At 34.2% G+C, this 46011-nt stretch carries 43 protein-coding genes and 1 tRNA gene; 19 read left to right on the plus strand and 25 right to left on the minus strand.

Annotated features, from left to right (window positions below; all coding sequences use genetic code 11):
* Together CW752_RS02670 and CW752_RS02675 are read left to right on the plus strand one after the other, a co-directional pair.
* On the plus strand, nucleotides 1-1498 hold a 1498-nt coding region (locus CW752_RS02670; RefSeq protein ID WP_101238252.1), incomplete at its 5' end, for a M1 family metallopeptidase.
* Nucleotides 1499-1634: 136 nt separating this feature from the next.
* Nucleotides 1635-3491: a peptidase M61 gene (locus tag CW752_RS02675; RefSeq protein ID WP_101238253.1), complete on the plus strand. Its 1857-nt coding sequence runs from the start codon at nucleotides 1635-1637 to the stop codon at nucleotides 3489-3491.
* Nucleotides 3492-3674: 183 nt separating this feature from the next.
* Here the strand turns inward: CW752_RS02675 and CW752_RS02680 are convergent, their stop codons facing one another.
* The 3 genes from CW752_RS02680 to pepE all read right to left on the minus strand — a co-directional run bounded on the left by CW752_RS02680 (nucleotide 3675) and on the right by pepE (nucleotide 7035).
* Nucleotides 3675-4844: a sensor histidine kinase gene (locus CW752_RS02680; RefSeq protein WP_101238254.1), complete on the minus strand. Its 1170-nt coding sequence runs from the start codon at nucleotides 4842-4844 to the stop codon at nucleotides 3675-3677.
* 7 nt (nucleotides 4845-4851) lie between these two features.
* Complete coding sequence (dacB, locus tag CW752_RS02685) at nucleotides 4852-6225, minus strand: D-alanyl-D-alanine carboxypeptidase/D-alanyl-D-alanine-endopeptidase (protein ID WP_101238255.1); 1374 nt, start codon at nucleotides 6223-6225, stop codon at nucleotides 4852-4854.
* 111 nt (nucleotides 6226-6336) lie between these two features.
* A complete protein-coding gene (gene pepE / locus CW752_RS02690) occupies nucleotides 6337-7035 on the minus strand; it encodes a dipeptidase PepE (protein WP_101238256.1) in 699 nt (232 codons plus the stop codon).
* Between the two features lie 189 nt (nucleotides 7036-7224).
* Between pepE and CW752_RS02695 the strand changes: the two genes are divergently transcribed.
* Nucleotides 7225-7770 carry a tetratricopeptide repeat protein gene (locus tag CW752_RS02695; RefSeq protein WP_101238257.1) on the plus strand — a complete coding sequence of 182 codons (546 nt, stop codon included), beginning with the start codon at nucleotides 7225-7227 and terminating at the stop codon, nucleotides 7768-7770.
* A gap of 34 nt (nucleotides 7771-7804) precedes the next feature.
* Here the strand turns inward: CW752_RS02695 and CW752_RS02700 are convergent, their stop codons facing one another.
* Nucleotides 7805-8293 carry a YdeI/OmpD-associated family protein gene (locus CW752_RS02700; protein WP_101238258.1) on the minus strand — a complete coding sequence of 163 codons (489 nt, stop codon included), beginning with the start codon at nucleotides 8291-8293 and terminating at the stop codon, nucleotides 7805-7807.
* Between the two features lie 250 nt (nucleotides 8294-8543).
* Between CW752_RS02700 and fsa the strand changes: the two genes are divergently transcribed.
* Complete coding sequence (gene fsa, locus CW752_RS02705; protein WP_101238259.1) at nucleotides 8544-9197, plus strand: fructose-6-phosphate aldolase; 654 nt, start codon at nucleotides 8544-8546, stop codon at nucleotides 9195-9197.
* Nucleotides 9198-9379: 182 nt separating this feature from the next.
* Here fsa and CW752_RS02710 read toward each other — a convergent pair whose 3' ends face one another.
* The 4 genes from CW752_RS02710 to CW752_RS02725 all read right to left on the minus strand — a co-directional run bounded on the left by CW752_RS02710 (nucleotide 9380) and on the right by CW752_RS02725 (nucleotide 13581).
* Nucleotides 9380-10246 carry a GLPGLI family protein gene (locus tag CW752_RS02710; protein WP_101238260.1) on the minus strand — a complete coding sequence of 289 codons (867 nt, stop codon included), beginning with the start codon at nucleotides 10244-10246 and terminating at the stop codon, nucleotides 9380-9382.
* A gap of 225 nt (nucleotides 10247-10471) precedes the next feature.
* A complete protein-coding gene (locus CW752_RS02715) occupies nucleotides 10472-11377 on the minus strand; it encodes a GLPGLI family protein (RefSeq protein WP_101238261.1) in 906 nt (301 codons plus the stop codon).
* Between the two features lie 57 nt (nucleotides 11378-11434).
* The gene (locus tag CW752_RS02720) at nucleotides 11435-13210 is read right to left on the minus strand and encodes a M56 family metallopeptidase (protein ID WP_101238262.1); all 1776 of its coding nucleotides are present in this window, start codon (nucleotides 13208-13210) and stop codon (nucleotides 11435-11437) included.
* 5 nt (nucleotides 13211-13215) lie between these two features.
* Nucleotides 13216-13581, minus strand: a complete 366-nt coding sequence (locus CW752_RS02725; RefSeq protein WP_101238291.1) for a BlaI/MecI/CopY family transcriptional regulator — start codon at nucleotides 13579-13581, stop codon at nucleotides 13216-13218.
* A 333-nt stretch (nucleotides 13582-13914) separates the two neighbouring features.
* Between CW752_RS02725 and CW752_RS02730 the strand changes: the two genes are divergently transcribed.
* Complete coding sequence (locus CW752_RS02730; protein ID WP_101238263.1) at nucleotides 13915-14499, plus strand: hypothetical protein; 585 nt, start codon at nucleotides 13915-13917, stop codon at nucleotides 14497-14499.
* A gap of 63 nt (nucleotides 14500-14562) precedes the next feature.
* On the opposite strand, the gene CW752_RS02735 is transcribed toward CW752_RS02730, so the two are convergent.
* Together CW752_RS02735 and CW752_RS02740 are read right to left on the minus strand one after the other, a co-directional pair.
* Nucleotides 14563-15117 (minus strand): GNAT family N-acetyltransferase, encoded by a 555-nt coding sequence (locus tag CW752_RS02735; RefSeq protein ID WP_101238264.1) that lies wholly within the window; start codon nucleotides 15115-15117, stop codon nucleotides 14563-14565.
* A 935-nt stretch (nucleotides 15118-16052) separates the two neighbouring features.
* Nucleotides 16053-16125: transfer RNA gene (locus CW752_RS02740), tRNA-Met, on the minus strand.
* A gap of 101 nt (nucleotides 16126-16226) precedes the next feature.
* On the opposite strand from CW752_RS02740, the gene CW752_RS02745 reads away from it, so the two are divergent.
* The 7 genes from CW752_RS02745 to CW752_RS02775 all read left to right on the plus strand — a co-directional run bounded on the left by CW752_RS02745 (nucleotide 16227) and on the right by CW752_RS02775 (nucleotide 22240).
* On the plus strand, nucleotides 16227-16838 hold the full coding sequence (locus CW752_RS02745; protein ID WP_101238265.1) for an L-threonylcarbamoyladenylate synthase: 612 nt from the start codon (nucleotides 16227-16229) through the stop codon (nucleotides 16836-16838).
* Nucleotides 16839-16888: 50 nt separating this feature from the next.
* Entirely contained in the window at nucleotides 16889-17599 is a 711-nt protein-coding gene (locus CW752_RS02750; RefSeq protein ID WP_101238266.1) for a CPBP family intramembrane glutamic endopeptidase, read from the plus strand.
* Nucleotides 17596-18354: a peroxide stress protein YaaA gene (gene yaaA, locus CW752_RS02755; RefSeq protein ID WP_101238267.1), complete on the plus strand. Its 759-nt coding sequence runs from the start codon at nucleotides 17596-17598 to the stop codon at nucleotides 18352-18354. Before CW752_RS02750 ends, yaaA begins: the two co-directional genes overlap by 4 nt.
* Complete coding sequence (gene prmC / locus CW752_RS02760) at nucleotides 18355-19197, plus strand: peptide chain release factor N(5)-glutamine methyltransferase (RefSeq protein ID WP_101238268.1); 843 nt, start codon at nucleotides 18355-18357, stop codon at nucleotides 19195-19197.
* Nucleotides 19198-19231: 34 nt separating this feature from the next.
* A complete protein-coding gene (locus CW752_RS02765) occupies nucleotides 19232-19591 on the plus strand; it encodes a DUF4180 domain-containing protein (RefSeq protein WP_101238269.1) in 360 nt (119 codons plus the stop codon).
* A gap of 482 nt (nucleotides 19592-20073) precedes the next feature.
* Complete coding sequence (locus CW752_RS02770; RefSeq protein WP_101238270.1) at nucleotides 20074-20649, plus strand: hypothetical protein; 576 nt, start codon at nucleotides 20074-20076, stop codon at nucleotides 20647-20649.
* A 7-nt stretch (nucleotides 20650-20656) separates the two neighbouring features.
* A complete protein-coding gene (locus tag CW752_RS02775; RefSeq protein ID WP_228401589.1) occupies nucleotides 20657-22240 on the plus strand; it encodes a hypothetical protein in 1584 nt (527 codons plus the stop codon).
* A 95-nt stretch (nucleotides 22241-22335) separates the two neighbouring features.
* On the opposite strand, the gene CW752_RS02780 is transcribed toward CW752_RS02775, so the two are convergent.
* The 8 genes from CW752_RS02780 to CW752_RS02815 form a co-directional block, all read right to left on the minus strand.
* Nucleotides 22336-23304 carry an NAD-dependent epimerase/dehydratase family protein gene (locus tag CW752_RS02780; RefSeq protein ID WP_101238271.1) on the minus strand — a complete coding sequence of 323 codons (969 nt, stop codon included), beginning with the start codon at nucleotides 23302-23304 and terminating at the stop codon, nucleotides 22336-22338.
* Nucleotides 23305-23347: 43 nt separating this feature from the next.
* Nucleotides 23348-24133 carry an SDR family NAD(P)-dependent oxidoreductase gene (locus CW752_RS02785; protein ID WP_101238272.1) on the minus strand — a complete coding sequence of 262 codons (786 nt, stop codon included), beginning with the start codon at nucleotides 24131-24133 and terminating at the stop codon, nucleotides 23348-23350.
* A 143-nt stretch (nucleotides 24134-24276) separates the two neighbouring features.
* A complete protein-coding gene (locus CW752_RS02790) occupies nucleotides 24277-25380 on the minus strand; it encodes a helix-turn-helix domain-containing protein (protein WP_101238273.1) in 1104 nt (367 codons plus the stop codon).
* Nucleotides 25381-25412: 32 nt separating this feature from the next.
* Nucleotides 25413-26054 (minus strand): rhomboid family intramembrane serine protease, encoded by a 642-nt coding sequence (locus tag CW752_RS02795; protein ID WP_101238274.1) that lies wholly within the window; start codon nucleotides 26052-26054, stop codon nucleotides 25413-25415.
* Between the two features lie 40 nt (nucleotides 26055-26094).
* Nucleotides 26095-28686: a DNA gyrase/topoisomerase IV subunit A gene (locus CW752_RS02800; RefSeq protein WP_101238275.1), complete on the minus strand. Its 2592-nt coding sequence runs from the start codon at nucleotides 28684-28686 to the stop codon at nucleotides 26095-26097.
* Between the two features lie 8 nt (nucleotides 28687-28694).
* Nucleotides 28695-29111, minus strand: a complete 417-nt coding sequence (locus tag CW752_RS02805; RefSeq protein ID WP_228401591.1) for a hypothetical protein — start codon at nucleotides 29109-29111, stop codon at nucleotides 28695-28697.
* A 76-nt stretch (nucleotides 29112-29187) separates the two neighbouring features.
* The gene (locus tag CW752_RS02810; RefSeq protein ID WP_101238277.1) at nucleotides 29188-31071 is read right to left on the minus strand and encodes a DNA topoisomerase IV subunit B; all 1884 of its coding nucleotides are present in this window, start codon (nucleotides 31069-31071) and stop codon (nucleotides 29188-29190) included.
* A 428-nt stretch (nucleotides 31072-31499) separates the two neighbouring features.
* Complete coding sequence (locus tag CW752_RS02815; RefSeq protein ID WP_101238278.1) at nucleotides 31500-32060, minus strand: DUF2867 domain-containing protein; 561 nt, start codon at nucleotides 32058-32060, stop codon at nucleotides 31500-31502.
* A gap of 232 nt (nucleotides 32061-32292) precedes the next feature.
* Between CW752_RS02815 and CW752_RS02820 the strand changes: the two genes are divergently transcribed.
* Both CW752_RS02820 and CW752_RS16815 read left to right on the plus strand, forming a co-directional pair.
* Entirely contained in the window at nucleotides 32293-33441 is a 1149-nt protein-coding gene (locus tag CW752_RS02820) for a methionine aminotransferase (RefSeq protein ID WP_101238279.1), read from the plus strand.
* Nucleotides 33442-33897: 456 nt separating this feature from the next.
* Complete coding sequence (locus tag CW752_RS16815) at nucleotides 33898-34056, plus strand: hypothetical protein (protein ID WP_185117557.1); 159 nt, start codon at nucleotides 33898-33900, stop codon at nucleotides 34054-34056.
* A gap of 262 nt (nucleotides 34057-34318) precedes the next feature.
* Here the strand turns inward: CW752_RS16815 and CW752_RS02825 are convergent, their stop codons facing one another.
* Nucleotides 34319-35083, minus strand: coding sequence for an SDR family NAD(P)-dependent oxidoreductase (locus tag CW752_RS02825; protein WP_101238280.1), 765 nt, complete (start codon nucleotides 35081-35083; stop codon nucleotides 34319-34321).
* 87 nt (nucleotides 35084-35170) lie between these two features.
* Entirely contained in the window at nucleotides 35171-36109 is a 939-nt protein-coding gene (locus CW752_RS02830; protein ID WP_101238281.1) for a helix-turn-helix domain-containing protein, read from the minus strand.
* Nucleotides 36110-36322: 213 nt separating this feature from the next.
* On the opposite strand from CW752_RS02830, the gene CW752_RS02835 reads away from it, so the two are divergent.
* From CW752_RS02835 to CW752_RS16745, 3 genes are all read left to right on the plus strand, one after another.
* Nucleotides 36323-36514: a bacteriocin gene (locus CW752_RS02835; protein ID WP_101238282.1), complete on the plus strand. Its 192-nt coding sequence runs from the start codon at nucleotides 36323-36325 to the stop codon at nucleotides 36512-36514.
* A 46-nt stretch (nucleotides 36515-36560) separates the two neighbouring features.
* Nucleotides 36561-36755 carry a bacteriocin gene (locus CW752_RS02840; protein WP_101238283.1) on the plus strand — a complete coding sequence of 65 codons (195 nt, stop codon included), beginning with the start codon at nucleotides 36561-36563 and terminating at the stop codon, nucleotides 36753-36755.
* 156 nt (nucleotides 36756-36911) lie between these two features.
* Nucleotides 36912-37160, plus strand: a complete 249-nt coding sequence (locus CW752_RS16745; RefSeq protein WP_133121638.1) for a hypothetical protein — start codon at nucleotides 36912-36914, stop codon at nucleotides 37158-37160.
* Nucleotides 37161-37298: 138 nt separating this feature from the next.
* On the opposite strand, the gene ychF is transcribed toward CW752_RS16745, so the two are convergent.
* From ychF to typA, 4 genes are all read right to left on the minus strand, one after another.
* A complete protein-coding gene (gene ychF / locus CW752_RS02845) occupies nucleotides 37299-38390 on the minus strand; it encodes a redox-regulated ATPase YchF (protein ID WP_101238284.1) in 1092 nt (363 codons plus the stop codon).
* Nucleotides 38391-38570: 180 nt separating this feature from the next.
* Nucleotides 38571-39122: a ferritin gene (locus tag CW752_RS02850; protein ID WP_101238285.1), complete on the minus strand. Its 552-nt coding sequence runs from the start codon at nucleotides 39120-39122 to the stop codon at nucleotides 38571-38573.
* Nucleotides 39123-39456: 334 nt separating this feature from the next.
* Nucleotides 39457-41079 (minus strand): glycoside hydrolase family 10 protein, encoded by a 1623-nt coding sequence (locus tag CW752_RS02855; protein WP_101238286.1) that lies wholly within the window; start codon nucleotides 41077-41079, stop codon nucleotides 39457-39459.
* Nucleotides 41080-41209: 130 nt separating this feature from the next.
* Nucleotides 41210-43015, minus strand: coding sequence for a translational GTPase TypA (gene typA / locus CW752_RS02860; RefSeq protein ID WP_101238287.1), 1806 nt, complete (start codon nucleotides 43013-43015; stop codon nucleotides 41210-41212).
* A 221-nt stretch (nucleotides 43016-43236) separates the two neighbouring features.
* On the opposite strand from typA, the gene CW752_RS02865 reads away from it, so the two are divergent.
* On the plus strand, nucleotides 43237-44784 hold the full coding sequence (locus CW752_RS02865) for a glycosyl hydrolase family 28-related protein (RefSeq protein ID WP_101238288.1): 1548 nt from the start codon (nucleotides 43237-43239) through the stop codon (nucleotides 44782-44784).
* Between the two features lie 128 nt (nucleotides 44785-44912).
* On the opposite strand, the gene CW752_RS02870 is transcribed toward CW752_RS02865, so the two are convergent.
* A complete protein-coding gene (locus tag CW752_RS02870) occupies nucleotides 44913-45167 on the minus strand; it encodes a DUF1294 domain-containing protein (protein ID WP_101238289.1) in 255 nt (84 codons plus the stop codon).
* A gap of 335 nt (nucleotides 45168-45502) precedes the next feature.
* On the opposite strand from CW752_RS02870, the gene CW752_RS02875 reads away from it, so the two are divergent.
* Nucleotides 45503-45859, plus strand: coding sequence for a hypothetical protein (locus CW752_RS02875; RefSeq protein ID WP_101238290.1), 357 nt, complete (start codon nucleotides 45503-45505; stop codon nucleotides 45857-45859).
* Nucleotides 45860-46011 lie beyond the last annotated feature (152 nt).

Genomic DNA, 46011 nt, shown 5'->3' on the forward strand with positions numbered 1-46011 from the left:
AAAATACGATCTTTCCGTAGAACCAGATTTTGAACAGAAAAGTATTAAAGGAAACAATAAGATAAGTTTTGAAATCATTAAAGATGTTACCAATCCTGTATTCCAGATTGACCTTCGACAACCTATGAAGGCGGATAAAGTAGAAGGTAATTTCCCCATTACCACTTATAAGCAGGATGGAGATTTCATTTTTATCACAGCTAATAAAAAGTTTAAAAAAGGAGAAAAATACACTATTGACGTTACCTATTCCGGAAATCCGGTCATTGCTAAAAAAGCACCATGGGATGGCGGTTGGGTTTTCACAAAAGATGAAAAGGGAAATCCTTGGATGAGTGTTGCAGACGAAGGAATCGGAGCTTCTATATGGCTTCCTACTAAAGATATCTGGAGCGATGAACCTGATAATGGGATTGTCATGAAAATCATTACTCCCAATGATCTTGTAGGGGTTGGAAACGGAAGGTTGATCGATAAAAAAACGAATGGAAATAAAACCACTTATATCTGGCAGGTAAAAAATCCTATTAATGCTTATTCCATTATCCCGAATGTTGGTAAGTATGTGAACTTTAAGGATACTTATAATGGGGAAAAAGGAAAATTGGATTTAGATTATTGGGTATTGGACTATAATTTAGATAAGGCAAAGAAACAATTCCAACAGGTAAAACCTATGCTTTCTGCCTTTGAATACTGGTTTGGCCCTTATCCATTTTATGAAGATTCTTATAAACTTGTGGATTCTCCTTATCTGGGAATGGAACACCAAAGTAGTGTTGCCTATGGAAATAATTATCAGAATGGCTATCTTGGAAGAGACCTTTCAGGAACAGGAGTAGGGTTGAATTGGGATTTTATCATTATTCATGAAAGTGGCCACGAATGGTTTGCCAATAATATCACGGCAAAAGATCAGGCAGATATGTGGATTCATGAAAGCTTTACCAATTATTCCGAAGTTCTTTTTACTGAAAAATATATGGACAAAAAATCGGCAGACATCTATGCTATCGGCATCCGCAATATCATCAATAATGACATCCCGATTATCGGTCAGTACGGAGTACGAAACGAAGGAAGTGGGGATATGTACCCTAAAGGTGCCAATATGATCCACACCATAAGACAAGTCATTAACAATGATGAAAAATTCAGACAGATCTTAAGAGGATTGAATAAAGAATTCTATCATCAAACTGTCACAACAAAGCAGGTCGAAGATTATATTTCATCTCAATCAGGAATTGACTTTTCCGGTGTTTTTGATCAATACTTAAGAACAATAAAAATTCCTACTTTAGAATATGTTCAAAATGGGGATAATTTGAAATTCAGATATACAGATGTGGTCAAGAATTTAAAACTTCCTGTCATAATCAATAATGGTGATCAAACCATCAATCCAACCGAGGAATGGCAAACTGTAAAGCTAAAGAAAAATACTCCGGTTGAATGGAATAATAATTATTATATCGATTACAAGGACGTTCAGTAAATAAGCAAAGGGCAAATTCGCAAACAGCAAGTTTGCCTTTTTGCTTTCTTGAGTTTAAAATTTAAGAAAAGTTTAATACTTTGTTCCGTAACAAAATGAGTAAAAAAGCAACTATTTAACTATAAAATTAATCTTAATGAAAAAAATAGCACTTAGCTTAGGCCTTTTTGCCGCTTTTTTAGCGAATGCACAGTCTATTAAAACAACCATTGATCTCATCAATGTGAAAGATGATAAAGTAGCCGTAACGATGGAATTCCCTAAGATGAAGTCTGGTGATGTGAAATTTCATTTTCCTAAAACAGTTCCCGGTACTTATTCTGAAGACGACTATGGAAGATTTATAGAAGGAATCAAGTTTTACGACAATAAAGGTAATGAGCTTACGTATACAAAAGTTAATGACAATACCTATTCTTTAAAAAATGCTCAGAATTTAAGCAAGGTTACTTACCTCGTTAATGACAGCTTTGATGAAGAGATGAACACTTCTAAACATAAAGCGGTATTCTCCCCTTCAGGAACTGATATTGAAGAAGGAAAAGTGTACATGATCAATACTCATGGATTTATTGGGTATATTGATAATATGCAGGATGTTCCTTACCAATTGGTTGTCCAAAAGCCTACCGGTTTCTATGGAACAACCGCTTTGGTAGATCAGGACAAATCAGAGGCTACAGATACTTTTACTTTAGCTAATTATGCTAAGGTGACAGACTCTCCATTGATGTATACTAAACCGGATTATATTGCTTTTAACGCAGGAGGAATGGAGCTGGTATTAGGCGTTTACTCTCCTACCGGAAAATATAAAGCTGCAGATTTTAAAGATAATCTTGAAAAAATGGTAATCGCCCAAAAGAAATTCTTAGGGGATATGAATACCAATAAAAAGTATGCGATCATGCTTTATTTATCCGGAGGCGACGGACCTCAGATTAAAGGATTCGGAGCTTTAGAACATCACGAATCTACAAGTGTTGTACTTCCGGAAGCAATGCCAAAAGATGCAATCGATAAAACCATTACCGATGTTGTGTCTCATGAGTTTTTCCACACTGTAAATCCTTTGAAGACTCATTCTGAAGAAATTCATTATTTCGACTATGCAGATCCAAAGATGTCTCAGCATTTATGGATGTATGAAGGAGGAACAGAATATTTTGCCAACTTATTCCAGATCCAGGAAGGTTTGATCAATAAAGATGAATTCCTTCAGAGAATCGGTGAAAAAATCACCAATTCCAAGAATTATAATGATACGATGCCGTTTACGGTAATGAGTAAAAATGTTTTAAAAGAAGGATACAAAGATCAGTACAGAAATGTATACGAAAAAGGAGCTCTTTTAGCCATGTGTCTGGATATTGAATTGAGAAAACTATCCAATGGAGAAATGGGATATCGTGACATGATCAGAAAGTTATCTCAAAGATTCGGAGAAAATAAACCTTTCAAAGATGATAAGTTAATTGATGAATTGGTGACCGTAACCGGATATCCGCAAATAAAAGATTTTTATAATAAATATATTGCAGGAAGCCAGCCGACACCTTATGCAGAATACCTGAGTATGGTAGGGGTAGATATTCAGAAGCAGGAAAGCCGTCCTCTTTTCTGGTTTATTAAAGATCCAAACCAGACAGGTTTTGATGAGAAAAACAATGCTTTTGCTTTTGATGAAAATTCAGCTTTGTCTCCATTCGCAAAAAGTATCGGATTTAAAATTACAGATGAAGTACTTGCCTTAGATGGAAAAACGGTGGATATTAAAAACGTTCAATCTTTTATTGGTTATACCCAAACCATTAAAGAAGGACAAGACGTTAGCGTAACCATCCTAAGAGATAACGCAGGAAAGAAAGAAAAAATGATCCTGAAAGGAAAAGCTATTCTGGATAAAATGACTATGGAAACTCCTTCATTCAAAGCGAATCCAAGTCCGGCAGAACAGAAACTACAAAATCAGTGGCTCACTGGCAAAAAATAAATACAAAAGCGGTTGTCTCAAAAGTCAAATAATTTTGGTTTTTGTCATTCTGACGCAGGAAGAATCTCATTGATAATTAATTGTTTGAGATTCTTCACTCCATTTCATTTCGTTCAGAATGACACTTTTGAGAACAACCGCTTTTTTTATGTTTGATATCTAGTGAGTTTTTTTATATTTCACTTACTCTTTTTTAATGGTAATTCTAAAAGTACTTCCCTTTCCTACTTCAGTCTGAGAAATCTTGATATCCCCATTATGGTATTCCTGAACTACTCTTTTCGCTAATGATAATCCTAGTCCCCATCCGCGTTTTTTGGTAGAATACCCTGGCTTAAATGCATTTCTTGCCTGTTGTTTAGTCATACCGCTTCCGGTATCTTTTACTTCAATCAGAATATTTTTGTTTCGTTCAAAAATAGACATTACAATAGTACCTTCTCCTTTCATGGCATCCACCGCATTTTTCACCAAATTTTCTATCACCCAGCTCATCAAGATTTTATTATGAGGTACTAAAAGTGTATAGGTTGGAAGATGTAGGGTAAAGTTAATTTTCTTTGAAATTCTTGTTTTTAAATAATCAAAATTTTCCTGAATCGTTTCATTGAAGTTCATGTCATTCAGTTCCGGAACAGAACCTATTTTGGAGAATCTTTCGGAAATGGTTCTTAATCTTTCAACATCTTTTTCCATTTCATGAACTCCATCAGGCACTGGATTGTCCATTTTCATAATTTCCATCCAGCCAATCATAGATGACAAAGGTGTTCCGATCTGATGTGCTGTTTCTTTTGCTAATCCTGCCCAAAGATAGCCTTCATCCGTTTTTTTTACTGTTCTTAAAAACCAAAAAACAAATAGTAAATATAATAAAATGAATAATCCTAAAAAATACGGGTAGTACCTTAAATTATTAAGCAATTCAGAATTATCGTAGAATACTAACTGTTTACCTCCATTAGCAACTTCAATCTCAAAAGGATCATAATGACTTTCCATTTTAGTAATTAATCTACTTAATTCATTAGGGTTTTTCAAAATTTCCTTGGCAATATTTCTGGAACTTCCTTCAAATAAAAAAGGTTGTTTGTTTTCGTCTGTAAGGATCGATGGAATTTGATCATTCTCTGTAAGAATTGCAAATATAAGTTCTTGAGTTTCCGAACTTTTCTGTTGATTATCCTGTAAAATTTTGATTGCTGTAGCAAAGACTTTTATTCTTTCAGCTTCTTTTTCTCTTAAATTTTTGATGAGGAAATTGGATGATACAATTAACGCAACAACTACAATTGTTAATATTGTAAACACAAACAAATTATTAATTCTTGATAGAAGCGGACGGTTTTTCATTCAAAATTTATTTTAAAACATTCAAAATTTTCTGCAACTCCGTATTTCCACTTCCCTGATAATTGTTAATGATGATCGAAAAAACATATTTCTTACCATCTTTTGCTGTCTGGTATCCTGCAAAAGATTTAGTATCTCTCATCGTACCGCTCTTCATTTTCATTCCGTTATCCTGAACCGGGAAACCATCATAGTAGGCTTCAAACCAAGATTGTTTTTTGGCATATAATAAAGCCTGGACTTCGGCTTTTGCTGATACATAATTTTGAGGAGAAAGCCCACTTCCATCTGCAAAATTGATCATATTCGAGTTGATTCCCTTTGATTTCCAAAAGTCTTTAAGAAAGGCGACACCACTTTTAAAACTAGAATTTCCTTTCTTTTCTTTTCCCAGAGTTTTAATCAATGTTTCTCCGTATAGGTTTACACTTTTTCTCAAAAACCAGTAAACAATTTTATCTAACGTGGGAGATTCATAAGTCAGAATAATATTATTTTTCGGAGCTTCTAAAGCTTGCTTACCTTCTATTTCCAATTGTGAGTTGGTTACCGTCTTTCCGGAAATCTCAATCCCTGCTTCTTTTAACCATTGTTTCACTTCGACACCTAGCTGCAAAGGAGGGTTAGGGGTAGAACCGGAAACTGTTACTGTTTTTCCACCGGGAAGCATCCCGTTGATTAATGCTACTTCAGAGTGAGGTGCTGTAAAGATTAAGCTTTGATCTGAGCTTCCACCGGATTTCAGATCATTAAGCCACTTCACCCCTTCTAAGGGATATGAAAAACCTTTAAAATCAGTTCCGTTAATATTGATATCAAACTGATTTTCCTTCCAGTTGATTCCCCAAACCCCTGCTCCATAGTAATTTCCAAGATCGTCCCATGGCCAACCTCCAGGAATCGTCTGATGGTCAAAATAAGAATCATCAATCACTAGATCTCCCGATATTTTTGTGATTCCGGAAGTTTTAATAGCTTCGATCAGTTTCTTTTTAAAATTTTCGGGCTTATAAGCATCATATCTCCAGCTTCCCAGAGTAGGATCTCCATTTGAGCTGATAAAGAGATTCCCGTTCAATACACCTCCGGATACATTTCCGGAATAGCTTGAAGTTGTTTTATAAGTATAATTTTTGCCTAAAGTTTCCAATGCGGCACCTGCTGTAAAAATCTTCTGGGTAGAAGCAGTTGAAAGCCCCTTATTACCTTGATATTCATAAATAAGGTTACCATTTTCATCTGACACATAAAATGATAAATTAGCAGCAACAGCGCCCGAAGAATCCATAAGATCTTTAGTTGCTTTATCTAATTTTTGAGCCATATTCTGAGCAGAAATCATCTGCACGGAAAGAGTGAGAACAGCAAGTGTTTTTTTCATTGCATTGTGGGTTTATTGATTGTTTTGCCAGCCATAATTTTTCACATCAAAATACTGTTCACAAAACATTTTATGAATTTAAATCTTAATCAAATATAACAAAATAAGAATTTATTCTGACAGTAAACTTCCAGCCTCTATTTCGTAAGGTTCTTGACCTTTCTCAAAAATTCTGGTCAGCTCATTTCCTTCAACACTAATGGTATTTCCAATTCTTCTGATCCAGTTTCCTTCTCTTAATCCCACCACTTTAATATCATTTTGGGTAAGGAATTCCCTGATCCTGGTTTCTCTGGTTTCTCCGTTATGCTTCAAATCGGGATTCGGATCCAGGTAGTGTGGATTGATATTGAACGGAACCAGCCCCATACAATCAAAGCTTGGTGGATAAACGATCGGCATGTCGTTCGTTGTTTTCATATTTTGTCCACCGATATTACTCCCTGCACTACATCCTAAATATGATTTTCCATTGGTTACGTTTTCCTTAAGGACAGACATTAGCCCTTCCTCATGTAAGGTTTTTACCAATAAAAAAGTGTTTCCTCCTCCTGTAAAATATCCTTTTGCCTGATGAATAGCCTCTGTTTTATTTTCGAATTCGTGAAGCCCCTTTACCTTAATATTGATTGTTTCAAAAAAAGAACGTGCTTTTGCAGTATAATCGTCATGAGAAATTCCTCCGGGTCTGGCAAAAGGGATAAATATAATCTCGTCAATTCCTTTATATAATTGAATTAATTCCTCTCTTAAGTATTCCAGATATTCTCCACCAAAAAGTGTGGAAGTTGATGCTAATATGATATTCATACAAGAAAATTATATTAAAAAAATAGTTGAAACACAAAGATAGACCCAAATATCAACGAATCAAAAATTAAATTAAAAAAATCGTTTTATCCGTTAATATTTTCTAAAAAAGCCTAAAGCTTCTAAAATTTGAAGGTTTATGGAATTATTATTGAATTTTAGAATTCAGAATTTTAAAAATATACGATTATGAAAATGGCGAAAGTGAATATTAAAAATCTGTTCTTAGGTTTAATCTTTGTAGGAACGGCAAGTTTTGTCAATGCACAAACAACTCAGGGGGAAAATACAAATCCAACAACAAGTCAATCCACCAACCTTACTATTGAAGGTCTTAAAAAGCAAATTGAAACCAATCCAAAGGACACGGAATCATTAGCTAAATTAGCAGCTGCTTATCAGGAAGCATCAGATTGGGCCAACGCTGTTGATACCTGGAAAAAAATATCGGCTTTATTACCAGATTGGGCTCCATCTTATTATAGCCAGGCCTATGCTTATCAATCTGCTAAAGACGATGCCAACGCAAAAATTGCTTATGAAAAGTATATTGCCACTGTAAAACCTGAAGAAGTGGAACAGAATAAAAAGAATCTGGCATATGCTTATTTTTATATTGCCTTTGCAGAACAGCAAAGTGATCCTAATAAAGCAAAAGAACATATTGCTAAATCTATACAATATGACCCTACAAACCAAGACGCTATTAAACTTAGCAAAACTCTAAATTCATAATAAAAAGACCGGAAAATTTCCGGTCTTTTTATTTCTAATCAATCTTTTTTCCAAAGAAATCTGTTTCTCCGTGCAGGTGTCGAATGATTTTTTCAATATTCCGTTGTATACCGGCTTCTGTTTTTAAATTATTGATGTACCGAATCAGTTCATGCCTTCTTGATGGGATAAGCTTTTCAAAATTAGCCGTCGCAAGATGACTATTTTTAATTGCCTGTTCCAGTTTTGGATGAATGGAAATACTTCTGTCGGTATTATCATATTCTACCGTAACCTCAATAGTTTCCCCTATCCTTTTCGGAGAATTTTTAAGCATGAATAAATTGATATACAACCTCCACTCTCCTGAATATTTCATCAGGTTTTGTTTAAAATCTTTTCCATTTACAGTACCTTTTACCGGAATTGGGCTTTTGTTCTTTCCCGAATCTTCAAAAATCTGATTCAGTACTTCATCCGGGACAAATACAAAAGGATTGATTCCAATGATTTCCAAGGTTGCTTTAAAACTGTTTTTATTCATGAGAATTAGCGATATGCATTCAAAATTAGGAAATAGACCTGAATCTCATATCTATTTCAATTTATTTTTTTGATATATTTCCTTTCTCAGACTCTCTTACTCTTCCACTCCCACTCACTCTAAAACACTCCCACACTCAAACCAATCTCTCAACTCCGGAACTCCAATTCCCATACTTATAATTTCTAATTCATCATTTATAACTCAATTAATTCCCCTATCTTTGTAACAAATAAATCTATTTATCAAAATGAAATTTTTTATTGACACAGCTAATTTAGAGCAAATCAAAGAAGCTAAAGACCTTGGAATTTTAGATGGTGTAACTACCAATCCTTCATTAATGGCTAAAGAAGGTATTCAGGGAGCTGAAGCAATCAAAAACCATTACAAAGCAATCTGCGAACTTGTAGACGGAGATATTTCTGCAGAGGTACTTTCTACCACTTATGAAGAAATGATCAAAGAAGGAGACGAATTGGCTGCGATCCACCCAAATATTGTGGTAAAGATCCCGATGATCAAAGACGGTATCAAAGCTTTAAAATATTTTTCTGACAAAGGAATCAGAACGAACTGTACATTGATTTTTTCAGCAGGACAGGCTCTTTTGGCAGCAAAAGCAGGAGCAACTTATGTTTCTCCTTTCCTGGGAAGATTAGATGATATTTCTACAGATGGATTAAATCTTATCCAGGAAATCAGATTAATTTTTGACAACTACATGTTCGAAACTGAAATCCTGGCGGCTTCTATTCGCCACTCTATGCATATCATCGATTGTGCTAAAATTGGTGCTGATGTTATTACATCTCCACTTCCTCCAATTTTGAGCTTATTAAAGCACCCATTAACAGACAACGGATTGGCTCAGTTTATTGCAGATTCTCAGAAATTAGCATAAGAATTGACAACAATTTAGATATAAAAAAGAGGCTGTCTCAAAAGTGTCATTCTGAATGAAATGAAATGCAGTGAAGAATCTCATATAATTGGTTGTCAAAGAGATTCTTCCTTCGTCAGAATGACAAAAGCCAAATTATTTGACTTTTGAAACAGCCTCTTTTATTTTTAGAAACATTATATTTATTGCAACAGATCTAGCTCTAATATATTATTTTGTTTTTTCAGATCGTTTTTCATCTTCTTTTCCCGATCATTTTTTATATCCTTACGATCTGTTAATTTCCCTGATTCATCTATTTCTTTAAGAACTATCCCTTGGGCCATCATCTGTCTTTCACTTTTCATCGGATCTTCAAGATAATCTTTAAATGTCTTTTTATATTTTACTTCACTGAGCGTAACAAGCTGGTTGAATCGTTCCTTTTCTTTAGTGCTTTGCCATTCATACCCTACAGGAAGTTTTTTACTTCCTTTTAATTCGAAAGAATGTGTTTTGGTGGCATCTTCAAGCTTTACAATTAACCCCGGAAGTCCGTAAAATTTATAGGGTCCGTCCTGAATAGGTAAATCTATCGTAAACCAAGCCGTCCATTTTCTTCCCGCAAAATCACAAATAGCTTTCTGAGTAGTAAATATTCCAATTTTTTCCTTATCTAAAAGAATTTTCCACTCTTGTCTTCTACTATCCTGAACCATATATTCATCCGCAGCCAAATTGTTGAAAAAATTGACAGAATAATCCGGATACATCTTTTCAACACTATAATAAACCTTACCTTTATTTTTAATTTTTGAGAAATCTATTTCTGAACTTTCTGCTTGAAGTTGTTTCTCCATAGCAGCTGCCATAAGAGAGTCTGTCTCAAAGGAATCTTTGCTGTAAAACTTTGATCCTTTAGGCACCACATCCAAAAGCATTATTTCAGTTTCGGGTTTATCTTTAGCCGTAGAGTCTAAAACATATTTGTATTCATAAATAAATCGTTGATTTTGAGCGTTCATAATCATACTCAGCAATAGAATAAATACGACGATTAGTTTTTTCATGATTATTTTGAGTTTGGTGATTTTAAATTCAAAGTTCAAGGTTTAAAGTTTAAGGTTGATTCAGTTGATAATATTACCTCACTATTTCTTACACTCTGAATAAGGCTTAAAAGTAATGAATATTTCTCATATTCAAAGATTTGACTTCTCAACTTAATTCCTTTTAAACAAAAAAACAGGAGTCAACTCAATGCTTCCTGTTTCGATAAAAATAAAGATATAATTTTAATTCACCAGATCCGGTTCAATCGGATTATTATCTTTTTGCAGAACTTCTTTCGTTCTTTTTTCCATTTCTCTGAATACCTGATTAGGGTCTGAAATTTCTTTACCATCTGATGTTTTCACTTTAAAAGAAACTTTGGAACCTGACTCGCTACCATTTTTCATCATCATTTCTCTCATATTTTTGGTAGGATCATTTGCATAGGCTTTCCATACTTTCTTAAACTGATCTTTGGTTACTTCAATGTCTTTTCCTCCCAATCCCAGTATTTTTATATTCTCAGGAAGTTGTATTTCTTTCTCTCCTTCCTGAGTTTTTATGGTTTTGTTGCCCACAAGTGTCATACTATGAGAACCTGTTGTATCTTCTATTTTTACAATAAGCCCCGGAAGTCCATAAAACTTATAAGGTCCATCCTGGAAAGGAATCTCTGTTGTAAACCAGGCTGTCCACTCTCTTCCTCCAAAATTTGTTGTTGCTTTCTGAGCATTATATTCTCCGATCTTTTGCTTATCAGGTAAAATTTTCCAGTCGGGTTTTTGATCTTCCCGTATTTTATACTGATCCATAGAGACACTTCTGAAAAGATAGGTTTTAAAATCTGGGTATTGTTTGGTTACTTTGTAAGAAACCTGTCCCGGCTTTTCTCTTCTATTAACACTTATACTTCCTCCTCCGGCTTTAAGCTGTTTTTCAAGCTCCGCTTTTCCTATAGAGTCTGCCACAAATTTATCATGGCTATAATAGCTGGAACCATCTTTATCAATATCCAACAGCATCATTTCCTTCTTTACATCTCCTTTATTATTGGAATCCGGAATAAACTTGTATTCATAAAAAAACCTATTGGTTTGGGCATTGGCCAATATGCCCAGTAGCATAAAAAACAGAATTTTACTTTTCATAATTGGATGATAAAAAAAGCTTTGTCAGACTTTACATCAACAAAGCTTACTAAAAAATTATTTTTTTGTCTGAATTCTTATTTCATTTTGTGTACCTTTTACAATACTCTCTTTGATCACATTCATACTTGCGATATTTTCCGGTTTTAGATTATTCACTTCTTCTTTAGAAGTTTCTCTTCCATCTATGTAATATTTTACATTATCCCAACCGGTCACTTTGAATTTTTTAATACCATTCATTGCCATATTTCCATTTCCTTCTTTTTTGATGAAATCAGCTTGCATAACAATGATCTTTGGTTCAGTATTCACAGTAGTAAAATTGGCTTCTTTAAAATATTTACCTGCAGTCTCCCTGGCTATTTTTTCAGCTTCTACCCTCGCTTTTTCAGCCTCTTTTCTTATTTTATCGGTATCAAGTCTAATCTGATCACTTTCAAGTCTTGCTTTATCGGCTTCCTGTCTGAGTTTATCAGCTTCTTTTCTCACTTTCTCTCCTTCTCTTCTTGCTTTCTCACCCTCAATTTTGGCGTATTTCATATTTTTTGCTGCTTCTATTTGAGCTTTTGCAGCTTCTTTAGCAGCTCTTCTAGCCTCTCTTTTGATTTTGGCAACCTCTTTCTTATCAAGTGGGTCCATGTTTTCTAGCTCCTTCATCTGGTTTTTCCATTCGGCAGAATTAAAATACTCTTCCACATGTTGGGTAGATTCATTGGTAATCTCGGTCATTGCAGAAACTAAATCATCTATTTCTTCCATCTTTTTTTCAAAAGCATGGCTATCAGGATTTAATTTACTCAGTTCTTTTTGTTTTGTATCAATCTTTTTTTGAAGTACTGTCAATTTTTTATTGGATTCATCTGGATCAGGTAATTCTGTTCTCTCTTTTTGTTCTTCTTTTTCTTTTACAGTATCTTTTTTGATTTCTGAAACAACTTTTTTAATGGAAAGGTTGGTTTCTTCAATTTCTCTGTTCTTGGCATTCACCAGATAAGCAAAAGCTATGGTAAATACGACCGGCAAAGCTAGAATTCTTCGCGCATATCCGAATTTGGTTTTTGGTTTTTGTAACATCTTAAGTCTTTTTTTAAGGTTTGAGCTTAGAAACGGGCTGGCAGCAGGCAACTGTGTTCCGGAAAAGTGGCTTGCTAAAAGCATCTGCGCAAATGCTTTGGTGTCCGAATGTTTTACGGCTTTTTTATCAGCCAGATATTCATGAATTAAGCTAATTTCTTTTTTAATGATATGAAAAAACGGATTGAACCAGAATATGGAAGTAATCACTTCAATAAAAATTTTATCAAATGAATGTTTCTGTTCAATGTGTACCATTTCATGCTTTAAAATCTGCTTTCCTGTGTCCGAATCTAACGTAATTGTATTCTTCCAGAAAAGATTTTTAAAGTAAGAAAATGGAGCTTCGGTCAGGTTTGTACGGTAAAAATTAATCCCGTCAAAACTTTCTTTCTGAAACTGTGTCTTAAACTGCTGGATTTTAAAAATCCCATAGATCAGTTTCCCTAAAAAATAGAGAGAAACCAGTCCCAGAGCTGAAAAAATAATGCTAAAATAAAGGTTACCATTGTTTACGTTTTTTTCTGTATTAAACTTTTGAATCTTTGCAAGAAGCATATATACATCACTATTCACTTCTACTGTAAAATCATCTATTTTGATAAGTGGCAACAGCAACGATATCAACATAGCAGATAACAAATAAAATCTGTTATAATGATGAAATGTCTTGTCTTTTAAAGACAACTGATAATACAGAAACATTACACCCGAACATATAATTACTTTTATAAAATATAAAATGATAGCTTCCATGGTTGTTAGTCTTTCTTTTTAAGTTCGTCCAAAAGTATTTCAAGATCCTCTACAGTCATTTCATTTTTTTCCACTAAAAATGAAACCGCACTTTTATAAGAACCTTTAAAGTAATTTTTCACAAGACTTTTCATCGTCTTCCCTGAATACTGTTCTTTTGAAATCAAAGGAAAATATTCGTGTTGTCTACCGTGTACCTGATAATCCACGAACTCTTTGTCCTTCAACACTTTTAAAATTGTAGAAACAGTATTGGTATGAGGTTTAGGCTCCGGAAAAAGATCAAGAATATCTTTAAGAAACCCTTTTTCCAGTTTCCATAAATACTGCATTACCTGTTCTTCTGCTTTTGTTAAAGTCTGAATTTTCATATCCTGTTCTTTTATCATTCAAGTGATAGAAAATCAATAGATCTTATATCACTAAGAAATTAGTTATACAAATGTAGAAATAAATTTGATCCAAACAACTATTTTTTTAGTGATAAAAACTAAAAATACACAAATGATTGATAATCAACGAAATAAATTTACTCAAAATATATTATTTTTTTAAGAGACCGAATTCAACACCTATCTAATCAGCAGAAAAAGAGTGATTTCATATGCAAATTCTTAAAACTTGTTAAATTTTATTAAATAAAATTAAAATGAATTTGTTTAAACCGAGAAATTATATTTATTTTAGTGCTTTAAAAATTTCTCATGAAAAGATATAATTTATTGATTGTACTGTTACTGCTTATTTTTAATGTTACTACAGCTCAAAAAAAGAAAGATTCACCGGCTGCTGATCTAAGTGTATTAAAAGATACAAAATCAAAAGTCGAAGCTACCGTTCCGTTAGTTATTCAGCATCTTCAGGCTATTGCTACAAAAGAAGGTGATAATAATATTGTTACCAATGGAAAGATTATGGTAGGAAAAGAGTATGGTATCCTGGAATCTGAATGGTTTTTATACAGAAACAATATGAAGAACTGTATTTTGAATAATTCTTCTAAAAAAGCTAAAAAATGTATGGAATACCATACACAATATCTGAGAAATACATTCATTAATTATAATAATTATATCACAAACCTGACGAGAAAAAATGGATATTTGGGAGTAGAAGGAGATACAAAATTTAATTTTAAACCTGCTGAAATTGCAACAAAACTCAGTGAAGCTTACTTCAATGCGAATGATGCTGCAGGAAGAATGAAAGCGGATCAAAAAAGAGAGTTTTTAGATCAGACAATGGCTGATGATAATAAACTTGCTCCATACGCCCAATTGGCTCAATAATGAAATCATTCAAATAAAAATTAAAAGAGAATCACTTCCGTGGTTCTCTTTTTTATATACTGCCTAGTCTTTTATTAAATTGTATAAAGTATAATAGCTGGACGTATCTTTTCCAATAACCTCCCAACCGGCTTTCTGATGGGCTATGACTTTGGGATTCTCATTAATTACTATTGAAAAAAGGTGATCAAATTTGGGTTTTAAATAAGGTTTAAGAAACTCAAGCATTGCCTTCGGAATTCCTAATCTTTGAAAATCGCGTTCTACAACGATTTGTGTCCTGTTTGAAACCCTTGCATGTTGAGAAATGATATTGTTTCTCTTAAATTCGGCAATTACACTTTTATACTGATTGTGAGCACATGAAAAATTATCATTAATATAATACCCTACAATCATTTCATCTACAAGAGCAACTGCCATCTCCTGAGCGTTAATGATATTAGCAAGATCTTCAGGTGTAAAAGGCTCACAATACAAAAAACCATCTTGTTTATTTTCTGTGTCCAGAGAACTTATTATCCATTTCCTGTTTAATTTCTGAATAGATTCCAGGTCCATAAGAGTTGCAAGTCTGATTTGGATTTCCTGATTTGTTTTGGTTGTAAATGTTTTCATATTTTAAAATTTGTGTGTGAGTGCAGGTTATCATAGATTTTGCACTCTTCAAATTTCTAAAAGCATTTATTCATGCACAACATTTAGTCTATATTTTTCACTATGCCGTGAATAAATTATCAAATTCTCAATCAATTTTATATAAAATTTGAAAAATAACTTTACAAACAAGCGAGATATTATGTAAAAATCATTTTGCAGGCCTCTAAATCTTTATGCTAAGACCAAAGTATATAATTTTTGAAAGGAAAAATTCGGATTTCAACAATAATTTGGATGTAAAAAAGCAAAAATCTCCGTCGGAAAATAGTTTTGTGTACTAATCATAAAACCTTAGAGGGAAAAAGTAGAAAAAAGACGGAGATTATTTTTGCATGCATTCTGCAAGATCAGCTGTCCTATCTCTGACCCATGAGAACCAGACAAAAATAAAAACTATCTTCCTTTTCAGGAAAAGGATGCTTGTAGAATTTAATCCCTCTCATATGTAGAACTAAAACTACTTTTCTGATAATCATGCATCAAGAGCAAAAGTTATGGGATTAGATATTTATACCTTATACATTTTACGCAAAGGACTTTCAATATCTAACAGGTTATTTTTAGGGAGCAAAGATGGAATCAATTTCATTGATTCTTTCTAAGCGTACGTATATCCATATAGCTTATTCAGCGACTTTGTCGCCTTTTCTTTGCTTACTTCTTATATAAAGGAATCCGAATAGGGTCTTTGCGTTTATAAAATCGGACACATTTAAGTTTATTACATCATTGTAATGACACAATACTTAATCCCAAATATTGAGACGGTCCTAATTATATTCCACACAGATTTTGAGACTGACCCCGTTTAATCCTTTTTAAAACTGCCAAGTCCTACAACTTTATTCAATAAAAAAAGAGAAGCAATAGTTTGCTTCTCTCATTTAATTTAGTAGCGGGAACCGGACTCGAACCGATGACCTTCGGGTTATGAGCCCGACGAGCTACCTACTGCTCCATCCCGCGATATTGGATTGCAAATGTACGACTTTTTATTTAAAATCCTAATTTTTCTTTTAAATAAAGGACTTTTATGAAAACTATTTTATTATTTGTATCTTTGTTTTATGGCAAAAATATTGAAAATTTACCCGGACAACCCACAGGAAAATCTTGTGAATGAGGTTATTAAAACTTTAAACAATGGCGGACTGATTATCTATCCTTCGGATACTATTTATGCATTAGGCTGTAATATTTTTGATATAAAAGCCATGGAAAAACTGGCTCAGTTGAAAAAAATGAAGCTTGATAAAGCTAAATTTTCGATTATTTGTAACGATCTCAGCCATCTTTCTGACTTTACAAGACCCATTGACACTTCGGTTTTCAGATTTCTGAAAAGCCACCTTCCAGGTCCTTTTACATTTATCCTTGAAGCCAACAAAAGCTTACCTTTAGCCTATAAAGGTCACAAAACAATTGGTATCCGTGTTCCTGATCATCCGATTCCTCAGCTTATCGTTGAAAAATTGGGTCATCCAATTGCCTCTACTTCCATCCGGGATGATGATGAAATCATTGAGTATTCTACAGATCCCGAACTTATCGCTGAAAAATACGACCATCTTGTAGATATTGTCATTGATTCAGGATATGGTGATAATGTAGCGTCAACCATTGTAGATCTTACTTCAGGAGAACCGGAGGTAATCCGCCAGGGAAAAGGAATTGTTTAGTTTAAAATTTAACGATTAGATTAAAATATAAACTTGATCGATTTAGGATTATGAGTGTTCTTGGGAAATATTCTATAGGAATTTTACTCACTTTTATGCTTCTGGCTGCAGTGATGCTCTATATTTTTCCTATTGTAAGTATCATTACGGGAACAAAGGGTATTACATCCAACAACTTTTTGTTGAGTAGGATTGTCATATGGATTGTGCTAGGTGTTGTATTTTTATACAACCTTTTCATTGAAAAGCAACCTTTTTTATTAAAAGAAGAAAAAAAATATTCTATCGGATTCTATATAAAAGCTGTCATTTCTTTGTATCTTATTTGCGCAATAGGTGGTGCTTTTTTAAATGTAATAATCCGAATTTCAACCCATGAACAAACGAGTAATAAACTTCTTCAACTGGTTTCTATTTTCAAAAATGATTATTTTTTAATTATTTTTACATGCTTTACGGCAGGTGCTGTGGAGGAACTTCTGATGCGGGGATATATGCAGCCCAGAATTGAGAAAATATACAACAGCCCGATTGCAGGGGTTATCATCTCAGCGATTGTATTTGGAATTCTGCACAGCACATACGGAACGATAGGTCAGATTGTTGTACCTTTCTTTATTGGAGCCGTTTTTGCCATGTTTTATAAATTATATTCCAATATTAAAATTCTCATCATCTGTCACTTTATGTTTGACTTTGTGTCTCTGATGATTATGAATTTTACAGAAATTAAACATTTATCTGCATTTTTAACATTATGAAAATTATAACATCACCTGCGAAATTAATGAACGTAGAAAACACAACGGATTTGTTGAAATCTACAACTCCAAAATTCATTGAAGACTCAGCTTTTATACAATCTTATTTAAAACAAAAAACTCCGAAATATCTTTCCGAACTTATGGAGATTTCGTCTAAACTGGCTGATGAAAACTGGGAAAGAAATCAAAAATGGAAATCCAAACCTACGTCTAAAGAATCTGCTCCGGCAATGTTTGCTTTTACAGGAGAAGTCTACAGAGGTTTGGATGCAAAAACCCTGGACAAAACTGCTGTAGATTATCTGCAAAAAAATTACAGAATGCTTTCCGGATTATACGGTTTGTTAAAACCTTCCGATAAAGTAATGCTATACAGACTTGAAATGGGGCGTCCTTTTGAGTTTGATCAATACAAAAATCTATATGAATTCTGGAGAGAAAAAATTACTACTCAACTGAATTCTGAAATGAAAAAAGGTGAAATCCTTCTTCATCTGGCTAGCAATGAATATGGAAAAGTCATTGACAGAAAAAAATTAAATCATAAGGTTATCGATTTTGATTTTTATGAATTAAAAGATGGAAAACTTAAAACAATTGTAGTGTATACAAAGCACGCAAGAGGACTCGTAGTAAGATTCTGTGCTGAAACTAACGCACAAACATTGGATGACGTGAAAGCGTTCAACTATGAAGGATACAGAATCGATGAAGAAAAATCTACAGATACAAAACTGGTTTTTACAAGATAAATGACGATCTCAGCATATAAACAATATTTAAAAACAGAACTTTCCGACCTTTATACTGAGTCGGAAAGCGCTTTTTTATCCTCTCTATTTATTCATAAAATTGTAGGCTTTGATTCTTTTCAGCAAAGAAGGTTTTCTGAGCAGAACCTTTTGATTGACGACGAGAAGCAGCTTTGCCATTTGATTGCAGAATTAAAGACCGGTAGACCTTATCAACAAATTCTAGGAGAAACCGAGTTTTATGGAATGACATTCTTCGTAGATGAAAATGTATTGATACCCCGTCCTGAAACAGAGGAGTTGCTGGAAATGGCAATTCGGGAGATTCAAAATGTAAAGACTAAGGGTTTAAAAATTCTCGACATCGGGACAGGAAGCGGAGTCATTCCATTGGTTTTAAAAAAATATTTTCCTGATGCTGAAGTTTCTTCAATAGATTTTTCAGAAAAAGCTTTGGAAACTGCTAAAAGAAATGCGGACCACCATCATCTGGAAGTTAATTTCATTCATACTGACTACCTGCATTTTGTGCTTGAGGAAAAATATGATATCATCATTTCCAATCCACCATACATAGGAATTGAAGAAGAGATTGACATTGCAGATTCGGTGAAAGGATTTGAACCTACTATGGCACTTTTCTCTCCTACTTCTGATGCTTTGATCTTTTACAAAAAAATTGCGGAAGATGCTAAAAACCATTTGAAAGACGGAGGAATGTTATTCTTAGAAATCAATCAGAAATTAGGTCCGGAAACTTTAGAGCTATACTCTTACTTTTCCAGGGCGGAATTGCTAAAAGATTTATCTGAAAATGACAGATTCATCTATGGGACAAAATAGTTCTTTTTTGTATCATTAAAAGTAAATTAATACCATGTTCATCAAATCACACAATATCAATAATATAAAAATTGCAGAGGTAATTTCCGATGAAATAATCATCCAATCTGTTCAGGATGGATTAGACTTAATGGGTGATATTTATTATCAGGGATTTGATAAAGTCATTCTTTATGAGCAAAACATAACTCCTGATTTTTTTGATCTGAAGACAAAAATAGCAGGTGAAATTCTTCAAAAATTCTCAAATTACCGAATCGGATTATCCATTATTGGGAATGTCAAAAAATATAAAAGTAAAAGTTTGAATGACTTTATTTTTGAAAGCAATACAGCCAGACATATCAATTTTTCAGAAACATTAGAAGAGGCTTTGGAGAGAGCCACAAGGTAATTATTTGTAATTTTTTATTCAAAAAGGAAATAAATCCGACTTATTTCCCATACCAACTTGTGCATAAATTCAATCAATAGATTATCTAACGGATAAAATTATTCAGATAAAAAGATTGATTGATTAATAATCTCAACAAAAATAAATTTAATCATCACAAAACAAGATAGTTAACAAAATTATTTGTACTTTTGAAAAAAACACAAGGATTATGAATTTTACTATTTCTAATAGTGATAGATGCCCAGGGCAGTCTATCCATACATTACATTTTTCCTCAAATCTATCCATAAACAGTAAAGACAAAATTACTTCTTGCTTTAGGAGGTGATTAACCATTGCTTTTATCGAAGTTAGGATTCATCTTTTGTATTTCGATACTCAATTATAAGACCATTCAAAAAGAATTGTCATGATTACCCGTTGTTTAAAGTCATTAACAAATATTAAAAAAATTATCATTAACAAAAAAATCACACACGATGAAAAATCTTTTCTTATTCATTACATTTTTATTGTTTAGTCCGTTTACATTAGCACAGGTTGGGATTAATACACCCACTCCGGATGGAAGTGCTGCATTGGATATTTACAGTCAAAATAAAGGGCTTTTGATTCCCAGACTCACTACTACCAAAAGAGATGCAATTTCTAATCCGGCACATTCTCTTATTATTTATGATACTGATAAGAAATGTTTAAGCCAAAACGTGGGAACTCCTACCAGCCCGGATTGGCTGTGCATTAGTGGAAATGCTGTCAGAATGTTTTATATGCCAAGTGTTTCCTTCAATACTTCTCAAAATGCCTCCGGACAGACTAAAGATTTGTATACTCTTTATAAAAATCAGTTTGGATCGCCAAAAGCGAAAAGTACCAGTGCACCTTCTTCCATTCCTTATTTCCCTTCAAGTAGTGACCTTTATTATTATGTAACGGATGCTGATCCGAATGTATTCAGTAATATATCTATTTCTGATAGCGGCGTAATGACATACGATGTGAAAGCAGCTGCAACCGATTGTTCTTTTATTAATATTGTTTTTGTGGTAAAATAATTGAATGATGACAAAAAATAATCAAGTTTTACAACACACAAAGCTTCTGTTGATTTTTTTGCTGTTAATTCTTTCTCAACTTATTTCAGCACAAAATGAACAAGGGACAGGATATCCTTATTTTGTTAATTTCACCCAGGGATTACAACCCCAGGAAGCCTACAAAGTAACAACAAGTGGTGTTCAAAATGACGCTACCTTTACAACAGATGGTCTGCGATTAACTCGTAATATAAACAATATATCCGGAGGTGTTATCCTTGCAGACAGAATCTTTAAAAGCAACCAGGGAATTAAATTTGAGTTTGAATATGCTATTTATGGAGGAGGTTCAAATGGCGGAGATGGGATTTCCATATTTCTCATAGATGGATCCATCCCTAAGCAACAGCTTAATCTTGGATATTTTGGAGGTGGATTAGGTTATACTTTTATTCGGGGGAGCCAAAGTATGGAAGGATTAAGAGGAGCCTATTTAGGCATTGGTCTGGATGAATTCGGAAATTTTAAAACGACTTTTAATCAATCCGACAGAAGAAGAAATGGAATTTTTGGTACCACCTTAGCAGATTTCCGCAATAATGTTACCTTAAGAGCTAAGCGTGGAAACCAAGATCTTCCCAATTCCGAATCAGCAGGATATAATGGCTATCCTCTACTCTATACTACTGCAACGAATGCTTCTCCTTCCAGTAATAATCGTTCTGTTTATTTGGATGTTCAAACAGGAAATTACGTTGGGGCCCAAAGAACCGATCTTACACAGTTTACGGTTGAAAATGGTGGAAATTCAATTCCTCAAAATGACACTGACGTAAGATTTCGGAAAGCATATGTAACATTGGTTCCCAATCCTACCGGAGGCTATAATATTACCCTTGAAATACAGCATGGAAACGTTAAAGAAAAAGTAATTGATAATTATTATTACCCCCCAACCTTAAAGTATACTGAAAATGTATACCCGATTTTTAACTATTTCACATGGTCATGGACGTATAACAACAAACAGGTAAGAACTTTAGACACTTCTCCTCCGGCCACTTTCAGAATTGGATTTGCTGCATCTACAGGAGATGCTAAAAATATACACTTATTAAAAAACCTGGGTGTTACCAGACCCTATTCTGCTGAAGTAACGGATGATTTGTTTGCCGGCTGTCCTAATATAAAGTCCACTTATTCTCCATTATTAAATGACGTCGCTTACACTTCCCTAAACGGCCAAAACCCGCCGGTAGCATCTTATGATAATATCGATTTTAATTCATTCCGATTTTTGGATCTCAATGGAGCTGTCATTCCAAACATTGTAGGTGGAGTATATACCAACAGTGAAGGCACATGGACTTATTATCCTTCAACAGGAAGGTTGTCTTTTAAACCTGCCAATGGATTTACCGGAGTTGCAAAAATAATGTATGACATTAAAGGAGGAGGACGAAACGGAACTGAAAGTCCTTATAATGATGAAAGTTACAGATCAATGCCAGCCTTGGTACAGGTTAATATTTCAAACTCTAACAATTGTAGTAAATCCTGTGTGGTTTCTAATAAAAATGTAACTCAAAAAATATATACTAATCCATAAAATTAAAACCAGCATTCTACTGCTGGTTTTTTTATTATTTCAGCTGCTGAATATTTTAAACCGTTAAGAATTTTTAAATCTGTTAAGTTTAAAAGTTAAGTCTCCTTTTTCTCAAAATATTCAATGGCATCTGCTATAGCCTTATCGGTGGACTGATAATGCATCCCTAATTCGTCTTTTGACTTTTGGTTAGAATAATAATTAAAAACCTGAAGTGCTTTCATATTGACTGAGCTAAGATTCGTTTTTATTTTAAACCTTCTCATACCATCACCTAATCTGCCCAAAACATTCAACAGGATATTGGGGATAGGTATCATCATGGGATTTTGGTGGGTAATTTTATTTATTTTAGTAAAAAATTCTTTGTAGCTAAGATCATCATTAGCCAGCACATATTTTTCCCTATTTTTCCCTTTTTGGATTGCCTTTACCACCCCATCAGCTACATCTTCTGCATGAACAAAATTCTTCCCGCCTTTCGGATAGAAAATCCATTTCTTTTTCCATGCCCAAAAAATGATTTTCCCTGAACTTGGCTTATTGTCAAAAGCTCCAATCATAAAGGTTGGATTGAGAATAACTACCTCCGTATTTTGAGCATTTTTTAAAAGATAATTTTCTGCTTCCAACTTACTTTGAGCATATAAAGATACTGTAAAAGGATATTGTTGTGGTTTTTCTTCATGCCCGGAATCTTCCCTGCTTCCATATCCTAAGGTATTGGCAGAACTTATAAATATGAACTTTTTAACCCCGGATAACTCCGCCTGCGTCAATAAATTTACCGTAAAATCATAATTTACTGTTCTATACTCCTCATAATGAATTAAATTTTGGCGGGTTTCCGCTGCTATATGGACAATAACATCAATCTCTCGAAGGTATGACGATACATCTGTCGATCTATCTCCTTCAACAAATTTCAGATTCTCGTTTTTTTTATCCAAATAGTCGCTTTTCTTGCGCACCAGAGCAGTAACAAAATAACCATCTTTTAATAATTTAATCATTACATGGGTTCCTAAAAGACCGGTGGCCCCGGTTACAAAAACTTTTTTCATACGCTACCATATCCTTTTCTAAAGCTATTTGCCAATATTAATCTCATGCTTCAATCTCTCTTTTTATGGCTTGTGTCATCAAAGGAAGCTTGATCCATATCGGTAGTATCTTCATGATCAGCCAGCTGATTGGATTTACCATAATTACAGAATCTTTCTTAAATAATTGACGAATACTGTACGAAGCCACATTATCCGGATCTAGAAGTGTCAGCTTCCCCAGAAAACCTTGTTTTTCAATCCTCTCACAAACATCTGCATTGGTCCTCATAGCTCCGGGGTTGACAACGCTTACAAAAACATTGGTATCTTTCAGTTCTTCATGTAATCCTCTCGAGAATGAATGGATAAAAGTTTTGGACGCAGGATATACTGTTTTAAAACCAATCGGAGAAAAAGCTGCCATACTGGAAACATTTAGAATATAGGCTTTAGGCTGCTTTAAAAGATTAGGAAGCAACTGATGAGTAATCAAAGAAGTAGCGGCTACATTAACCTGTAAAATTGCATTAATATAATCAGAACTAGCTTCAGTAAATTTTTTGGTTCCGCCAAGTCCTGCATTGTTGATCAGAATATAAATATCAAAAGAGGCATTCAGCCATTTTGTAAGCTTTATCACATTTTCATTTATAGAAAGATCAACTTCATAGTAATAGGCCTTTATTTGATAGGTATCTTCCAGTTCTTGACATAATTTTTGCAAATTCTGATCCGGCAGGCTGACCAGAATAACATTAATGTGTTTTTTGGCAAGATTTTCAGCAAATGATTTCCCTAATCCCTGACTTGCTCCTGTAATGACAGCATATGATTCTTCGGTATTCATAAAAATAAATTATAATACAAATCTATCTATGAAACACTCATACAATGTTCCGGATTATCTGAATGAACCTATTTTCAAACCGTCAACTAAAAACAAATAAACAACTGAAATTAAACGAGTTATAAAAACAAAAAAGTAAAACTTTATAAATCGGAACCTGTTTTTTTGAATTCGGAAGGGGTTTGCCCCGTTATTTTTTTAAAAGTAGTATTAAAAGAAGTCTTCGAATTGAATCCTGATTCATAAGCGATTCCTAAAATTGATAATTTGCTATTTGATTCCTTTAGAAGAAGTTTAGCATATTCAACTCTGTACTCATTGACGTATTGGAAAAAATTCTTTTCAAACCCTGTATTAATTACGTAGGATAAATGATGGGTTGAAACAGCAGTCATATCAGCAAGTCTGATAAGATTCAGCTCACTATCCAAATAAGGCTTTTGAATAGCCATAATGTTTTCAAGTTGTTCTTTAATTTTAAATAATTCTTCATCAGAGATCAACTTTCTTTTTACTTCCTCCAAATCGCTATCTTCATTGATAGAAATTAATTCTTTGCGTTGATTTTCTTCGAGAGGATAAATTTCCTTTTGTTTCAACGAATAATAACCTACACAATAGACAACCAATAGAAAAATAGCATTGATAAAGAAGTTCAATGAAGTCGGATTATAAAACAGGTTATACATCACATAGATGATATTCACCATAAAGAGCACCAAAATAATGTACTCCAGCCAATTCAAATCAATCCCTTCTGTATTTGATGAAAATTGTTGAATCTTTCGCTGATGCCTTCTAATCGTAATATAAGAGATTCCTGTATAACATAATGCCTGGGCAAGAATCAGCATAATACTCAGATATTCAAAAGGAGTATTGTAACCTAGTCTAATGCACCAAAGACATATTAAAAAAGCAATTGGGAATACAAGAAATTTAAGATCTGTTATTTTAAATGTAAAAGAGGGATTGGTATAAAATAGTACACTGAAATAAAAGAAAACAGGTGTCAAAAACTGTATAAACCGAACCAAAAACAGAGATTGAAACTCAACCACGGAACCCGTTATTAAAAACAGAACTTCATCCATCCAGAAAGTAGACCATAAAAACAGGAAAATTCCAAAGCAAAAATTGGCTTTACGGTTTACCTTTAAGGGATTGGCCAGCTTCAGAAAAGAAAGCAAAACCAATGAACCATAGATAAGTATCACGATGAAACTGTTGAATTCTGATGGGTTCATTGGTCCTGATATTTTTTATTTAAAATAGTCTCTTATCCTATTCGCTTTCTGACAAAAATTTCATAGGCTAAATAAATCAGTGGAAGCGACATTATTCCTAAGAAAAATATATTACTCATCGCTTGCTGTGGGTGCATGGCAATAGAATATACAAGCCCGAAAAAGGCTCCTCCAAGATGAGCAGCATGTCCCAGATTGTCCCATTGTTTCGGATTCAGCATCATGTATACGGAATATCCGAAATACACTGCTCCAAATAGCCATCCCGGTAAAAAATTGACACTGATCTCATTAGGTGCCATTGCGATGGAAGCAAAAATAATTCCGGAAACAGCTCCTGAAGCTCCAATTGCAGAATACCAAGGCTGGTTTTTATAAATCTGCAGGCTAAATAAATTTCCCAGAATCATAGATCCGAAATAAATAATCAGAAAACCTACTTCTCCAAAAAAGCTAACTACCACCCCCTGGAAAAAATACAGGGAAAGCATATTAAAAAACAAATGCATAAAATCTGCATGCAAAAATGCAGAACTTACGAGCCTTACATATTCTTTACGATTCGCAATAGCCCCAACATTAAATTTATATTTTTCAAATAATGCTATATTATTGAAGCCCATGTAACTAAAGATACATGTAATAGCCATGATAATTAAAACCAATATATCCATCTTATGCTTTTTATCTTATTCTTAAACAGACCGTTTCAGTCTATTCATTGTCATTATTCTCGTCGCTCTGAAACAGATCACCAATCATTCCTCCTTCATCATCCATATCGCCGGTTGGTTCCGGTTCTTCATATACTTCAGGTTCTTCTTCAACAGGTTCAGGAATGGTAATATTAATAGCTTTTACCTTAAACTTGGTAAACTGATTTCCAATCGCTTTTATTCCTTTTACCGTTATAAATTCATCAATATTTATAGTTTCAGGATCGCGTTCTTTTCCTTTATCCTTTGCAAAAATAATTTCAGCTGTGGCATCATTGGCCACAATTACATTTTCAATGAATGATTTTGGATGTTCCGATGGCATGAATGTCTGCACATTTACTGTATTCTCTAATAAAAATCTCTTGATAAAGTAAATATCTTTTTCTCCATCATAGTAGATACAGGTAATCGGTTGTGCCGGTCTCCATTTTTCTAATACCAAATATTCGTCATCAAAACGGTTACCCAGATCAAAAGAAACCAATTTTACTTCTCCATTGGTATTGATGGTAAGGATTTTATCATCACCTTTAAAGCTTCCTAATAATGTACCTCTTGCATCGGCGTTCAATCTTCTCACGGTATCATCAAACCAGATTTTTCTTGGAGCCAGCGTGGATACACCTTCTTCCTTCATATCCACTTTTTTCACAGCGTATTTGGTCACCAGGTTTCCTTTGGAGTCACGTCCTTTGATGGCAAGATCGGAGAAATTAATCTCCATTTTATTCTTTCTGATTCTCGGATTAGGCTTAAGGAGTACAGTTACCGTTTCGGCTTCTCCATTAGGATTGGCTGAAAAATATAATGTTTCTGAACCTTTTTTATCTGAAGCCAATGGATAATCTGTATTTCTGGTTACCCCCGTTACGGAAAAACGTTTCATATAGTACGGTCCTTCCCTACCTTCACGATAGATCATATTATAAACCGTTCTTTTATCATTTTTCTTCCATACAGCAACATGAAGAATATCTTTTCCGATGAAGGTTTTGGCTTCTACTTTCACCACCTTCATACTTCCATCTTTCCTGAAAGTAATGATATCATCAATATCGGAGCAATCAAACATATACTGATCTTTTTTCAAAGAAGTTCCGATAAAACCTTCCTCAAAATTAGCATAGAATTTCTCATTGGCTACGGCTACTTTTGTAGCATCAATCGTATCAAAGATTCTAAGTTCAGTTTTTCTTTGCTTGTCTTTTCCGTATTTCTTTTGAATATTTAAATAATAATCAATCGCATAAGCGATCAAATTGGCAAGGTGATATTTTACCTGTTCTATTTTCCCTTCAAGAGCGGCAATATTTTCTTTAAATTTATCCAAATCGAATCTTGAAATTCTCTTGATTCTGATTTCTGTTAATTTTAAAATATCTTCTTCCGTTACAGCTCTTAAAAGATGTCCTGTATGTGGCTTTAATCCTTTATCGATAGTTTTCAGTACATCCTCCCAGGTTTTTACTTCTTCAATATCGTGGTAAATTCTATTTTCGATGAAAATTCTTTCCAGTGAAGAAAAATGCCAGCTTTCCTGAAGTTCGTGAAGCTCAATTTCTAATTCCTTCTTCAGCAACGACACTGTATGATCCGTATTCATTTTCAGAATATCGGAAACATTCATAAACATAGGTTTATCTCCTACAATAACGCAGGCATTCGGAGAAATGGTTACCTGACAGTCTGTGAATGCATATAGAGCATCAATGGTTTTGTCAGGAGATACATCATTATGGATGTGAATCAGAATTTCTACTTTATCTGAAGTATTGTCTTCAATCTTTTTAATCTTGATCTTCCCTTTTTCGTTTGCCTTTAAAATCGAATCGATCAGATCACTTGTTGTTTTGGAATAAGGAAGTTCGGAGATAACCAACGTATGCTTATCCGTCTGGGTAATTTTAGCTCTGGCTCTTACTTTTCCACCTCTGTGGCCATCGTTATATTCGGAAACATCCAGATATCCTGCTGTTAAGAAATCAGGATATAATTCAAATCTCTTTCCTTTCAAATAGGCTACAGAAGCATTGATTAGCTCGTTAAAGTTGTGTGGAAGTATTTTGGTAGAAAGCCCTACCCCAATTCCTTCTACCCCTTGAGCAAGAAGCAACGGAAACTTTACCGGTAAATCGATCGGCTCATTATTTCTACCATCATAAGATTTGGCCCACTCGGTCGTTTTAGGATTAAAGACCACTTCCAAAGCAAACGGAGTTAACCTGGCTTCAATATACCTGGCTGCCGCCGCAGAATCACCGGTGTAGATATTCCCCCAGTTTCCTTGGGTATCGATCAGTAATTCTTTCTGTCCGATTTGCACCATGGCATCAGTAATGGAAGCATCACCATGGGGGTGATATTTCATTGTATTTCCTACAATATTAGCCACTTTATTATAACGGCCGTCTTCCAGCTCACGCATAGAGTGCATAATTCTTCGTTGAACAGGCTTTAGCCCATCATATACCGAAGGAATGGCCCTATCCAAAATTACATAGGAAGCATAATCCAGAAACCAGTCTTTATAAAGACCTGAAACTTTCTTCAAGCTTTCACCCTCATGCGAATATTCTTCTGTCGTCATCTGTTTTTTTATCTATTTTTCTCTTTATTAGCTTTCACTACTTTATTGAGAGAGAGTTTTAAATCATTTACTTCTTTTTGGTTCAAATAAGAAATCTGGTATTTAAGAATCGTAGAACCATTATTCTTACTTGAGACGGTGATGTATAATCTTTTAATAAAAAAAATACTGATCACATCATATTTTAGCAATTTATATTTTGGAAATTCATCATGTAATGCTTTATTTAAAAAAGGAATAATATTTCTGTTTTTAAAATTCAGCGCTTCTCCATCACTATCATATTCAAAAATCTGTCGTCCATTAATATGAAAAAGAATCAGCATTAAAACGGGAATAATAATTAATAAATAACTTTCAGCTCCCAAAGCATTAAATCTATACTTATTTGCCCAAAAGGCTATTACTCCAAATACTACTGCCATTAGCAACAGCGTATTTATAAAATTATAAACTGATGTTTTATTTCGGTTACTTAGTCTCATTTTATGTTGATCAGTTTTATTCTTCTATTTCATCCAGGATTTCTTTTTTATCAATATCTGTATCTTCAACTACCAGATTTTCAAGGATGAATGTTTGTCTGTCCGGAGTATTTTTCCCCATATAAAATTCAAGAAGCTGCTCAATAGTCTGATCTTTTCCTACTACTACAGGTTCTAAACGGATATCTTTACCAATAAAATGTTTAAACTCATCCGGAGAAATTTCACCTAATCCTTTGAATCGGGTGATTTCAGGGTTTTTTCCAAGCTCATTCAAAGCTTTTATTCTTTCCAATTCTGTATAACAGTATCTTGTTTCTTTTTTATTTCTAACCCTGAACAACGGAGTCTGTAGAATATAAAGGTGTCCATTTTTGATCAAATCCGGGAAGAATTGTAAGAAAAACGTAATCATCAGTAATCGGATGTGCATCCCATCAACATCGGCATCGGTAGCAATAATCACCTGATTATATCTAAGGTCTTCTAAGCTTTCCTCAATATTTAAAGCAGCCTGAAGAAGGTTAAATTCCTCATTTTCATATACCACTTTCTTAGTAAGTCCATAACAATTCAATGGCTTACCTTTCAGTGAGAATACCGCTTGTGTTTCTACATCTCTGGATTTTGTAATAGATCCGGATGCGGAATCTCCCTCGGTAATAAAAATTTGAGTATCACCTTTTCTTTCGGCTTTCTGATCGTTATAATGCTGTCTACAGTCTCGAAGCTTTTTGTTGTGAAGAGAAACTTTTTTGGCTCTTTCTCTTGCCAGCTTCTGAATCCCTGAAAGTTCTTTTCTTTCTCTTTCAGAAATCAATATTTTTCTCTGAATTGCTTCTGCAATCTCAGGATTTTTGTGAAGGAAATTATCGAGTTTGCTTTTAAGGAAATCAATTACAAAAGTTCTTACGGTAGGCCCATTCGGTCCGATATCGTTAGATCCTAATTTTGTTTTGGTCTGAGATTCAAACACCGGCTCTTCCACATTGATGGAAATAGCAGCAATAATCGATTTTCTAATATCTGAAGCATCGAAATTTTTATTAAAAAACTCACGAATCGTTTTTACATAGGCTTCACGGAAAGCATTAAGGTGGGTACCTCCTTGTGTTGTATTCTGTCCATTAACGAATGAAAAGTAAGTCTCCGTCTGGGATTTATCCGTGTGAGTAATGGCTACCTCAATATCGTCATCTTTCAAATGAACGATCGGATACAGCGTATCACTTTCCAATTCTTCTTCCAAAAGGTCTTTCAAACCATTTTCTGAAAAATAGGTTTCCCCATTGAAAAGAATTTTCAATCCCGGATTCAGATAGGCGTAGTTTCGGAGCATTCTTTCGATATACTCTTTTCTGTATTTAAAGTGCAGGAATATTTCACCATCAGGAATAAAGGAAATTTCCGTACCGTTTCTGTCCGAAGTATCTTTTTCATCAAAGTTTTCTTTGATCATACCACGGGAGAATTCGGCCATTTTCATTTTTCCATCACGGAAAGAACGTACTCTAAAATAGTCCGAAAGAGCGTTTACCGCTTTGGTACCGACCCCGTTCAATCCTACGGATTTTTTGAAGGCTTTACTATCGTACTTACCTCCGGTATTCATTTTGGAAACGGCATCTACTACTTTTCCTAATGGAATTCCACGACCGAAGTCACGGATGGTAACTTTACCGTCGTCGAGTTTTATTTCAATTCTTTTTCCGGATTTCATTCTGAACTCATCAATAGAGTTATCCAGAATTTCTTTAAGCAAAATATAAATACCATCATCAGCGGAGGAACCGTCACCAAGCTTCCCGATGTACATGCCGGGGCGCAAACGGATATGTTCCTGCCAATCGAGGGTTCTGATATTATCTTCGGAGTAGGTTGGATTTATTTCTTGTGACATATATGATTTCAGCAAACATACAAAAGTACGAAATTGTCCAAAATTATCCGAATTTTAAAATTCATTTTTTAGCTTTAAAAGCAATAAATATTTCCAAATGGAATAATTCACCATAAATAGATTAAAATAACAATCATTTATGCATAATGCCCGTTGTACATTTTGATATTTTAACGTCAGCTCAGAGTAAAGTTTTGAAGCCGGGAGCTGGAGGCTGAAAGTGATGAAGGCCATAAAAATAACTATTCATCTTTTTTATTGATCTTAAGGCAAAATTAATGATGTCATAGGCTATCAATCATTACTAACTTCCAGCTTCTTTCTTCTAGCTTCCAACCCTTTTTACCCTGATCTCAGGTGATTTTAGCCTCAAAATGCACAACGGGTATTAGAAGAGTAAAAGTTATATCCAGTAATACAGTAATACATTAATTCGTATTCAGAACCGTAGGGCTACCATTTTCCAACTGGCATATTATATTCTTTAACATAGCAGGAACAATCAATTTATGAAAAGGACGAACGGGCAGGAAGTACAATATACCCAGCCAATTATGGAATTTTACTGTGGTGGAAATCGTCAGAGAGTTTAGATCCTTCAGATCTTGTTTCTGATCAATCATAAGGGAAATTCTAAAATCCAGATGTTTATCATCTTCACCCAAAATAATTTCATTGCAGGTTTTATCAAATACTTTAAAAAGTCCTACGCGATCTCCTACTTCACATTTAAAATTTTCAATATTCTGTGTTTTTTCAACTTCAGCACCTGTTTTTAGCCCCAATAGACCAACAACTTTATTTCTAAAAGCAAACATTTCCTTTCCCCATTTTGGGCCGCTGGTAAAAAAAGCTTTTCCCACTTCCTCTATGCTAAAGCGTTGAGGATTATTTGCCAATTCTCCTTCAAAACTATCGATATAATCGAAATTATTTTTTCCTTGAGATAAAATGGATTCTTGCGGAAATTCAACTTTCTTAATATTCATGTCATTGGGTGTAAGTGGGTTATTTGTATAACAAATGTAAGTATCTTTCTTTAGATGCAAAAGAAAATATTAAACAAATGTTTGTTTGATTTTAGTTTCCTTTGAAAGACTTACATTTTAAACTATAAGTCATTGTAAGCAGTACTTCCGGACAAACTTTTAAAGCATTTCTGATTTATCATTCAACGTTTTAAATATTTCATTAAATTCGATAACCAGAAAATTTGTTTATATGATACAACTTCCTCTATCGAAGCTTTCCAATGTGGGAACAACTATTTTCAGCCAGATGACACAATTGGCCAATGAAAATGAAGCCATTAATCTTTCTCAGGGATTTCCTGATTTCATGCCTGATGCAGAATTATTGGATCAGGTAAATTATTTTATAAAAAAAGGTTTCAATCAGTATGCTCCTTTGGGAGGAATAATCGGTTTAAAGGAAGAGATTGCGCGAAAAATAGAGAACAGTCATAAAGCCATCTATCATCCAGGTACTGAAATTACGGTTACTGCCGGAGGTACACAAGCTATTTTTACAGCCATTGCAGCCTTTATCAAAAAGGATGATGAAGTGATTATCTTTGAGCCGGCTTATGATTGTTATGAACCTACCGTAGAGCTTTTCGGAGGAATTGTAAAGCGATTTGAAATGAAGGCTCCGGATTATACCATCGATTGGTCCGTTGTAAAGACATTGATTAGCGACAAAACCAAAATGATCATTCTTAATAATCCGAACAATCCTTCAGGAAGAATTTTAAAAGAAGAAGATATTCAGGAACTTATTCAATTGGTGAAAGGAACTTCCATACTTATCCTTAGTGATGAAGTATATGAAAATATAGTTTTTGACGGAAAAAAACATTTAAGTATTTGCCAGTATCCGGAGCTTAAAGAAAGAAGTCTTCTTGTTGCTTCTTTCGGAAAACTTTTCCATGTTACGGGTTGGAAGGTAGGTTATTGTGCTGCTCCAAAAAATTTAACGGATGAGTTCAGGAAAGTGCATCAGTTTAACGTTTTCTGCGTTAATACACCTATCCAGCTTGCTTTAGCAGAATACATGAAAAACGATGAGCATTATACTCATCTTAATCAGTTTTTCCAGGAAAAAAGAGATTTTTTAAGACAGGGGTTAGCCAACACCTCTTTTGAATTACTCGATTGTGAAGGAACTTACTTTCAGGCTGTAAAATATAGTGCAATCTCTGACAAAAATGATTTTGATTTTGCCACTGAACTTACGATCAGTCATAAGGTAGCCACTGTTCCTTTCTCTTCTTTTTATAAAAACAAATTAAATGAAAATGTGATCAGATTATGTTTTGCCAAAAAAGAGGAAACTTTGGAAAGAGCCATTGAAAATCTTTCCAGGCTTTAATTTTTAAACAAGCTCATTTAATACTATTTAGGGTCTGTTTAAATTTCTAAATTTGATTTTTTGCATGTCATTCAAATTTTTATCTAAATCATATTCTTTGAGTGTTTTTTAATTAAAAATAGAATATATGGATTATGAATTTTCTGACGCAAAGTTTTCATTTTTGAAATTGTCGATTTTAAGAGAGCAAAAGATAGAATCAACTTTGTTGATTCGTCAAAGCGTATGTGCATATTGCTTCATCAGTGGCAGAGCCACATCACTTTGCCCACTTAAAATAAAGCAGCATTATTAATGAACTTTGCGTTTATCTTTTTAATCAAAAAAACAATTTGACAATCAGATACATCGACTTATGAATAAAATTCAATCAGGATTTTACACTTTTTCATAATGAAGTGATTTATTGGCGTTTTTTTGTACATTCGTTATAATCAATCCATTAAAACAATAATTATGAAAAATCAAGCTTTACCTCAAGGAAAAAAACTGAACAAACAAGAATTGAATAAAATTAAAGGAGGACTTAAAATATGTATTCTTCCGGAAACAACCGAATGTGCTTTCTATGGAAATTTTTGTGGAGAGCCTCAATGTAAAATAAGGCCTTTGTAAATAATAAACTACACCTATTAAAAGAGTAAGAGGCTGTCTCAAAAATGTCATTCTGAACATAAACTGAAAGTTTACGAACGTAGTTCAGAAATGGGATGAAGAATCTCAAATAACTGACCATCAATGAGATTCTTTTGAACTGCGTTCGCAGACCTTCAGTCTGTGTCAGAAATCGAAGATTCGACGTAGTCAATGACAAAAGTCAAATAATTTGGCTTTTGAGACAGCCTCCTTTATTTATAATGATTTTTTTACCTCTGCATTATAAAAACATTCCTCCGGAAGCTTCAATTCTTTGGCCATTGATCCATCCTGCATCATCAGTACACAGGAAAGCAACGACACCACCAATATCATCTGGAAGCCCTACTCTTCCTAAGGCTGTAGCTCCGGCCACCACATCATTGATCTCCTTATCGTCTCTTACTCTTCCTCCTCCAAAATCTGTTTCGATAGCGCCTGGTGCAATCACATTTGCTTTGATTTTTCTTGGTCCTAATTCTTTAGCCATATATTTTGTCAGCATTTCTACTCCGGCTTTTATTGAACCGTAAACAGAAGAGCCGGGAGTTGCAAATCTTGCCAATCCTGAAGAAATGTTAACGATTCCTCCTCCATTATTTATAAATGGTAATAATTTTTGCGTTAAGAAAAAGACTCCTTTGAAGTGAATATCTACGATATCATCCAATTGATCTTCAGTAACTTCAGTAATTGGCGCATATAAAGCTGTTCCGGCATTATTAATCAGATAATCAATATTGGAACTTCCGGTATTTTTCTGTAAATGATCTGTGATCGTTTTTACAAACCCATCAAAACTTTTCATGTTTTTTGTATCGAGTTGAAAAGCCACTGCATTTCTCCCCATTGCTTTGATTTCACCAACCACAGCTTCTGCTTCTTCTTTGTTGCTTCTATACGTAATAATCACATCCAGACCTTTTCGGGCAATTTTTAACGCTGCATTTTTTCCTAAACCACGGTTTCCCCCTGTGATTAATGCAATTTTTGTTTTTGTTTCCATTTCTTTGTTTGATTTAATGAGACAAAATTGAGCTATTTTCAGAATGAAGTATTTGCTTAAATCAATCTGATATTTGCAAAATTCAAATCATGAACGAAATTCTAATGGAGTACAACCTGTTTTTCTTTTAAAAAAATTAGAAAAATGAGCTATTTCTTCAAAACCCAGTGTATAAGATATTTCAGAAACATTCCATTGGGTTTGTCTTAAAAGGATTTTAGCTTCCTGAATTATTCGATCAGCAATACATTCTGTAGTTGTTTTTCCGGTACTTTCTTTTAATTTTTTATTTAAATAATTAACATGAACTGACAATCTATCTGCATAATCTTTTGCTGTTTTCAATTGTAATCTTTGATCCGGAGATTCGATAGGAAATTGCCTTTCCAATAGTTCAATGAATAAAGAAACCACTCTCATCGCCGCATCATTGGAGGTTGAAATTTTAGTAGCCGGCTGTAATTTTTGACCGTAATGAATTAATTCCAATACATAATTCCTGATCAGATCATATTTAAAGACATAATCTGAATCAATTTCTTTTTTTATTTTTTTAAAAAGAACCTCTATTTCATCAGCCAGCTCATCATCGATTTCAAATATAGGAACTCCCCCGGGTTGAAAAATAGGCAGATCCTCCAGACTACTATAAGTTCTGTCTTTAATAAAAAAATCTTCTGTAAATACGCAGAAGCTCCCCGACTGCTCAGGATCTTCGGGAATCCAATGATAAGGGACCTTAGGTGTTGCAAACAATAATGCATTTTGTTTTATTGAAACAATCTTATCTGCATATTCAGCCCTGTTACGTCCTCTGATCAGACTTATTTTATAATATTTTCTTCTGTTATAGGGCATTTCAGAAGTTGTTTTTACCCTTTCAATAGTTTGAGCGATATCAAATACATTAAAATGCCCGATATCTTTATGAAGGCCTTTGGGAAAAATACTTTCAAGATCCTTACCCAGTTTGGCGGTCATCTCTCTGTAGAATTCTTCCAACGAAGTATGAGCGATCTTTTCCATATCATATGATTTGTAAAATTCAAATATACAAAGTTATCATTATGTTTATATGTGCTTCAGGTTATGCACTTACTAAGTTTAACAAAATTCATGTTTTATCAAGTTTTTGTCAATAATTTAACTATTCCCTTGTCATTATTTTCCATAAAAAGTGATTTATGTTCAATTATTTTTATTACATTAGTGATAACTAACTTACTAAAAATCAAAACCATGAAAAATCAATTTACACAAATCAGTAAAAAACTGAGCAAAAAAGAATTGAAATCTATTGCCGGAGGAATGTACGATTGTATGGTTCCTGAACCTTGCCAACCATATCCCGGCACTTGTGAATCTCATGCGGATGCTAATGGATGCACCATGATCCATCCAAAATGCGGACAAGCCATTTGCAGACCTTAATTTCAAAGATCAAATCATCTATTAATAAATTTTAAAATGAATTATTATGAAACATCAAAATGTAAAAAACGGTAAAAAACTGAATAAGAAAGAATTAAAACACATTACTGGAGGTTTACTCAACTGCATAGAACCTACGTTTTGCCCGGACCCTCCTTGTGAAGCCAGTGGACGTTGTAAAATCGTATCACCTTCATGTGCTCAGGAAAAATGTAGACCTAATTGGCCAATAGAATTTTAATTCATTGCAAAAAACTCAATAAAAAAAGAGCTGAGAATAATAACAGGAGAAAAAAAATATGCTGACTGGCTGAACAGTCAGTAAAATTTTCTATTCTGGGAGATTCTTTATTTTTATCCATTAGATATCAAAAAACTAAACCATAAAAATCAGACCATGAAAAAACAGATTTTAAATCAGGCAAAAAAGCTGAATAAAAAACAATTAAAAAGTATTTTGGGAGGAGTAATGATATGTACTCACAGCGGTGGTGGATGTGCCCAAATTCATCCTGCGTGCTATGAAAAACGCTGCCGTCCCGGCGCAACTGAAGTATGCATGCCTAATTCGAATACATGTACTTTAATTTCTTTTAGCTGTGTAGAGCCACCATGCTGGCCTAACCTTGAACCTTCAATGCCATAAAAGTAAAGATTGTCTCCTATTTTCGCACGATCAAATCTAGGAGACTATTTCTTTATTATCTGTTTCTTCCAGCAACAAAAAACGCTCCCAAATTCATGGAAACGTTTTTTAACTATAACTAACTTTAATATTTTTTCTTTATACGTTGAATCTGAAGTGCATGATGTCACCATCCTGAACGACATATTCTTTTCCTTCTACAGAAAGTTTTCCGGCTTCTTTTACTTTTACTTCGGATCCGTAAGTAACATAATCATTATATTTGATTACTTCCGCACGGATGAATCCTTTTTCGAAGTCTGTGTGAATCACCCCTGCTGCCTGAGGAGCTGTCCATCCTTGTCCAATAGTCCAGGCTCTTACTTCTTTCACTCCCGCTGTAAAATACGTCTGAAGTTTTAAAAGATCATAGGCTTTCCTGATCAAACGATTTACTCCCGGTTCAGTAAGACCTAGTTCATCAAGGAAGATTTCTCTTTCTTCAAAAGTCTCCAATTCATTAATATCAGCTTCAATCTGTGCTGCTAAAACAACAACTTCAGCACCTTCATTTTTAGCCATTTCTTCAATTTTACCAATCCATTCGTTTCCGTTTTTAATAGAATTTTCATCTACATTACAAACGTAAAGAACCGGTTTATTTGTTAAAAGCTGAACTTCACCGATAATCGATTTCGTCAAATCATCTACTGCAAATTCTCTGGCATTTTTCCCGTCTTCAAGGAATTTTTGCAGGTTTTGAAGGGTTTCATAAGTCAGAATATCTTCTTTCTTTCCTGATTTGATGAATTTTTTAGCTTTTTCAACAGCTTTCCCTACTGTTTCAAGGTCTTTCAGCTGTAATTCGATATCAATAATTTCTTTATCTCTTAATGGGTCTACAGAACCTTCAACGTGAACGATATTACCATTATCAAAACATCTTAAAACGTGGATGATTGCCTCACACTCTCGGATATTTGCCAAGAATTGGTTTCCTAATCCTTCTCCTTTGCTGGCACCTTTTACAAGACCTGCAATATCAACGATCTCAACGACAGCCGGTAAAACTCTCTCAGGTTTTACGATTTTCTCCAATTCAAACAATCTTTGATCCGGCACTGAAACCGTTCCAAGGTTGGGTTCAATTGTACAGAAAGGATAGTTTGCTGATTGAGCTTTTGCATTGCTCAGACAGTTAAAAAGAGTTGATTTACCTACATTCGGCAGGCCTACGATTCCACATTTCATATTGTAAAATTCAAAGTTTAAGGTTTAGGAGCAATCCAAGGTTTCTTCAACTTTATCATTGAACTCGGAACCTTGAATTACGAGTGTGCAAAGATAGTGATTTTTGAGGGAGTTTCATAATAAAAAAATCTGCCAGCATTCTGACAGATTTTCAACCCGTTTGGGTTTACCGATGAAGCTTTAAGGATTATCTCCTGTGGCTTCCTGCGCCAATGGCACATCATTCGGGGCTTCTTGTAAAGTTTTATCTAAAGTAAATAAAGATTCGTCTGTAGCTCTGTCACCGCCTGCAATTTTTAATTTATCAATTAAGTTTTGAGCCAACGTCTCTTCTTCAATTTGTTCTTGCACAAACCATTGCATAAAGTTCCAGGTTGCCCAGTCTTTTTCGGACATAGAGAGGTCGACAATTTTGTAAATAGCTGTTGTATTATCCACTTCATGTTTGAATACTCCTTCAAAACAAGCCGTTAAGGTTTCCGGATCTGCCGGTGGCGCCGGAATGGCATCTACTTTAGGCTTTCCGCCTCTGTTTAAAATGTATTCCATGAATTTGATTGAATGGTTTCTCTCTTCCTGGGCATGTCTGTAAAGAAAGTTGGCTATTCCCTGATAACCTTTGTCATCTGCCCAAATTCCGTAAGATAGAAAAATGTGTGATGCATGAATCTCCTTGTTCATCTGATCACTAAGTGCTTTTTCCACATTTGCGGAAAGTCTGTTAGTATTCATAATGTTATATTTTGGTGATTTTGAAATTATTCATGCAAAAATGATTCCGAGAAAGTTTTTATTTTAAATTAAATACCACACTTACTATTTATATAAAACTGATAATCATTATTTTAAATTGATAATTTATAGTTATTCTAAAATAAAATGGTACAATATAACGGTTTAACTTATTGAAAGTTTGTTCTTATTTACGTTGAGATTCTTTCAGAAGAACAGATTTTGTGTTGTATTCTACAGAATTCTCAATCTGTTCGAATAAACAATGCCTGGAACAAAAAAGAGGTTCAACATAAAGTTAAACCTCTTTTTTTATCGGATTTCAGGAAGGAAATTATTTCACCTTCTTCGCTATATAATCACTTTCATTTCCTAATCGGTCAATAGCCTTAAGGGCCACCCCGCCTAGCTTTTTGCCATCTTTAAATTTAGGAATATCTTTTGACAGGCTGTCTAACGTCAAAATTTCTGTTTGCCATACTCCATTGTACTGTGTAAAAAGTACCCATTGGAAAACATCGGCTATATTTTTAGTACTCCAGCTTGCCTGTGCGAAACTTCCATTATCTGTAATGAACAAAGTAGGAGTTTGTAATGGCATGGCTTTTATCCAGGGAGATTTAGGCACTAATGCCTTTTCTTTATATGGCCCATTTTTCAAGGCAGGAAGCATATTTGGATTTTTTGTAAGTCCAGCAATACTCCAATGAACTTCTCCGGCATCGTTTTTCAGGATATTTCTTGAAATTTCAATCTGATTTTTAATTTCAGTTGGACGATCTGACACTTTAATTTCAACAGTATTCAGTCCCGGCCATAAGTGACGATTCATTGTATTTTCCGTCTTCCACCAGCTTAGCAGGGCTTCAAAACTCTGTCCTTTTGAGTCTATCGGCCAGTATAATTGGGGAGAAAAATAGTCTACCCATCCTTTATTTAACCATAATTTAGCATCTGCATACAATTCGTCATATTGTGAAGAACCAACAACTCCGGCAGGATATCCGGGTTTCCAGATTCCAAACGGGCTGATTCCGAATTTCACATAACTTTTTTCAGCATGAATTTCTTTATAAATACGTTCAACAAATTTATTAACGTTATCTCTTCTCCAATCAGCTCTGGACAAAGTTCCGCCACTGTTTACATAGGCATTCCAGGTTGCATGATCCGGAAAGTCTGCTCCTTTGTTATAGGTTGCATACGGATAAAAATAATCGTCAAAATGAACGGCATCGATATCATATCTTTTCACAATATCTTTTACAACATTGGAAACGTGGCCCTGCGTTTTTGGATTAGCCGGATCAAACCAATACATTCCATTCTTTAATCGGACAACAATATCAGATAGTTTATTAGCCATTGACAGATTGTTTACTGCACCGCCATTAGTATGATGAGCTCGGTAAGGGTTTAACCATACATGAAGTTCAATTCCTCTTTTATGAGATTCTTCAATCCAAAATTGTAAGGGATCATAATTAGGGTAAGGTGCGGTTCCTGTTTCTCCGGTTAAAAAGTAAGACCAAGGCTCGATATTACTTGTATATAGAGCATCTGCCGAAGGTCTGATCTGGAAGATTACAGCATTGAAATTATTATTTTTCAACATTTCAAGCATATTGATTACTTCTGCTTTCTGTTGTTCCACTGTCAGATCATTTCGTGAAGGCCAATTGATATTGGCTACACTGGCAACCCATGCGGCACGAAACTCTCTATTGATTTCCGGAAGATTAGTTCTAAAAACTTCATCTGTTGGGGTTCCTGTTGTAGGTTTCGTCACCACTACAGGTTCTTTTGGTTTTGTTGGATTTGTATTGGGTTTTGTTGTTGATGTTGTTGGATTTTTAGCCGGAGGAGTCTTTATCGTATTGTTCTGAACGGAACAAGAAGTACTATAGGAAGCTAAAACTCCTAATAAAAGGATAAGTTTTAATTTATTCATTTTCATAGCTGCAAAACTACTTTAAATTATATTTTACAATTTGGTTTATTCTATTGAAAAAATAAACATTTTTTTCAATGTATCAGAAAAAAAGCCTCGAAAAATCGAGGCTTTGATTTTATCTATCAGAATTTGATTACGCTTTTGCAGCTCTGTCAACTCTTTTTCTTTCTTCTTCAGAAAGGATTTTCTTTCTCATTCTGATGAAGTTTGGAGTTACCTCAATGGCTTCATCACCTTGGATATATTCCATACATTCTTCAAGAGAGAATAAGATTTTAGGAGCAACACCTGTATCTTTATCTTTTCCAGCTGCACGCATGTTGTTCAACTGTTTTGCTTCTACAATGTTTACTACCAGGTCTCCAGGTTTATTTTGTTCACCAATGATCATCCCTGCATAGATTTCCTCACCCGGATCAACGAAGAACTTACCTCTATCCTGTAGTTTGTTGATTGAATATTCTGTAGCCGGTCCTTGAGTTTTGCTGATCAATACTCCATTGTTTCTTCCAGGAATAGCTCCTTTGAAAGGCTTATATTCTGTGAAACGGTGTGCCATAATAGCTTCCCCTGCAGTAGCCGTTAACATCTGAGAACGTAATCCGATCAAACCTCTTGAAGGAATCTCGAATTCCATGTGCTGCATCTCCCCTTTTGTTTCCATAATGTGAAGATCTCCTTTTCTCTGAGTGGCCAAGTCGATTACTCTTGAAGCATATTCTTCAGGAACGTCAACAACTAAAGATTCATAAGGCTCACAGCTTACGCCATCAACTTCTCTTAAGATAACCTGTGGCTGACCGATAGTCATTTCATATCCTTCTCTTCTCATTGTTTCAATTAAAACAGATAAGTGAAGAATACCTCTACCAAAAACTAAGAACGTATTAGCGTCGTCAGTTTGTTGAACTCTTAAGGCAAGGTTTTTCTCTAATTCTTTTGTTAATCTCTCTTTCAAGTGATTAGACGTTACATATTTACCATCTTTACCGAAGAAAGGTGAATTGTTGATAGAGAACGTCATGTTCAACGTAGGCTCATCAATTGCTGTTCTTTCCAATGGCTCAGGGTTTTCAAGATCTACGAAAGAATCACCGATCTGGAATGCATCGAAACCTACTACAGCACAGATATCTCCTGCTTGTACTTCGGTTACTTTTTTCTTTCCTAATCCTTCGAAAACGTAAAGTTCTTTTACTTTTCCTTTTACTACTTTACCGTCTGCCTGAGCAAGACCGATCCATTGAGATTCTTTAATTTCACCTCTTGTTACTTTCCCGATTGCAATTCTTCCTAAGAAAGAAGAGTAATCAAGAGAAGTGATCTGCATTTGAAGGTTTCCTTCCGTTACAGTTGGAGCAGGAACATATTGTAAGATTCCATCTAATAATGGTAAAATATCTTCCGTTTGTTCTAATGAAGTGTTGAACCAACCTTGTTTAGAAGAACCGTAGAATGTTGGGAAATCCAATTGTTCTTCAGTAGCTTCCAGGTTGAAGAATAAATCAAATACCTGATCGTGAACTTCGTCCGGACGACAGTTTGGTTTATCTACTTTGTTGATCACAACTAATGGTCTTAAACCTAATTCTAAAGCTTTTTGAAGCACGAATCTTGTTTGTGGCATCGGTCCTTCGAACGCATCCACCAACAGAATAACTCCGTCAGCCATTTTTAATACTCTTTCTACTTCCCCACCGAAATCCGCGTGACCAGGAGTATCAATTACGTTAATTTTTGTGTCTTTATAAGTAACAGAAATATTCTTGGATAAGATTGTGATCCCTCTTTCTCTTTCAAGATCATTGTTATCCATAATTAATTCCCCACTCTCCTGATTTTCTCTGAAAATGTTGGTAGCGTGGATGATCTTGTCGACCAAAGTTGTTTTTCCGTGGTCAACGTGTGCGATAATCGCAATATTTCTAATGTTTTGCATATAGGATTTTTACGGGTGCAAAAATAGTGATTTTAAATGAATTAATTAAAAAGTTTATGCAATATTTAACAATTTCATAATGAGAATTTTAGATAATTCTACTTTATAATCATGGAAAAAAATTGTTGCGTCACGTTCTGGCGTTGCCCTGTTTTATCTTTGTTTTAGATAATCTTACAGGATTATACAATTCGTTATTAAATCTTTAAAAAACAAAAAAAATGACAAACAATTTAAATTTATTAAATACTGATGAATTTTTTCAATCATCTGACCCGACTTTGAATAAAGACGTTGTTACATTGATTGATAAATTTACTCAGGAAATTGTTAATTATATTAAAACTTCAACCTGGATTGATGGCACTCCAATGGATGACAGTAAAACAGATCAGGCTATCTATAGAAAAAAAAACTCTGAGTATTATGCCCGTGAAGTTATTTATAATGAAGATATTATCAATGTAAAGTGGTTTGGTGCAAAAGGCAATCTGGACGAAGGTGATGCAGGAGGAGATGATACTGCTTCTTTTATTAATGCTATCAAAGCCGGAGCTAAACTATTTCCTTCCAGACAGGACAGCAATTCAAAGTTTGGAGGTTTTACGCTGTATATTCCCAATGGAAAATATAAGTTAACTAAAACGTTGGAATTACCTCACAATACAACACTATTAGGTGAAAGTAAAAAAGGGGTAATTCTTCATCAACATGCCAATATTTCTGAAAATCTACTTCCGAGGGCAAACGTTACCAATATTACCGGAACGAGTGGTAACAATGTTCTCATGTCTGAATCTATTGTTATCAGAAATATTACGTTTTCCCAAGGGGGAATTGTATTGCAGGGCGCTTATGATTCAATTATTGACGATGTTACTGTGACCAGGCTCCTCGGAGATGCTACTGACGCTTACGATAACAAATCCAGCACAGGATTAAGCATAAAATTAGCTGTAAATCTTAAAATTTCAAACTTCAAAGTTTTCGGATCGAATGGAATTGGTATTCTTTATGAAGATTCCGCGGGTAGTGGGCCAAGCACAACGGTAACTTTTAGAAATATCTGGTTAAGCAATTGTGAAACAGGGATGCTAATCAATGGATTATTAACTGATTCTCACGGCATTCAAACCACATGGATCCAAAATTCAATCTTTGAATACAATAAAACCGGTGTGGAAATAAAAGGCATAACTCAGAATCTGTCGCTCAGGGATATTCATTTTGAACAAAACAAGAATTATGCATTGCTAGCCTCTGAAAGTGCATCTTTTTCGTTAGATAATATCTGGGCTGATGGATCATTAATAAATAATAATAAATTTCTGATAAAGTATACATCAAACTTAACTGCCGATAATATTGTTCATTTAAAAAATCTCTTTATTAAGTCTGACTTTTTAATTGAAGATCAATATAAAGGTCAAATATACGTAGATGGACTGGTTAATAATTTAAAATATTATGACCAGAATATCAGGATTTATAAAACCTTTGATGATATCGGAAATATTAATAAAAGACCTTTTTCTCCTATTGCTGGCTATCATTTTTACAATACCTCAAACAGCAAACCTGAATTTTTTGATGGTGGATCTTGGAGAAATGCAGACGGGATGAATGCGGACATCAAAAGATCAGGAACTACAGCAGCAAGACCTACAGGCAGCCTGGATCCCGGGTTCAGATATTTTGACTTAGATTTGGGAATTCCTGTTTACTGGAAGGGAACGCAATGGGTGAAAGCAGATGGAGCACCGGTATAATAACAACAGTCCTTATCAAATTGATAAGGATTTTATTTTAAACCAACAGATAAGAATAATTTGAAGTCCGATAATTTTCCAAACTTCAGCAATAAATAACGTATTTGAAACATATGCATTCCTTTTTATCAATGCCTTATCAATCGGTATAGCAACACAAGATCTATTAAAACCACCAGGATAAATTTGACAAGAAATGATTTCTTGGAAACCTTATGATTAAAGGTAATCATTCCAAAAGCTGCTCCCATAATTCCTCCTATGAGTGAAAGTCCCAAAAGCATATTTTCTGATATTCTCCATCTGTTTTTTTTCGCTTGCAGTTTATCGAATCCAAAAACTCCGAATGTAATAAGATTGGCAATCAGCAGAAAAAGGGTCATCTTCAATTAATTTGCAGCAAAAATAGAGTTAAATTTGGATATGTAAAAAGGCAGTTGGAAATATTTATAACACTGAAGCTCTTTAAACTTTTATATTGATTATTTTTAACCACTAAGGTTTAACCACTTAAGTTTTTTAGAGCCAGGCATTATGCATAATAAGGACACTTAAGCTTTGTGAAAATCAAAGATTTTCACCTTATGTAGATTTTTCTAAGGAATTGTTTTAACCAAGCTTACTAAAGGGTTTAAAAATGAAAGCTTCTGCGTTTATAAAGTTTAAACAATTACACTATCAAAATAAGTTTTTTAATTTTGTCCTCATAAAAAAATCAATGACAGTACACGATCTGGCAGGCACTTATTCTATTGAAGGAAGTAATCAGGAAGAATCTGCCCAAGTTTCTTACCGCGGCATATTAATTTTATCTGTTGATGAAAACAATCGTATTATTGCTCAATGGGTTATTGGTGATCACATCCAAAATGGAACAGGATTTTATAAAGACCATATTTTAGTCATCAACTTCAACTATGAAGGTGACGATCATAAACTCTATAAGGGTGTTGCTGTATACCGTTGTCTCAATAAAGATATCCTGGATGGGTTTTGGTCTGAAAAACATGGCAATCCTTTGTATCTGGGAAGTGAGTATTGTGTACGTATTCAGAATTCCCGGATTTTAAATTGATTTTCAGTAACAAATTATTCCAAAAAAAATAAAAAAGCTGCCTTAATTGAGGGCAGCTTCTATTATTTCAAAAGTTGTCTCGTCCTAATATAGCGTTACACAAAAAAAAGTAATGTTATGGAATCATTTAAAAATCAGTATGTAAAACGGAG

Source organism: Chryseobacterium sp. PMSZPI, assembly GCF_002835665.1.
Classification (GTDB): Bacteria; Bacteroidota; Bacteroidia; order Flavobacteriales; family Weeksellaceae; genus Chryseobacterium.

What these genes read in the sequence shown, in the direction of transcription:
- CW752_RS02675 (WP_101238253.1), top strand. Translation starts at nt 1,635, where the DNA reads ATGAAAAAAATAGCACTTAGCTTAGGCCTTTTTGCCGCTTTTTTAGCG.
- CW752_RS02680 (WP_101238254.1), bottom strand. Translation starts at nt 4,844, where the DNA reads ATGAAAAACCGTCCGCTTCTATCAAGAATTAATAATTTGTTTGTGTTT.
- dacB (WP_101238255.1), bottom strand. Translation starts at nt 6,225, where the DNA reads ATGAAAAAAACACTTGCTGTTCTCACTCTTTCCGTGCAGATGATTTCT.
- pepE (WP_101238256.1), bottom strand. Translation starts at nt 7,035, where the DNA reads ATGAATATCATATTAGCATCAACTTCCACACTTTTTGGTGGAGAATAT.
- CW752_RS02695 (WP_101238257.1), top strand. Translation starts at nt 7,225, where the DNA reads ATGAAAATGGCGAAAGTGAATATTAAAAATCTGTTCTTAGGTTTAATC.
- CW752_RS02700 (WP_101238258.1), bottom strand. Translation starts at nt 8,293, where the DNA reads ATGAATAAAAACAGTTTTAAAGCAACCTTGGAAATCATTGGAATCAAT.
- fsa (WP_101238259.1), top strand. Translation starts at nt 8,544, where the DNA reads ATGAAATTTTTTATTGACACAGCTAATTTAGAGCAAATCAAAGAAGCT.
- CW752_RS02710 (WP_101238260.1), bottom strand. Translation starts at nt 10,246, where the DNA reads ATGAAAAAACTAATCGTCGTATTTATTCTATTGCTGAGTATGATTATG.
- CW752_RS02715 (WP_101238261.1), bottom strand. Translation starts at nt 11,377, where the DNA reads ATGAAAAGTAAAATTCTGTTTTTTATGCTACTGGGCATATTGGCCAAT.
- CW752_RS02720 (WP_101238262.1), bottom strand. Translation starts at nt 13,210, where the DNA reads ATGGAAGCTATCATTTTATATTTTATAAAAGTAATTATATGTTCGGGT.
- CW752_RS02725 (WP_101238291.1), bottom strand. Translation starts at nt 13,581, where the DNA reads ATGAAAATTCAGACTTTAACAAAAGCAGAAGAACAGGTAATGCAGTAT.
- CW752_RS02730 (WP_101238263.1), top strand. Translation starts at nt 13,915, where the DNA reads ATGAAAAGATATAATTTATTGATTGTACTGTTACTGCTTATTTTTAAT.
- CW752_RS02735 (WP_101238264.1), bottom strand. Translation starts at nt 15,117, where the DNA reads ATGAAAACATTTACAACCAAAACAAATCAGGAAATCCAAATCAGACTT.
- CW752_RS02745 (WP_101238265.1), top strand. Translation starts at nt 16,227, where the DNA reads ATGGCAAAAATATTGAAAATTTACCCGGACAACCCACAGGAAAATCTT.
- CW752_RS02750 (WP_101238266.1), top strand. Translation starts at nt 16,889, where the DNA reads ATGAGTGTTCTTGGGAAATATTCTATAGGAATTTTACTCACTTTTATG.
- yaaA (WP_101238267.1), top strand. Translation starts at nt 17,596, where the DNA reads ATGAAAATTATAACATCACCTGCGAAATTAATGAACGTAGAAAACACA.
- prmC (WP_101238268.1), top strand. Translation starts at nt 18,355, where the DNA reads ATGACGATCTCAGCATATAAACAATATTTAAAAACAGAACTTTCCGAC.
- CW752_RS02765 (WP_101238269.1), top strand. Translation starts at nt 19,232, where the DNA reads ATGTTCATCAAATCACACAATATCAATAATATAAAAATTGCAGAGGTA.
- CW752_RS02770 (WP_101238270.1), top strand. Translation starts at nt 20,074, where the DNA reads ATGAAAAATCTTTTCTTATTCATTACATTTTTATTGTTTAGTCCGTTT.
- CW752_RS02775 (WP_228401589.1), top strand. Translation starts at nt 20,657, where the DNA reads ATGACAAAAAATAATCAAGTTTTACAACACACAAAGCTTCTGTTGATT.
- CW752_RS02780 (WP_101238271.1), bottom strand. Translation starts at nt 23,304, where the DNA reads ATGAAAAAAGTTTTTGTAACCGGGGCCACCGGTCTTTTAGGAACCCAT.
- CW752_RS02785 (WP_101238272.1), bottom strand. Translation starts at nt 24,133, where the DNA reads ATGAATACCGAAGAATCATATGCTGTCATTACAGGAGCAAGTCAGGGA.
- CW752_RS02790 (WP_101238273.1), bottom strand. Translation starts at nt 25,380, where the DNA reads ATGAACCCATCAGAATTCAACAGTTTCATCGTGATACTTATCTATGGT.
- CW752_RS02795 (WP_101238274.1), bottom strand. Translation starts at nt 26,054, where the DNA reads ATGGATATATTGGTTTTAATTATCATGGCTATTACATGTATCTTTAGT.
- CW752_RS02800 (WP_101238275.1), bottom strand. Translation starts at nt 28,686, where the DNA reads ATGACGACAGAAGAATATTCGCATGAGGGTGAAAGCTTGAAGAAAGTT.
- CW752_RS02805 (WP_228401591.1), bottom strand. Translation starts at nt 29,111, where the DNA reads ATGGCAGTAGTATTTGGAGTAATAGCCTTTTGGGCAAATAAGTATAGA.
- CW752_RS02810 (WP_101238277.1), bottom strand. Translation starts at nt 31,071, where the DNA reads ATGTCACAAGAAATAAATCCAACCTACTCCGAAGATAATATCAGAACC.
- CW752_RS02815 (WP_101238278.1), bottom strand. Translation starts at nt 32,060, where the DNA reads ATGAATATTAAGAAAGTTGAATTTCCGCAAGAATCCATTTTATCTCAA.
- CW752_RS02820 (WP_101238279.1), top strand. Translation starts at nt 32,293, where the DNA reads ATGATACAACTTCCTCTATCGAAGCTTTCCAATGTGGGAACAACTATT.
- CW752_RS16815 (WP_185117557.1), top strand. Translation starts at nt 33,898, where the DNA reads ATGAAAAATCAAGCTTTACCTCAAGGAAAAAAACTGAACAAACAAGAA.
- CW752_RS02825 (WP_101238280.1), bottom strand. Translation starts at nt 35,083, where the DNA reads ATGGAAACAAAAACAAAAATTGCATTAATCACAGGGGGAAACCGTGGT.
- CW752_RS02830 (WP_101238281.1), bottom strand. Translation starts at nt 36,109, where the DNA reads ATGGAAAAGATCGCTCATACTTCGTTGGAAGAATTCTACAGAGAGATG.
- CW752_RS02835 (WP_101238282.1), top strand. Translation starts at nt 36,323, where the DNA reads ATGAAAAATCAATTTACACAAATCAGTAAAAAACTGAGCAAAAAAGAA.
- CW752_RS02840 (WP_101238283.1), top strand. Translation starts at nt 36,561, where the DNA reads ATGAAACATCAAAATGTAAAAAACGGTAAAAAACTGAATAAGAAAGAA.
- CW752_RS16745 (WP_133121638.1), top strand. Translation starts at nt 36,912, where the DNA reads ATGAAAAAACAGATTTTAAATCAGGCAAAAAAGCTGAATAAAAAACAA.
- ychF (WP_101238284.1), bottom strand. Translation starts at nt 38,390, where the DNA reads ATGAAATGTGGAATCGTAGGCCTGCCGAATGTAGGTAAATCAACTCTT.
- CW752_RS02850 (WP_101238285.1), bottom strand. Translation starts at nt 39,122, where the DNA reads ATGAATACTAACAGACTTTCCGCAAATGTGGAAAAAGCACTTAGTGAT.
- CW752_RS02855 (WP_101238286.1), bottom strand. Translation starts at nt 41,079, where the DNA reads ATGAAAATGAATAAATTAAAACTTATCCTTTTATTAGGAGTTTTAGCT.
- typA (WP_101238287.1), bottom strand. Translation starts at nt 43,015, where the DNA reads ATGCAAAACATTAGAAATATTGCGATTATCGCACACGTTGACCACGGA.
- CW752_RS02865 (WP_101238288.1), top strand. Translation starts at nt 43,237, where the DNA reads ATGACAAACAATTTAAATTTATTAAATACTGATGAATTTTTTCAATCA.
- CW752_RS02870 (WP_101238289.1), bottom strand. Translation starts at nt 45,167, where the DNA reads ATGACCCTTTTTCTGCTGATTGCCAATCTTATTACATTCGGAGTTTTT.
- CW752_RS02875 (WP_101238290.1), top strand. Translation starts at nt 45,503, where the DNA reads ATGACAGTACACGATCTGGCAGGCACTTATTCTATTGAAGGAAGTAAT.